This window comes from Catellatospora tritici (assembly GCF_019083965.1).
Taxonomy (GTDB): domain Bacteria; phylum Actinomycetota; class Actinomycetes; order Mycobacteriales; family Micromonosporaceae; genus Catellatospora; species Catellatospora tritici.
Genome location: NZ_JAHRCY010000024.1, coordinates 1 through 57,250 on the forward strand (window position 1 = coordinate 1; position 57,250 = coordinate 57,250).

Sequence of the window (57,250 nt, forward strand, 5' to 3'; positions counted from 1 at the left end):
TAGTGTTACGGCGGCCATGGCGGAGGGGAAACGCCCGGCAACATTCCGAACCCGGAAGCTAAGCCCTCCAGCGCCGATGGTACTGCAACGGGGACGTTGTGGGAGAGTAGGACGCCGCCGGACAAACATCGCTGTTCAAGGCCCACCCCTTTCCGGGGTGGGCCTTGACGCGTTTCCAGGGCACACACCACGACCACGACCTGACCCGCCGGGCGGTCATGGACTTGTGGGCGTGTTCGACGGCGTGTCCCCACCACCGTGATCACCCCCCGGTACCCCGTGTGTCGACAGCGGCCAGAACGATCGGCAGCGGTCACAGCCGCCGTCCCGTCCAGCAGTTCAGGGAAACCGCCGGAATCACACCATGAATTCGTGCAGTTTCCCCGAAACTGCACGAGTCGCGGACCCGAGGATCGCGTCCCCTGCGAATGATGATCGCCGTTTGTGGTCATCGGGCGCCGTTCGACGGCGGGTCGCGTCCGCTAACGGGGATCAAGGCCGTCCAAGGACCTCAGCCTCGACCAGCGCCGTCGTAAGAAACTGGCCCGGCCGATGGGTGTCTGCAGCTGTGAGCGCCTGTCGACACTCCTTGGCCAGCTGGCGATAGCGCGAGCTACGTCCGTCCCATGGCCGATGCGGAAACCGCGGGTCAGGAAGCGGCGAGCAGGACCGGGCGCGGGGAGGCGTAGTAGACGGTGTCGGGGGAGTCGGCGGCAGTGTCGGGGGTGAGGCGTTCCAGGACCAGGTAGTGGCCGGAGGCGTATACGTGGCCGAGGGTGTAGGGGAAAGGGTCCTCGTAGTAGAGGTCCAGCGAGGAGCGTGACAGCTCTTTCCCGGTTTCCGCGTTCACCGCGATCAGCGTGTGCTCCGGGGTGACCAGCAGGATGCGGTCGCGTGCTCCGGTTGGCAGCAGGGTGGGGGCGCGATCGCCGGGCTGCGGCCGCCAGGTCCAGCGAGCCTCTCCGGTGCTCGGATCGCGACTGACCAGTTCGGTCACCGCGGCCGGGTCCGGCGTGGTGACGACGGCCGCAGCGGCCTGGGGCGGCCCGGTGACGATGGCGCCCGGCGCGGCCAGCGGAGCGGATGGGGTCTCCGTGCCTGAGGACGCCGCGGGCGGCAGGAGCCAGGCGTGCGGCCCGTCGCTGGCGGTGGCACGTACCCCGAGGCAGTCGGAGTTGCCCACGGCACACGACACCGGTTCGACGGCAGTTACCCCGGTGCCCAGCGGCGTCTGGGGCGCGCCGGTGTCGACGGAGTACCGCAGGAGCGTGTCGGTGCAGGTGTCGTGGGTCAGGAACTGCGTCGGAGCGGTGAACGAGATGCCGCGACAGTGCTCGTCGGCGGGCAGGTCGTGGCGCCAACGCACCGCGCCGGTCGTCGCGTCGTACGCGGTGATGGTCTTGTCGCCTGTCGTCAGCACCGTCTGGCCGGCGGTGAACAGACCAGGCGGGTCGTAGACCGTGGCGGCGCCGGTGCGGCGGCCCTGGTAGGCCTCGCCGAGCACGTCTGCCCGCACCGACCAGGTCGTCCTGCCGGTGCGCGGGTCCGTGCCGACCAGCATGCCGTCGCCCCACGCGCTGACGACGACCTGGTCACCCGCGGCGACCACGCCAAGCAGGTCGGCCGGCCAGCGGCGCAGCGACCACAGCGCGCTGGTTTCGTACTTGGTGTCGGCGGGACCGTCCGCCCAGACCTGTCGCGGCGCGGCGTGGACCCGGATCTGGTCGCCGACGATCAGCGGCGCCGAGACCAGCGCACCGAGTGCGCCGGGGGCGGGGATGACGGGTGCGGGCATTGGGTGCGTCGCCGTGGTGACGACGTCGGTGGGACGGAACACGCGCCACAGCACGATTCCGCTCCCGACCACCAGTGCCGCGCAGAGCGCAGCGACGATCGCCGCGCGCGTCCTACGCGAAAGAGTCCGCCACGCCATCCCCGTCTGCTCCGATGCTCAGCCGAAGTACTTTTCCGCGGCGCGGAGCAGGGCGTCGTTCTCCTCGGCGGTGCCGATGGTGACGCGTACCCCGTCGCCGGCGAACGGCCGCACGATGACGCCCTCGGCCTCGCACACCTGGGAGAACGCCGCCGCCTGGTCGGCCAGCGGCAGCCAGACGAAGTTGGCCTGGCTGTCCGGGATGCTCGGCAGGTGCTCCTGCAGCGCCTTGGTGACCCGGGCCCGCTCGGCGATGACCAGGTCGCAGCGGCGGCGCATCTCGTCCTCGGCGTCGAGCGCGGCCAGCGCCGCGGCCTGCGCGGGCAGGCTGGTCGAGAACGGGGTGACCACCTTGCGCACCGCGTCGGCGACGTCGGGCTGGGCCACCAGGTAGCCGATGCGCAGCCCGGCCAGGCCCCAGGCCTTGCTCAGGGTGCGCAGCACCGCGACGTTGGGACGGTCGCCGTACACCTCGACGCCGTCGGGGACCTCGGGGTCGGTCACGAACTCCTTGTACGCCTCGTCGAGCACGACCAGGACGTCCTCGGGCACCTTGGCCAGGAACGCGTCGATCTCGGCGCGGCGCACGCTGGTGCCGGTCGGGTTGTTCGGGTTGCACACGAGGATCAGGCGGGTGCGGTCGGTGATCGCCGCCGCCATCGCGTCCAGGTCGTGGCCGTGCACCGCAGTGTTGGGCACCTTGACCGAGGTGGCGCCGGTGGTCGCGGCGATGATCGGGTACGCCTCGAACGAGCGCCACGAGTAGAGCAGCTCGTCGCCGGGCACGCAGGTGGCGCGGACCAGGTGCTCGGCGAGCGCCACCGAGCCGCAGCCGGTGACGACCCGCTCGACGGGCACGCCCAGGCGCTTGGCGAACTTGTCGCGCAGCGCGCCGACGCCCATGTCCGGGTAGCGGTGCACGTTGGCGATGGCCTCGGCGACGGCCTCGGCGACGCCGGGCAGCGGGCCGTACGGGACCTCGTTGCTGGCCAGCTTGATCGCGCCGGGGACAGACCGTCCGGGCACGTAGTTGGGCAGTGCGGCAAGGTCGGGGCGGGTGAGGCTCCGCTTGGTCATCAGGCACCTCTCTTCTGGGAACGGGCTGCGTCGGGCAGCTGGACCACGTATGTGCCGGCCGAGCGGTCGTGCCAGGCCATGCGCTGCCGCCGGTCCATCAGGATCAGGACGACGTCGAGGATCTGCGGGATCACGAAGAAGATCAGGCAGCAGGGGATGAGCAGCAGCGGCAGCGCCATCGGGGTCCAGCGGCGCCAGGCCCGGCCGGTGCGCAGCGGCTCCAGGCTCTCCACCGGCACGACCTTGATCCGCATGAGCCGTTTGCCGAAGGTCTGGCCTGAGTGCGCCGTGGCGGGCACCTCGTAGGCGAACCACAGGCCCAGCGCGATGAAGATGATCACTAGGAACAGGCCGTCGAGCTGCGCCGGTCGTGCCACGTCGGTAACCTGGCCGCCGTCCAGCGCCTTCTGGAACGCGGACTGCATGTACGGCACGAATTCGCGCAGCCACAGGTACACGAACCAGCCGTTGACCACGATGTTGAGGCCGAGCACGGCCAGGAAGTCGACGAACCGGGCGCCGAGGCGTACGCCGGGGGAGGCCAGGGGCATGCCGTGGGGGCGCACCGGAGTCGTGGGGACCGGATGCGGCCAGCCGGGCGGCAGCGGGCGTGCGCCGGGGCCGCCACCGGGCCCCGTGCCGGTTTTGGTGCCGAACTGGGGCGGCGGGAACACCGGCGGGATGACCCCGTCACGCGACGAGCTGACCCTGCCTGGGGACGGTATGGGCGATTCGGCGACCGGCGGGGGCGGCGGCGCTGCCGGTTCGGGCTGCGGCGGACCGTCCGGCGGGGTGGCGTCGGCGGGCAGGGCCGCGCCGACCCAGCCCTCACCGTCCCAGTAGCGCTGCGTACTGGGATCGGCAGGGTCCTTGTACCACCCGGGGCTGATCGTCATGACTGCTATTTAACCGACCTTCACCACGACCGTCTGCGCCGCCTTGTCATGCAGGCACTGCTGCAGCGGTTTGTCCCAGAGCTGCCAGAAGCCGTCGACGTAGTTGAACAGCGGCACCAGCCCCGCGGCCACGAACTGCACCGCCCATCGCTTGGCCAGGTCGGCCCTGGTCAGCACGCGGGTGGGGTCGACCGGAGCGACGACCAGCTTCAGCATCTTCTTACCCAGCGTGCGCCCACCGGTGCGCAGCTGGTACTCCACGTAGTAGAGGTACGTGAACAGCAGGGAGACGGCGAAGATCCCCATCATGAGCGCGAACATCATCCCCATCAGGGCGAAGAACTCACCCGGTGGGACCTCGCCCGGTGGCATCTCGCCATGCGGCTGTTGCTTCGACGCGAGGTCCGCGACCGACGCGAACCAGAAGATCATGACCGGCACCATGAGGATGCCATAGAGCGCCGCGTAGAGCGCCAGGTCGATCAGGTGGGCGCCCAGGCGCCGGCCGAAGCTCGCCAGCGGCGCGCCGTTGGGCGCGAGCGGGACCAGCATCGCGGTCCAGGCGCCGGGCGGCGCGGGCGGTGGGGTCCAGCTGCCGGGCGGCGGTCCCCACGGCGGCGGGGCCTGGTGCGGGATGCCGGGCGGCGGGGTGGGCAGCGGCGGTCGTACGACGCCCGGTTGGTCTGGGGTCGGACCGGGGGGTACGGGGGTGGTCATGCGGGACATCCTTCCACGTCAACACCACCGGGGCGGCCCGGTGGTGCACCGGCCGGCGGACAGAAGAGGAGCCGGCCCCCCAGCTCTGGCAAGGGGCCGGCTCGCCGACATGCCGCAGACCGCGCCCGCGTTGAGAAGGGGCCCTTCTACTACGGAAAGCGATAAGAAGGTGCCCTTCCTTACCGGGGTCAGAGGTTGCCGCGGGTCTCCTGTTCGCGCTCGATCGCCTCGAACAGCGCCTTGAAGTTCCCCTTCCCGAAGCCGAGCGAGCCGTGCCGCTCGATCAGCTCGAAGAAGACGGTCGGCCGGTCCTGCACCGGCTTGGTGAAGATCTGCAGCAGGTACCCGTCCTCATCCCGGTCGACCAGGATGCGGCGCGCCTTGAGCTCCTCGATCGGCACGCGTACGTGGCCGATGCGGGCGCGCAGCTCCGGGTCGTCGTAGTAGGAGTCGGGGGTGGCCAGGAACTCCACGCCCGCGGCGCGCATCGCGTCCACGGTGGCCAGGATGTCGTTGGTGGCCAGCGCGATGTGCTGGGCGCCGGGGCCGCCGTAGAACTCCAGGTACTCGTCGATCTGGGACTTCTTGCGGGCGATGGCCGGCTCGTTGAGCGGGAACTTCACCTTGCGGGTGCCGTTGGCCACGACCTTGCTCATCAGCGCCGAGTAGTCGGTGGCGATGTCGTCGCCGATGAACTCGGCCATGTTCGTGAAGCCCATGACGCGGTGATAGAACTCCACCCACTCGTCCATCTTGCCGAGCTCCACGTTGCCGACGACGTGGTCGACAGCCTGGAAGAAGCGCTTGGGCGAGCCGGCGGCGATCGCGGCGGAGCGGTCGACGATCGGGTGGGCGGCGACGAAGCCGGGCTCGAACGGGCCGTGGTAGGCCGACCGGTCGATCAGGGTGTGCCGGGTGTCGCCGTAGGCGGCGATGGCGGCGACGCGGATGGTGCCGTTCGTGTCGGTGTGGTCGACCGGGGCCTGTAGGCCGGTGGCGCCGTGCTCGACGGCGTACGCGTAGGCGGCGTCGACGTCGGGGACCTCGAGCGCGATGTCGGTGACGCCGTCGCCGTGCCGGGCGTGGTGGTCGGCGCCGGGCGCTGCCGCGTGTACCGCGCCGCGCAGCACGAACCGGGCGCTGCCCGAGGTCAGCACGTACTCGGCGTAGTCGCGGTAGCCCTGCTCGGGGCCGCGGTAGGCGACCAGGGTCATCCCGAACGCGGTCGAGTAGTAGTGGGCCGCCTGCCGGGCGTTGCCGACGAGGAAGGCGAGGTGGTCGACGCCCTTCACCGGGAACGGGTCGTGCGACGGAGCCGCGTGGGTGGCGGCCGGATGAGCGACAGCGGTCATGGCCGAAGAATGGCGCGCGGATGGTGAGCTGGGCAACTGTCAGTACGGGAGCTGATCAGATTGCGCAGATCGACCGGTGGTATCGGTTATTTGCTGGACAGGTTGCTCAGTTATGGATTCGTTATCGAACTGGGTAATGCTTCCTGGGCTCTCGGGAGTACTCCCAGGTGACGAGGGAGACAGGATGGACGACTTCGCGGAGTTCTACCTCAGCGGCAAGGATGCGGTGTTTCGCGCCGTGCTCGCCGCCGGTGGCAACCGCGCGGCGGCCGAGGACGCGGTCGCCGAGGCGTACGCGCGGGCGTGCGCCCGGTGGGCGGTGGTCCGCGAGCACCCCAACCCCACCGGCTGGGTGCTCGTCACGGCGCTGAACGTGCAGCGCTCGGTGTGGCGGCGCCTGCGCCGCGAGGTGCTGGGCGACGTGCCGGAGCGGAGCACGCATCGAGAACCGGACAGCGATCTGCGCAGGCTGCTCGCGACGCTGCCCCGGCGGCAGCGGGAGGTGGTGGCGCTGCGGCTGCTGGCCGACCTGAGCGTCGCAGAGACCGCCGAGCTGCTCGGCATCGCCGAGGGCACCGTGACCGCGCACCTGCACCGCGCCCTGAACTCGCTTCGTCACCAACTCGAGCCCGCCGCCGTCACGGCGCTGCGCTGCACCCCGGAGGTGGCGTGATGACCGTCGACGACCTGCGCACCAGGCTCACCGAGGAGTACGGGGAGGAGCGCTTCACCATGACGGTGATCGAGATCGAACAGCGCGCGGGCACCGGTGCCCGCCGCAGGATGGCGGCCTGGGCGATGGCGGGCGTGGCCGCGCTGGTCGCGGTCGCCTTCCTGGTATGGCCCACCGGCGGCTCCGGCGTCGTGGAGCCGCTGACCTCGCCCAGCGTCGAACCGACCGCGACCGGCACCCCCGCCTGGCACGCCGCGTTTCCGCAGGCGTGCGCGCAGCAGTGGGCGAAGCAGGACCGCGGCGGCTTGGCGCCCGGACTGCGCGACAACCTGCCTCCGCTGCGGTTCGACGTCGCGCAGGGGCGGCTCGGCATGCTCGTCTACGCCACCGCCGACACGAGCCTGATCGTGGAGTGCATACACGATGACGATGGGACGCATCTCGGCTTGACCACGCCCGCGCCGCCGGCCCGGCGATTGCTCACCGACGTCGGCGCCGGGATGCCGCGCTACGGAGTGAGCTCGCTGGCGGACGAGAACGGTGGCCGCCACGCTGCCGACTACTACCTCGGCCTGGCCCCCGCGGGGACCCGCGAAGTGGAGGCGCACACCGCCCGCGGCGAGGTGTTCCCTGGCCTCGTCGACGGTGACCTGTTCCTGGTCTGGGCGCCCGAGGGCGGGCTGCGCGACGCGGTCATGCGGGCGTTCACCGGCGACCGCATGATCATGGTGGGCGGGCTGGGCCATGTCGACGGCACGTACCAGGAGCAGGCGTTGGTCGAGGCGTGCCGCCGCACCGCCGCCCCGTTCGGGGACCTCGGTTTTCCGGACCTGCCGCCGGTGCGGTTCAAGCTCCGCTCTGGCGAGGACGCGGTCCACCTGTACGGCGACGAGCACCTGATGGTGGCCTGCGAGCGCAGCGGCGGCGAGAGCGGCGGCGGCGCCGGAATCGCCGTGACCGAGGTGGCGGCGCTGGAGGATCCGAGCAGCATCTGGCATCCCATGCAGTTCAACCACGCCGACGAGGGTGACCGTGGCTGGCTGCTGGGCCGGGCGCCGGACGGGGCGGTCAGCGGCACCGCCGTGATGAAGAGCGGCAAGACCGTCGCGCTGACCGTCTCCGGCGGCTGGTTCGGGGCCTGGTGGCGCTCGGCGGACGGCACCAGCGAACACCCGGCCTCGATCGAGATCGTCACCAGGACGGAGGTGTGGCAGTGGAAAGGCGGCACGGTCACGCATCGGCCGCGGTGAGGCCAGGGCGCGGTGACATGATGGGCCGGTGACCGGCACTGTGGACGAGCTGGACGTACAGCTGATCGACCTGCTGGCCTCGGAGCCGCGGATCGGCGTGCTGGAGGCCTCGCGCCGCCTGCGGGTGGCGCGGGGCACCGTCCAGGCGCGACTGGACCGGCTGGTGGCCCGCGGCGTCATCACCGGGTTCGGGCCGGAGCTGAACCCGGAGGCGATCGGCTACGGCGTGACCGCGTTCGTGACGCTGGAGATCCGGCAGAGCGGCGGCCACGACCCGGTCGCCGCGCACCTGTCGACGATTCCCGAGGTGCTGGAGGCGTACACCATCACCGGCGGCGGGGATCTACTCTGCCGGATCGTGGCCAGGTCCAATGCCGATCTGCAGCGGGTCATCGACGAGATCGTGGCGTACGACGCGATCCTGCGCGCCTCGACGCTGATCGCGCTGGCCGAGCAGCTGCCGTACCGGACGCTGCCGTTGGTGCGTAAAGCCGCCCGACACGGATAGATCGGACACTCACTCACGTTTGATCGTCGGCTGGCTATCCTGGGCGGATGGCCAAGGGGAGGGCCGGCACCGGTTGGCTCGTCGCGGTGGCCGTGGCGATGACTGTGCTGGTCAGCACCAACGTGTGGAACCCGTTCCCCGACCTGTGGAACTGGATCAGCACCAGCGGCCCCCTCGCCGACCCGCCCGCCCGCTGGCAGGAGCGCCTGGGCGGCAGCCCCCAGCACGTGACCCTGCTGGAGCAGCACGTCGTCGTCGAGCATCGCGACTCCGTCGAGGTGCGCAGCCGCACGACCGGCCGCCGGATCTGGCAGACCCCCGCCGACTGGGCCGCCGTGGCCGGGCCGTCCGGGCGGACGGTCGTGGTCGCGGGCAAGCTGCTGGTCAAGGGCTACCAGGTGATCGACCCGGCGACCGGGGCGGTACTGCGCCGCGACGATCGGGCCGCGGCGGTTTGGACGTTCTCCGACTACCTGCTGGACGTCGCGTGCCGTACCCCCAAGAACTGTGAGCTGACCGCCCGCGAGCCCGCCAGCGGCGACGAACGCTGGCATGTCGGCCTGCCCGGTATGGGGTTCGTACTGTTCGCCGACAACCCGGAGCTGACCGGCAGCGTGCCGCTCGGGGCCGACCGCATCGCCGAGCGGGTCGAGCCGCAGCCGATGCCGCAGCTGCTCGGCTTCCCGATCGACGGCCGGGTGTACGTCGTCGACACCGCGCAGGGCGTGGTGCTGCCCGAGGTCAGCCCGAGCCGCCGGGAGCGGATCATCGTGCTGGGCGGCCGGGTCATCCACAGCGAGGCGGTCCCGCGCGACGGCGGCTGCGGGGTGACCGTGATCGGCCGGGACGCGGTCACCGACGACGAGGTGTGGCGCTGGCGCGACAACCAGCTCGGCACCATCACCGGCGGCGGCTGCGACCAGCGTCACCAGCCCACCGGCTCGGGCGACCTGGTGCTGGCCACCGCCCCGGACGGGCGGCAGGCGCTGCTGGACACCGGCTTCGGGCGCCAGGTGCTGCTGTGCGCGGCCGGGGAGCGCGTGGTCGCGGTCGACGGCAACCGGGCGGTGGTCCGGTCGGCCGACGGCGCGAAGTTCACCGGGTACAGCCTGGACCTGGAGTCGGGCGGCAGGCCGAAGTCGCTGTGGACCCGCAAGGTCAATACTGAGGCGTCGGCGGCGATCCGGGGCAAGATCGTGATCGTGGTCGACCGCGGCCCGGACCGGGTGATCGTGCTCGACGCCACCAGCGGCAAGGTGCGCCGCCAGGTCGACACCGAGGCCGACGTGCTCGCGGCCGACGCGAACGGGCTGCTCCTGGGGCAGCGGCGTGATCTCGGTTACCTGGCGTTCGATTAGGCAGAGCGCGAATTCAGCCCTTGGGCAACCCGTGAGTACGCTTTTGCGCATGACCGACTTCGCCTACTCCTCCCTGCTGCCCCTGGGCGCGGACACCACCGACTACCGGCTCGTCACCGACGAGGGTGTGGACGTCGTCAGCGGGCCGGGTGGGCGCAAGTTCCTGACCGTCGAGCCGGAGATCCTCACCCAGCTCACCGCCGAGGCGATGCACGACATCGCCCACTACCTGCGCCCGGCGCATCTGACGCAGCTGCGCGCGATCCTCGACGACCCGCTGTCGTCGGCCAACGACCGCTTCGTCGCGCTGGACCTGCTGCGCAACGCCAACATCGCCGCGGGCGGCGTGCTGCCCATGTGCCAGGACACCGGCACCGCGATCGTGATGGGCAAGCGCGGCCGGCACGTGCTGACCGACGGCGCCGACGAGGCCGCCATCGCGCGCGGCGTGTACGAGGCGTACACCAAGCTCAACCTGCGCTACTCGCAGCTCGCCCCGCTGACCGTGTGGGACGAGCGCAACACCGGCACCAACCTGCCCGCGCAGATCGAGCTGTACGCCGAGGACCCGGACGGGCACGCCGACGCGTACAAGTTCCTGTTCATGGCCAAGGGCGGCGGCAGCGCCAACAAGTCGTACCTCTACCAGGAGACCAAGGCGCTGCTGAGCCCCGCCTCGTTCATCCGCTTCCTGGACGAGAAGCTGCGGCTCATCGGCACCAGCGCCTGCCCGCCGTACCACCTGGCGATCGTCATCGGCGGCACCTCGGCCGAGCACGCGCTCAAGACCGCGAAGCTGGCCTCGGCGAAGTACCTGGACAACCTGCCCGGTGAGGGCAGCATGCTGGCGCACGGGTTCCGCGACGTGGAGCTGGAGGCCGAGGTGCTGGAGCTGACCCGCAGCTTCGGCATCGGCGCCCAGTTCGGCGGCCGCTACTTCTGCCACGACGTGCGTGTCATCCGTCTGCCGCGCCACGGCGCGTCGTGCCCGGTCGCCATCGCGGTCTCCTGCTCCGCCGACCGCCAGGCCGTCGCCAAGATCACCCCGTCGGGCGTATGGCTGGAGCGCCTCGAAACCGACCCGGCCCGCTTCCTGCCCGACACCACCGCCGAGGAGCTGTCCGCGGCCGCCTCCGCCGACGGCGACGTGGTGAAGGTCGACCTCAACCAGCCCATGTCGGTGATCCGCGAGCAGCTGTCGCAGTACCCGGTGAAGACCCGGCTCTCGCTGACCGGCCCGCTGGTCGTCGCGCGCGACATCGCCCACGCGAAGATCGCCGAGCGGCTGGACGCGGGCGAGCCGATGCCGCAGTACCTGCGCGACCACGCCGTCTACTACGCGGGCCCGGCCAAGACGCCCGAGGGCTTCGCCTCCGGCTCGTTCGGGCCGACCACCGCGGGCCGCATGGACGCGTACGTGGAGAAGTTCCAGGCGGCCGGTGGCTCCTACGTCATGCTCGCCAAGGGCAACCGCAGCGGCCAGGTGACCAAGGCCTGCCAGGCCTACGGCGGCTTCTACCTCGGCTCGATCGGCGGCCCGGCGGCCCGGTTGGCGCAGGACTGCATCAAGCGCGTCGAGGTGCTGGAGTACGCCGAACTCGGCATGGAAGCCGTGTGGAAGATCGAGGTCGAGGACTTCCCAGCCTTCATCGTCGTCGACGACAAGGGCAACGACTTCTTCGCCGAAACCTCCAAGCCCAACCCACTCCTGGCCATCGGCCGCCGCTAACCCCACCCCACCCCACCCCACCCCACCCCGCCCCGGCCGGGCCGGGCCGGGGGCCAAGATCGGGCAAGTTGCCGGGCAATCGTGCGTATCTTGGGAGCTCCTTCGCCCGATTGCCTGGCAACATAGGTGACCTTGAGGGACGGCGGCATAAGCGGCTTCGAGGGACGGTGGCCGGACGGTCACGGGATCATGGGTGTCGGGCGGCCGGGGCCGGGATTCCAGCCCGCCGATCGCAGAGCGGCCGCCACCTCACGGACCACGGCCGCGAAGTCGGCGCGCATGCGGCGGCTCGTCACGTGAAGCACGGTCCAGCCAGCGCTGACCAGCAGATTGAGCCGCCGCCGATCGAGATGGAAGCTGTCAGGGCTGTCGTGCCACTCGCCGTCGTACTCCACCGCGACCCGGTACTGCGGCCAGCACAGGTCGGGGTGCAGCACCCGCCCGCCCACCGGCACCGGATGCTGCAGTTCGGGCCGAGGCAGCCCGGCTCGGATCAGCCCGAGCCGCAGTCGGGTCTCCTGCGGTGACTGCCCGCCCGCGTCGGCCAGCTTGAACGCGCGTGTGGCGCGCGCCGCGCCGTGCCGACCGGCACGGTCCGCCGCGAGCTCCATCAGCTGCGTCGCGGTCACCAGCTTGTCGCGTAGCAGCGCGTCCAACACCGCGACCGCCGGTACGAGATCCATCCATAACGTGACGTCCCAACTGGTACGCAGTGGGCTGGTCACCGGCAGCCCACGCTGGACGCCCACTTCGTCCGACGCCAGCACCATCCGGTGTACGGCCGCCTCCCTGCGCTGGTTCAGCCGGGTGCCCGCCGGGACGATGAGGTGGACGGGGTCGGTGAACGCCGCCGCGTGCTCGACGCCATGGAGATAGGCGGCGCTGGGACCGGCCAGGTGTGCGTGCTCGGGTAGGTCTGCCGCCAGCGCGCGGCACCGCAGCCCGTGGTCACGGTCGAGGCGGGAGTCGGCGTAGACGCCGTAGGCGAGCCGCTGCCAGTTGGCGCCGCGCAGCTGTTCGAGGGTGAGCAGACCTTCCCGGAGCGCATCGGCCCCGCGAAACACCTGCCAGGCAAGTTGCCGTGGTCGATCGGTTCGTCGCACGCGGGACAGCGTGCCCGAGATCCGGGCGCGATGTGGATCTCGCTGTGGATAACTCGCGCCAGGCTGTGGACGACATGTGGGAAACCTGTGGAAATCAAGTTATCCACATTGTGGATACGCAGTTCACGGGGTTATCCACAAGCCCGGTGGACAGACGGATTCGGGACCCGCACTGCCGCCCCGCCCCCGCCAAGACCACCAGGACCGCCAGGGCCGCCAGGGCCGTCAAGGGCCGTCAAGGGCCGTCAAGGTCACTCATGTTGCCGGGCAATTGGGCGAAAGGATGTCCAAGATACGCCCGATTGCCTGGCAACTTGAGCGATCTTGGCGCGCGGCGACATGCGCGAGCTTGGCGCGCGGCAGGTTTGCGCGAGGTTGGTGGGGTGTCAGGCGAGTGCTGTGGTGAGGGTGTGGGCGGCGGCGACCACCAGTGGTCCGACCGTCATGGGATCGAGCGGGGCCAATGCGACCACGCCCACGCTCGCCCGCAGGCCCTCGACGTCGCGTACGGGCGCGGCGATGCCATACGCCCCCTGCTGCAGTTCGCCCGACGACACCGTCCAGCCTTCATGCGCGTCGAGAATCGCCCGTCCGGCCGCGCCCGCCGCGAGCGGGTGCCGCGAACCGGTGCGGTAGGCGACGTGGAACACCGTCGCGCTCGGCTCCACCACCGCGACGGCGACCGCCTCATCGCCGTCGGCGACGGTCAGGTGCGCGGTGGCCTGCACCTGGTCGGCGAGCTTGCGCAGCGCGGGCAGGGCCGCGTCGGCCAGCAGCGGCTGCGCCCGGCGCGCCAGATGCAGCAGGCCCAGGCCCAGGCGCAACCGCCCGGCGGCGTCCCGGCGGATCAGCGCGTGTTCGGTCAGCGTCGTGGCCAGCCGGTAGATCACCGCACGGCCCACGCCAAGTCGGCTCGCCGCCTCCGTGACGGTCAGGCCGCCGGGGGTGTCGGCTACCAGGGTCAGCAGCCGCAGGCCTCGGTCGAGCGTCTGCGCGGTATCCACTCTCCCACCCTATCGAGGTAAGGAAGGGCACCTTCTTATCGCATTGCGTAGTAGCAGGGCCCCTTCCAAACACGCGCGCGGGACGTGGCGCGGTGCGACGGGCGCGTCATCGGGCTGACCAGGTGGTATCGGCTACCGTGTACCGATGATCACGACTGTTGCCTTCGATGCGGACGACACGCTGGTGGACATCGTGACCGGTGTGAACGCCGGGCTCGCGGCCGTGGTCGCGGCCGTCGGTGAGCCGAGCCTGAGCGTGGCCGGGTTCCGGGTCGATGCCGACGACTGCTGGCGGCGCATGGCGGACCAGCCCGCCCGGCTTATCCGGGAGACCGCGCTGCGGATCACCCTCGACCGGATCGGCCGCGCGGACGAGACCGCGCGCTTGCTCGACCTGTTCTTCGAGGTCCGGTTCGCCAACTCGCGGCCGTTCCCCGGCGTGCTCGACACGCTGGCCAAGCTGCGCAGCGAATACCAGCTCGGCTACGGCACCAATGCCAACAGCGAGGCGGCCCGCTGCGGGCTGGGCGGCCTGTTCGCGTTCGAGATCTACGCGCTGCGCGACGGGGTGCCCAAGAAGCCCGCCGCCGGGTTCTTCGAGGCGCTGCTGGCCGCCGCGCAGGCCGGGCCGGACGAGGTGGTGTACGTCGGCGACTCGTACGACCACGACGTCGTCGGCGCGGCGGGCGCCGGTCTGCGTACCGTGTGGCTCAACCGCGCGGACGCCCCCGTGCCCGGACCGGTCCGCCCCGACGCGATCGTCGCGGATCTGGCCCAGCTGCCCGCGGTGATCGCGCAACTTAAGGCCTGACCTGCGCGGACGTCTTCGGCACAGCGCACTGCCGCGGGTTGCGGCCGCATGCCAGGATGCCGGGCATGTCAGGCAGGGCGAGCGGTGCGGACGGCCGCGAATGGTGGGTCGGCCGACGCTGGCTGCCCTGGCAGCCGAAGGCGCGCGATCTCGGCCGGGGCGACAGCGGTTTCATGGAGTTCGGCAGTATCGACCTGGGTGACGAGCCGATCGGCTGTGCGATCGCGATCGTCGTCGGCGCGCTGATCCTGACCTTTCCGTTCCTGCTCGCGCTGGCGATCTTCGTCGCCGAGTGGCTGATCGTGCTCCTGCTGCTGCCGCTGTTCGTGCTCATCCGGACCCTGTTCGGGGTGCCGTGGCGGGTGGTGGGGCGCGGTAAGTCGCTGGACGGCCGGCGCTGGCGCTACTACACCCAGGTCCAGGGCTGGCGCGGCTCCGGCGAGCTGATCGACCGGGCGCTGGAGGAGATCCGGGTGTACGGCGAGCCGCGGTGCCTCGGTGCGTACCAGCTCGACGCCGCACCCACCGGCGGTACGAGCAAGGGTTCGCCGGAACGGCTGCTCGCCCACGTGCAGGCGGGCAACACGCTGCAGCTGGAGGCCTCGGTGTACGGCACCGGCTCCCGCTATGCCCGCGACGGCTGGCTCGACGGCACCGTGCGCGCCGGTGCGGACTCGCTGGAACTGTCCCAGGGCGGTGCGGGGGCGTCCCGCCGGGTCGTCCCGGTGCGGGGCGGCACGTCGGAGAGCGCGCCGACCGGCCCCGGTGACGCGCGGTCCGTGATCGGGTTCACCGCCGCGGACGGGCGGGTGTACCGCATCGCGGCAGATGAGAGATACCTGCCCGCGCTGCGGTGGCTGCAGTCGCAATGGAGTCGCGAAGGATGACTATCCTTATCCGGTGACGTTGAGACTCTTTGACACCGCGACCAGACAGGTGCGCGACTTCGTGCCGCGCGTTCCCGGTCAGGCCTCCGTGTACCTGTGTGGTCTCACCGTCCAGTCCGGGCCGCACATAGGTCACCTGCGCTCGGGCGTCAACTACGACGTGCTGCGCCGCTGGCTGCAGCATTCGGGGCTGTCGGTGACGTTCGTGCGCAACATCACCGACATCGACGACAAGGTGCTGCAGAAGTCGCTCGAACAGGGTCGCCCGTTCTGGTCGATCGCCTACGCCAACGAGGTGATCCTCGCCGCGGCGTACCGCAGCCTGAACGTGCTGGCGCCCACGTACGAGCCGCGGGCCACCGGGCACGTGCCGGAGATGCACGAGCTGATCGAGGAGCTGATCAAGCTCGGCCACGCGTACCCGAGCACCGACGGCAGCGGCGACGTGTACTTCTCCGTCGGCTCCTTCGCCGACTACGGCGCCCTGTCCGGCCAGCGCCCGGACGAGATGCTGGCCGCCCCGGACGGGCCGGAGCGGGCCAAGCGCGACCCGCGCGACTTCGCCCTGTGGAAGGGCGCCAAGCCGGAGGAGCCGGACGACGCCGAGTGGCCCTCGCCGTGGGGTCGCGGCCGCCCCGGCTGGCACATCGAGTGCTCCGCCATGGCCCGGCGCTACCTGGGCGCCGAGTTCGACATCCATGGCGGCGGCCTCGACCTGGTCTTCCCGCACCACGAGAACGAGCAGGCCCAGTCGCGTGCGGCCGGGCTGCCGTTCGCGCGGTTCTGGGTGCACCACGGCCTGCTCAACCTCGGCGAGGCCAAGATGAGCAAGTCGCTGGGCAACGTGATCGACCTGGAGGCGGTCGCCGAGCGCGGACTGCGCCCGGTCGACCTGCGCTACTACCTGCTCGCCCCGCACTACCGGGCGCGCATCGACTTCAGCTGGCACGCGCTGGAGGAGGCCGCGACCGCGTACCGGCGGATCGAGGGCTTCGTGCAGCGGGCCACCGAACTCGTCGGCGTGACCGCGCCGACCGTGCTGTGCGCCGAGTTCGCCGAGGCGATGGACGACGACCTCAACACCTCCGCCGCGTTCGCCGCGCTGCACGAGGTGGTGCGCGAGGGCAACACGGCGCTGGCCAACGGTGACACCAAGGCCGCCGCCGGCGCGCTGGGCAGCGTACGGGCCATGCTCGGCATCCTCGGGCTCGACCCGCAGGACCCCGCCTGGGCCGACACGAAGGCCGGCGACTCGCTGCGCGGCACCGTGGACGCGCTGGTGGCACTCGCGCTGGAGCAGCGGACCGCTGCCCGCGCGCGCAAGGACTGGGCCGCCGCGGATGCCGTGCGCGACCAACTGAAACAGGCCGGAGTGGTGGTCGAGGACACCCCACACGGTCCACGCTGGACGATCGGAAGTGAACTGTAATGCCGGGCAACTCGCAACGCCGCAACGTACGCCAGGTCAGCAAGAAGACCGCGAGCAAGGGAACGGGCGGCAAGGGCAAGGACACCCTGAAGGGCCGGGGCAAGACCCTGCCCGCCGACGAGCGACCCTGGCACAAGGGTTACTCCGGCACCGAGAAGGTGCCGTCGAAGACCGCGTGGAAGCAGGACAAGGAGCGCAAGGCGGCCGCGGCCGAGGGGCGCGCCCCCAAGATCGGCAAGCCGGGCAGCAAGGACACCACCTGGGGCCGGGGCGGGACGGGCAAGGGTGCGCCGACGCGGCGTACCGCGCCCGGACGCGCCACCGCCGCCCGTGCCAGCGGCCCCCGGGTCGCGCCCGGCCGCAAGTCGGCCACGCCCAAGGACGCGCCGGAGCTGCTCGTCGGCCGTAACCCGGTCGTCGAGGCGCTGCGCGCGCACGTGCCGGCGACGGCGCTCTACATCGCGCAGGGCATCGAGATCGACGACCGGATCACCGAGATCGTGCGCACGTGCGGCGACCGGGGCATCCCGATCCTGGAGATCAGCCGGGCCGAGCTCGACCGCCTCACCGGCGGGGTGCTGCACCAGGGCATCGGCGTGCAGGTGCCGCCGTTCGCGTACGAGAGCTTCGAGGACCTGCTCGCCGCCTCCGCCGAGCACCCGGAACCGCTGCTGGTGGCGCTCGACGGGGTGACCGACCCGCGCAACCTGGGTGCGGTCATCCGGTCGGCGGCCGCGTTCGGCGCGCAGGGCATCTTCGTGCCGGAGCGCCGCGCGGCCGGGATCACCGCCACCGCCTGGCGTACCAGCGCCGGGGCGGCGGCGCGGCTGCCGGTCGCGCAGGTGACGAACCTGACCCGGGCGCTCAAGCAGGCGCAGCAGGAGGGGTTCGTGGTCGTCGGGCTCGACGCCGACGGGGAGACGGATCTCTACCAGTTGGAGGCCGCGGTCGGGCCGCTGATCGTGGTGGTCGGGTCGGAGGGGCGCGGGCTCGGGCGACTGGTCGGGCAGACCTGTGACCTGCGGGTGAGCATTCCGATGGTGTCGGAGGTGGAGTCGCTGAACGCGTCGGTCGCCGCCGCTGTGGCACTGGCCGAGGTGGCCCGCCGCCGCGCTGCGTGACCGGTCGACGCCCCACTTTTTAATTGACGCTGGCCTATCCGGAAGACGGAATTCGATTATCCGTCCACTGGATAGGCCAGCGTTGATGTTAGGCGGGGGCGGGGCGCCGCGCGCCGGTTACTCCGGGGCGCGGGTCATGGCGAGGACGTCGAGGGCGGCGTCCAGGTCGGCCTCGGTCAGGCGGCCCGCCTCCAGGTGGCCCCGTTCCACGACCACCTGGCGGATGGTCTTGTGCTCCGCCAGCGCCTGCTTGGCGATCGCGGCCGCCTCCTCGTACCCGATGTGCCGGTTGAGCGGGGTCACGATCGACGGCGAGCCCTCGGCGTACAGGCGGCAGATCTCCTCGTTGGCGGTGAGCCCGAGGACACAGCGCTGCGCGAACACCCGGGACACGTTGGCCAGCAGCGTGATCGACTCGAGCAGGTTACGGGCGATCACGGGCAGCATCGTGTTCAGCTCGAAGTCGCCCTGCGACCCCGCGAACGCGATGGTCGCGTCCGCCCCGATCACCTGGGCGCAGACCTGGCGCACCGACTCGCACAGCACCGGGTTGACCTTGCCCGGCATGATCGACGAGCCGGGCTGCAGGTCGGGCAGGTGCACCTCGCTCAACCCGGCGCGCGGGCCGGACCCCATCCAGCGGATGTCGTTGGCGATCTTGTACAGGCTGACCGCGACCGTACGCAGCTGACCGGACAGCTCCACCAGCGCGTCCCGGGAGCCGTGCGCCTCGAAGTGGTTCTCGGCCTCGCGCACCGGCAGGCCGGTGTTGTGGGCCAGGTGCACGTACACCTCGTGCCGGAACGCGGCGCTGGCGTTGACGCCGGTGCCGACCGCGGTGCCGCCCAGCGGCAGCTCCGCCACGTGCGGCAGCGTCGAGGCCACCCGCTCGGCGCCCCGCTGCACCTGCTGGGCGTAGCCGGAGAACTCCTGGCCCAGGGTCACCGGGGTGGCGTCCATCAGATGCGTACGCCCCGACTTCACCACGTGCGCGAACTGGGCCGCCTTCAACTCCAGCGCCTCGTGCAGCTCCAGCAGGGCCGGGCGCAGGTCGTCGGCGATCAGGCGCAACGCGGCCAGGTGGATCGCCGACGGGAACACGTCGTTGCTCGACTGCGAGGCGTTGACCTGGTCGTTCGGGTGCACCGGTCGGCCCAGGGACTGTCCGGCCAGGCGGGCCAGCACCTCGTTCAGGTTCATGTTGGTGGAGGTGCCCGAACCGGTCTGGAACACGTCCAGCGGGAAGTGCCGGGCCAGGTCGCCGTCGATCACCTGCCGGGCCGCGGCCGCGATGGCCTCGGCGGTCTCGCGGTCCAGCGCGCCGGTGTCCGCGTTCGCCTGCGCGGCGGCTTCCTTGATCTGGGCAAGGGCGATGATCAGGGGGTACGGCAGGGGAGTGCCGGAGATCGGGAAGTTCTCCACCGCTCGCTGGGTCTGGGCGCCCCAGAGTGCGTCGGCGGGGACCCGCACCTCACCCATCGTGTCGTGCTCGACTCGATATTCGGTCATGCCTACATCCTTACCCGCCGCGCCCAGCGGATGAGGAAAGCGCATATGGAAAAAGGGCGGAGCCGACCGGCTCCGCCCTTTTACTGGCTACTGCGTCAGATGCGCACACCGGAGGCGGCGTGGAACGCGTGGTGGCTGCCCACGACCGGCTTCACGTAGACCGTGTCGCCCAGCGACGGCATCGCCTGACGGGTGGTGGAGACCACGAACCGCTCCTCGCCGCCGTTGAGCGCGGCGTGGCCGTACACGTTGGCGTTGGCGCCCAGGTCCTCGACCAGGTCCACGACGATCGGCATGCCGCCCTCGCTCGCGCCGACCAGGTCCGAGTCCTCGGGGCGGAAGCCCACGGTGACCTGGCCGTTGCCACCCTCGGCCTGAGCCGCGGCGACCTGCTCACGGGTGAGCGGGAGCACCATCTGGCCGAACACCGCGCCCGCGTCGGTCAGCTGCACGGTCTTGATGTTCATGGCCGGCGAGCCGATGAAGCCCGCGACGAAGACGTTCGACGGGGCGTCGTACAGCTTGCGCGGGGTGTCGCACTGCTGCAGCACACCGTCGAGCAGCACGGCCACGCGGTGACCCATGGTCATGGCCTCGACCTGGTCGTGCGTGACGTACACCGTGGTGATGCCCAGCTGCGACTGCAGCGTGGCGATCTGCGAGCGGGTCTGCACACGGAGCTTGGCGTCGAGGTTCGACAGCGGCTCGTCCATGAGGAAGACCTGCGGCTCACGCACGATGGCGCGACCCATGGCGACACGCTGGCGCTGACCGCCGGAGAGTGCCTTCGGCTTGCGGCCCAGGTACTCCTCGAGCTGCAGCATCTGGGCGGCCTTCTTGACCCGGGTGTCGATCTCCGACTTCGGGGTCTTGCGCAGCTTGAGCGCGAACGCCATGTTCTCGTACACCGTCATGTGCGGGTAGAGGGCGTAGTTCTGGAAGACCATCGCGATGTCCCGCGACTTCGGCGGGAGGTTCGTGACGTCCTTGTCGTTGATGTAGATCGCGCCCTGGTCGACGTCCTCAAGACCGGCGAGCATCCGCAGGCTGGTGGACTTGCCACAGCCGGAGGGGCCGACCAGGACGAGGAACTCGCCATCCTGGATCTGCAGGTCGAGCTGGTCGACGGCGGGGCGGTCGGTGCCCGGGTAGATCCGGGACGCCTTGGCGTACGTGACGGTAGCCATGGGGGTGCTTCCTTCCACCGGCAGGAACGTGCCGGACGATCCGAGTGAAAGTGAGTACCGTCCGTGTTCACACGGTCGGCGCTCGCCAAAGTAACCCGGTCACGGGCCGTTAACAAGCCCGTGGATCATCAGGTGGAACGCTCTCGCCAGGCAAAACGTACTTTAGCGGTATGCAGGGGACGAAACTTCTGGGAATCCGGTGGCGAGGGGGCGGACTTCGACGCGTACCATCGCTGTGAACCTCCCCACGGGGTTCATGCCGGCCTGGCGCAATTGGTAGCGCACCCGACTTGTAATCGGAAGGTTGCGGGTTCAAGTCCCGCGGTCGGCTCCATCAGCCCAGCTCAAAAGCACTGAACCGGGCTCGCCCAGCACGGCAGCGGCCCGGTACGGCAGCGAAGTACAGCAACGGTCAGCCGATGGTGGTGCTTGCGCCAACCGATCTGGCACGGGCGTCGCGAAGCGCGGCAGCCAGCACATCCACGTGCCGCTGTTCATGCTGTTGAGCCCGCCCCGCGAACAGCGTTGTTTCGTGATCAAGCGCAACCAGGCCGATCCGGCGACCAGAGATCAGGTTGACGGTGATCGGGTAGAACGGATTGTTCGCCGGATAGGTGAAGGAGTCGATCTCTTCCCAGGTCAGCTCATGGCTGCGGAGCGGGTTGCGGACAACAAGCCCACGATCCTGGATGGCGACGGACATGCGAGCCAAGCGCCAGCTGACGACGACCGAGAGCATGAAGAGCAGCAAGCCGACCACGGCCCCGATGGCGCCGCCTGCTGCTGCGGCCAAGACGCAGGCGAACGCGCCGATGAGCGTGAGGAACGGAACTGCCAGGTAGTTGCGCCTGTTCCGCAGGACGAGCCGTCCGGCCATCACACCACCCCCTCTCGGCGATCTTCAAACGGCGTATAGCGAGGTCAGCGGAAGGGTACAGCCGTTCGCCGTGGCCGCCGTTGGTTGACGGCGCTCACTCCAGCGCCTGGCGAGCCTCCGCAGGGCATCACGGGTCGCCTCGTCGGTGACCTCGGTGTAGATCTCCCTCGTGATCGACACCTGCGCGTGCCTCACGATCTGCTGAGCGACCCGCGGGTACACGTTCAGGTCACGAAGCAGGGTCGCGCAGGTGCGGCGAGCGTCGTGCACGGTGATCTGCTTGACCCCGGCCCGCTTGATCTGCCGGTCCCAGCACGGGTTGAAGTTGCGCGGCTCCACCGGCTGGCCGGTACGAGTCGTGAACAGCAGGCCGGTCGGCTCGGCGTCGCACTCGGCCCGGACCAGCTCTCGATGGCGGGTGAGTGCCGTCAGAGCAAGCGGTCGACCTCACCGACACCGCCGACGACACCACCGCGCGGTGGGCCAATCGCCGCCGACCTGGATGCGTTGACGGCTGGTGACTTCGACGACTGGTGGGATCGACGACAGCGGATGGTGGCGGCACCCCGCAGTCACTTGTGCGGCAGCGGCAGGTAGTGACTACCGACATGCTGCGTAGATGAGTCCCGACGTCCTGCTCGCCTCTGTCGCCTCGTTGGTCGGCGTGGCGCTCGGTGCAGTTGTCTCGTACTTCCACTGCCGCGATCAGGTTGCGTCTGTTGCGCAGCACCCGCCGTCGCACCACCGCCACGATCACCCCCGTCCAACCCTGGTCGGCGAGCATATGACCTGGTCACTGGGGGCTGTCGAGGGCTATGGGCGTGCCTGTGACCAGGTCACTTGTCGGCGCGGGCGAGGGAGCGCGTCAGGGCGGGCAGGACGGCGATGGACAGGGCGAAGCCGAACCCCTGCAGCACCATCGCGGCCACGTACGCCCCGTCGGTCAGGTCGGCGGCCTCGACCAGCCCGAAGGGCGACGTCGGCAGGATCGCGTCGATGGCGAGCAGCAGCGCGTTCGTGTCCAGGTTGTCGGTCGGATGCGTCGGACCGACGTCGGTGAACAGCCACGTGCCGCAGGCGATGGCGGTGAGCAGGCAGGCGAAGGCTCGCGCGGGCACGTAGCCGTACCCGGCCAGGCCGTCGATCAGCAGGCCGGGCAGGCGCCGGATCAGTCCTGGCAGCGTGCTGGCCCCGCTGGTGTTGCGCCGCTGGCTGCGCCGTTTGCCGAGCAGGACGATGCGGGCCTCGCGGTCGTGGCCGTTGGCGCGGTAGTACGCGGCGAGCTGCTCGTACATCTGCGGGTGGTAGCCGTCGGTGTCGCGGCGCAGCCAGGTCAGCCGCTGGCGCACCGGCGGATCGGGGTCCGGGTCGAGGTCGGTGTAGGTGAGGCCGCTCAGCCGCATGCTGCTGTGCAGGGCGCCGACGGGGACGCACAGCCGGCCGATGGTGGCCTGCCGCAGGTCGGTGACGCCGGGCATGCTGTCGGGCAGGATCAGGAAGCTCGCGGTGAGCGACTCGCAGTCGAGCGTGAGGTGGGTACGGACCGCGCCGGCCGGCACCGTGAACGTGGCGGCCTCGAACGTGGCCCCGCTGAGGGTGGCGTTGGCCAGGCACACCGTTCCCTCGGCGGTGAAGCCGTGGCCGCACTGCATGATCCGGCCGACGGTGAGGTCGCGTCCGTTGAGCGCCAGCCCGTCGGGGTGTCGCAGCGTCGCTCCGGACAGGGACAGCTGCCCGGCGACGGTGGCGCCGTAGAGGTTGACGCCGCCGTTGGCGGTGAAGCCGCCGTAGCAGACCATGTCCATGTCGACGTGCAGGTTCTCGGCCGACAGCGCCTCACCGCCGGGGTTGTCGAGCTTCGCGCCGACCAACGACAGGACCCCGCCGATCTTGGCGCCGCTCAGGTCGACCATGCCGGTGGCGGTGAAGCCGTCGTAGCAGTACATGGCCTGGCCGATGGTGATGCTCTGCGCGTGCAGGGCCCGGCCGCCCGGGTTGCTCAGAGTCGCCCCGACCAGCGAGAGCTGCCCGTCGATTCGGGCGCCGTACAGGTCGATCGCGCCGGTGGCGGTGAAGCCGCGGTAGGCGAGGATGCTCTCGCTGACGGTGAGGTTCTGCGCGTTGAGCGCCTGGCCGCCGGGGCGGCTGAGGGTGGCGTCGAGCATGGACAGCTGCCCGCCGATCCGGGCGCCGCTGAGGTCGATGGTGCCGCTCGCCGCGAACCCGTCGTTGAAGTAGACGTCCCGCTCAACCACGAGGTTCTGCGCGTTGAAGGCGTACCCGTCGGGGTTGGTGAGCTTGGCGCCGATCAACGACAGCCGTCCGCCGATCTTGGCGCCGCTCAGCTCGATCGCGCCGTCGACGGTGAAGCCGTCGTGGCAGATCACGTCGCGGTCGACGGTCAGGTTCTGCGCGTTGAACGCGTACTGCCCGGGATGGTGCAGCTTCGCGCCGATGAGCAGCAGCATGCCGCCGATGTGCGCGCCCGACAGCGCCATCGAGCCGTCGGTGGTGAACCCGTCGTTGCAGAGCAGGTCCTGGTCGACGACGAGATTCCAGGCGTTGAGGGCGTCGGCGCCGGGGTTGACCAGCCGGGTCCCGGTCATGGACAGCTGCCCGGCGATCCGGGCGCCGTTGAGGTCGAGCTCGCCCTCGACGCGGCTGCCGGACAGGTGGGTGGGGCCGGAGGTCTGCAGGCCGTGCGCGGTCAGGCCGGGCAGGCGGCAGCCGGTCAGTGCGATGCCCTTGGTGTACGCGTCGGCGAGGTCAGGCGCCTGATCGAGCCAGCACCGGTCCAGGTGCAGTTCGTACGACGTGTCGCCGCCGTTGAGGTCCAGGTCGCCGGTGACCAGCGCCCCGGCCAGCCGTACCTTGGCGATGTAGCCGCGGTCGACGTCGCGCACGCCCAGCAGCAGCCGTGCGATCAGCTCGGCGCGTACGGTCCGGTCGGCGCCCCAGGTCTGCGGGTCGAAGCCGTCGGCGGCGGGTTCGCCGGGACCGAGGTCCACCATGGTGCCCGACCCGAACGCGTCCCACAGCGCACGTTCGGCCTCGTTGACCAGCTCGTCCCTGTCCACGTGCGCTCCTCCCCGAAGCAAAAACGGGGAAAGCCTTTCATCCATGGCCGACCGAGCAAAGCCGACGATGGGGCGAGCGATGGGCCGGTTCGGTTGATGGCGGATGCGGTCAGGACTGCTGCGGGCTGTTGGCGCTCGCCGTGCGGCGGTGCGCGTCGATGGTGCCGACCAGGGCTACCAGCTGCTCGAACGTCACCCGGATGGCAGGGGAGAACAGGCTGCGGGTGACGCCGACGTGGGTTCGCAGCACGGTGCCGTCGGCCAGTTCCAGGTGCAGCAGGCGGCGTTCGGGCTTGGCGGGCAGCGGCCGGATGTACGCCTCGCGCAGGTTCGCCAGCGGGACGAGGGTGCGCGACAGCGGGCGGCGCAGCAGCAGCCGATCGCCGACGAGGTAGATGCCCTGCTGATACAGCGCCTGCGAGCCGACCAGCAGCACCAGCAGCGTGATGGTGGGCAGCGGGTCGGTCCGGCGGTCGATCAGGGTGGCGACCAGCAGCAGTGCGGACAGTACGGTGCCCACCAGGTAGAGCAGGCCCAGGGTGGGGCGCGGGGTCAACCGGGTGGTGCGGGTGAACTCGACGGAGGGCATGCGCCGCATTGTGCCGGGTGTACGGGCGCGGCGCTGCCCGGTACGACGCAGCGCGCCCGGTACGACGCAGCGCGCCCGGTACGACGCAGCGCGCCCGGTACGACGCAGCGCGCCCGGTACGACGCAGCGCGCCCGCGCACGGAGTCCGTGCGCGGGCGCGCCGAGGTCGGGCCGGATCAGCCCAGCGGGAGCAGGCCCGCGGCGGTGCCGACGACGGGCAGCCCGCGCAGCACCTCCATCGAGGTGGCCATGTTGCCCAGCAGCGGCAGGTCGTTGACCAGCGGCAGCTGGCTGAGCAGGCCACTGATCGGCAGTGCCGCGCCGGTCGAGCCGGCGCCGCCGGTGAGCGAGCCCAGCAGCGGCAGGCCGCTCAGCGGCAGCTGGCCGACCAGCGGCAGCTCCTCGGCGGTACGCGCCGACTCGGCGTACTCGGCGTCCTCGCCCGCGACGGGCCGCTCGGTGGCGCGGTGGCGGCCTTCGTGCTGGTGCACGGGCGCGGCCGCCAGCGGTGCCGCCTGCTGCACGGGCAGCAGCTGTGGCTGGGTGGCCGGCGCCAGGCCCGGCTGGGGCTGGGCGAGCTGCGGCTGCGGGGCGAGCATGTTCGCGCCACGGCCCGCGCCGAAGCCGTTCAGGCTGCTGGTGACCTTGCCGAGCGCGTCGCCGACGATCGGCAGCGAGCCCACGATCGGCAGCGAGGTGCCCGGCTTGCCGCCCTGGACCACGCCGTTGCGCAGCAGGCCGCCGACGAACGGCACCTGGTTGATGGTGTCCAGGCTGAACTTGCCGTTGACGACGTCGCGGACGACCGGCAGCTGCTTGGCGATGTCGCCCATGACCAGGATGCCGTCGAGCGGGCCGCCGTCGCCGAGCAGGTCACCCACGATCGGGATGCCGCCGACGAACGGGATGCCCTCGGTCGGGCCGCCCGCGAGCAGGTCCGGGTCGACGCCGGGTGCGACCAGGTTCGGTGCCCCGCCCAGCAGGTCGTCGGTGCTCTTGCGCCCCATCGCGTCGGCGATCAGGTCGGGCACGATCTGCGAGGTCGCGTTGGCGACCTGCTGCGACAGCACCGGGTCGAGCGTCAGGCCCTGCTGGTCGCTGGCGTCGAGCATGCCGCCGTCCAGCAGCATGTCGGCCTGGCGGGTCAGCCCGTCGGTGGGCGCCCCGTCGAGCCAGTCGGCGAACCGGTCCTGGCTGATGTCGTTGGCCGCGGGGACGTTGGACGACGGGAACGGCGCGCGGTCGGGCTTGGCGGTGTTCAGACCGCTGGTCAGACCGCCGAGGCCGCCGGTCAGGCCGCCGGTGAGGCCACCGAGCGGGCCGCCGCTGTCGGCGCCGCCGCCGAGCAGACCGCCGGTGAGGCCGTCCAGCGGGCCGCCGCTGTCGGCGCCGCCGCCCAGCAGACCGCCGGTCAGACCGCCCAGCGGACCGTCGGTGAGGCCGCCGATGGGGCTCGCGCCGCCGAGCAGGCCGCCGGTCAGCCCGCCGGCGAGGCCGCTGACCGGACTGGTGCCCCCGCCGCCGAGCAGGCCGCCGAGCGGTCCGAGCGGGAGGCCCTCGGTGCGCGCGGCCGGGGCGCCGGCGAGCAGACCGGTCTGGCCGAGCAGGCCGGTCGCGCTCGAGAGCAGGTTGGAGCTGGGCACCATGTCGGAGAGCCGGGGCAGCTTGCCGGCGAGCGTGATGTCCTGGACACCGGGGGCGTGCGCGGTGATGCCGAGGCTGCCGCTGCCGCGCGTGATCGACACGGGTCCGTCGGGCAGCAGTCCGGCGTCGACCCGGGCCTGGGGTGTGTCCAGGGACAGGCCGAGGTTGTTGAGGCCCCCGGTGGGGGAGAGGAGGTCGGCCACCAACCCGCGCATGGCCTGAAGATCGGCGGTCGGCTTGGCCTCGGTGGCCGTTTCAGCGTGTGCGACGCCACTGCCGAGAAGCATGACGCCGCTGGCCACGCCGACGGCGCCGACGGCCCTGTAGAACCACTTGTTCATGTCCATCCATTCGATTGCTGACCGGTGCACCCGAACTGCGGGGTGCGTAAAGGTGCATTCGTCTGATGAAGCAACGACCAAAAGGGGCATATCGTCGCGGGAAAGACATGTACGGCGATCCCTCGCGGGTGGTCTCCGTGGTGCGTGATCGATACCATCCGGGCGTGCTGAGCCCCTCCTCGGTCATCCCCGAGCCGCGCCGCGGTGGCGGGAACCACTTCGTCGTCAATGGTTCCGACGGCCTGGCCTACCGCCTCGCCGAGCAGCTCACCCAGCGGTACGGCGCCGACGTCGTGCTGCTGATGACACCCGAGCAGCTCAGCGGCGCGCGGGACTTCGGCGAGCTGCCCCGCGTACGGGTGCTACTGGTCGACCGGGTGGACGAACGCGCGCTGCGCGAGGCCGACCTGGAGCACGCACTGGGTCTGGCGCTTACCGTCCAGGACGACGTAGGCAACATCCACATCGCGTTGCGGGCCCGCGACATCGTGCCCGACCTGCGGCTGGTCGTCCGGATGTACAACTCGAACCTCGGCCGGGGCATCGAGGCGCTGCTCGGCAACGCCAAGGTTCTCTCCGACGCCGAGATCGCCGCTCCGGCGCTGGTGGCGATCGCGCTTGACGAGGTGAACGCGGCGCCGGTGCCGGTCGCGGGCCGTACCCTCGTCGTCGCCCGCCGCCACGCCGTGGTACCCGCCGACGTGGTCTGCGGTCTGGTCGACACCACCTCACCCGGCGCCGCCGTCGACCTGCTGCCCGCCGACCCGGCCCGCGCCGACCTGGTCCTGGCCGAGAACCGGGAGACGACCTCGGTCGCCGACACCGTCAACGCGGTCGCCCGGCGGGTGACCCGCCGCGCCCGGCGCTGGCGGCTGCGTGCCGTCGTCGACACGGTCAAGTCGCTGGTCTCGCGGCAGTTCCGGCTCGCCGTCAGCACGACCCTGGTGGTGCTCGCGGTGGCCGGATTCTTCTTCGCCCGCGGCGCGCACGTGCGCAGCGTCTGGGACGGGATCTACCTGACCGCCGTCAACGCGTTCGGCGGCCCGGAACTGAGCCCGGAGCTGCCCGGACGGCAGCAGGTGCTGCAACTGGTCATCGCGCTGGCCGGGCTGGCGCTGGTGCCGCTGGTCACCGCGATGGTGGTCGAGGGCACGGTCAACGCGCGGCTGGCGGTGGCCCAGGGGCGGCTGCGGCTGCCCACCGAGGGGCACATCGTGCTGGTCGGGCTGGGCAACGTCGGCACCCGGGCGATGCGGATGCTGTACGACCGGGGCGTGCCCGTGCTCGCCATCGACGTCAACGAGCAGGCCCGGGGCGTGGCGCTGGCCCGCGAGCTGGGCATCCCGCTGATCATCGGCGACGCCAGCCGGGAGAGCACGCTGCGCTCGGCCAACGTGCAGCAGTGCCGCGCGCTGATGACCCTGGCCAGCAACGACGTGATCAATCTCGAGGCGGCGCTGCACGGCCGGAATCTGCAGCCGCAGCTACGGGTGCTGGTCCGGCTGTTCGACGGCGACCTGGCCGCCCGGGTGCGCAAGACCTTCAGCATCCGCTTCACCCGAAGCGTCTCCTACCTGGCCGCCCCGGCATTCGCCGAGGCGATGATGGAACGCGAGGTCATCGGCACCATCTCGGTCGAGCGCCGGGTGCTGCTGGTCGCCGAGGTCGTCGTCGGTGCCGGATCGCCGCTGGACGGCGCGCGCCTCGGCGACGCGGACACCCCCGGTGCGGTACGCGTCATCGCGCTGGCCGAGTTCGGCGAACCCCGCCCGCTGTGGCAGCCCGCCGACAACCGGGTGCTGCACGCGCGTGACCGACTCACGGTCGTGGCCAGCCGGGACGGGCTCAGCGGTCTGATGACCCAGGTCGTCGCCGCGGGCGCCGCCACAGTCTGAGCCCGCCACCGCCACCGACCGCCGCGAACAGCACGAGCCCCGCGGTGCGGGTCAGCCCGGCCGTGTCGACCGGCGGCCCGGACAGCTGCCGCCACGAGTTGAAGCCGACCCCGGCCGCGAACAGGTCGACCGTGGCCGCGCAGCTGGTCGGGGTGCTGTCGGCGGTGCACTGCACCCGCAGGTCGTGGTCGAGCAGCAGGTCGATGCGGTCGCGGGCGTCGGGGGCGAGCGGGGCACCCTGGCGACGGGCGTACCGCAGCAGGTCATAGCCGAAGTCGTGGGCCATGCACGGCACCGCGAAGTCGAACGGGCGCCCCTCGCCGGGCACCGAGCACGAGCCACGCGGGTTGATCACGCGCGGCTCGCCGTCGGCCAGCCGCGCGGTGACCGGCTGATACCCCATGACCTTGGCGAAGTCGCGCGGCACGGTGCTGAGGTCGCCGCTGGGCAGCGCCTGGACGGTACGGGTGGCGGCGAGGTCGTGGCGCTCACGCGCCTCGCCCGGCGCGGCCAGGGTCAGTGCTGCCGCCACGCCGAAGCCGAGCACGACCAGGGAGCGCAGCACGCCGCGCACACCGGCGCCGGCGCGGCCGGGGGTACGGCGCAGCCGTGATCGCATCGTCGCGACCCTTCGGGTAGGAGCGGCCCGGTGGGGGTTCGCATTGACGGGGGAGTCGCCGCTGTCCGGGTCGGCGGGCCATGCTACCTGCCCAAACGCCCTCCGCCCAGCGCTCGCCCCGGGGCTTTGTCATCGACGTTGGCCTATCCAGAGGACGAATCTTGGAAATCCGTCTTGTAGATAGGCCAGCGTCAATGCAAAACGGGGTGAAGGCGAGGCGGGTCAGTCGACCAGGGACTCGTCCTCGGGGGCCTCGTCCTCGTCGTCGTCGGAGGACATCAGCATGTCGTCGTCGACCTCGTAGCCGAGCACGGCCTGCTCGTCCGGGCGGTGGATCAGCACGTTCGCCAGGAACGACTGGACCGCGGGGGCCAGGCCCAGATCGCGGCCCGCCTGCTCGCTCAGCGCCCAGCGGTGCTCGATGATCTGCACGAACAGCTCCGGCGGCTCCAGCTTGCCGCGCAGGTGCGGCGGCACGGCGCGGATCACCGGCTCGAACACCTCGGTCAGCCAGCGGTGTGCCGCCTGCGCCTCATCGGGCATGTCCGACTCGGCGCGGTACGCGTCGAGGTCGTTGAGCAGCGCGCGCGCCTGGTTCTCCTCGGCGTCCAGACCGGTCAGGCGCAGCAGGCGGCGGGTGTGGTGGCCCGCGTCGACGACCTTCGGCCGCAGCATGACGGTGCGGTGGCCGCCCTCCTCGACGACCGACATCGACACCTCTTCGACGTCGAAGCCGAGCTCGTTGAGGCGGCGGATGCGCTTGTCCATCTGGCGGCGGGTGTCGGCCTCGACGGCCTGCTCGAAGGTGAGCTCGTGCCACAGCGTCTCGTACCGGCGGACGACCTCGTCGGAGACGTGCTCCGGGTCGATGCCCTCGTGCAGCAGGCCCGCGGCCTGCAGGTCCAGCGCCTCGCCGAAGATGTTGGTGCGGGCGATCTCCAGGTCCTCGCCGCGCTGCCCCGGTGACAGCCGCAGGTGCAGCTGGCCGGTCTCGGCGTCGACTAGGTACGCCGCGAACGCGCCCGCGTCCCGCCGGAACAGGGTGTTCGACAGCGAGCAGTCGCCCCAGAAGAAGCCGAGCAGGTGCATCCGCACCAGCAGCGCGGCCAGCGCGTCCAGCAGGCGGTTCATCGTCTCGGGGCGCAGCGTGTGCGAGAACAGCGCCCGGTACGGCAGCGAGAACTGCAGGTGGCGGGTGACCAGCACCGGCTCCAGCACCTCGCCGTCCAGGGCGACCCGGTCGGCGACGATGGCGACCGCCTCGACGGCCGGGGCGCTGATGCGTTCGAGCGCGCGGAGCAGGTCGTACTCCCGCTCGGCGATCTTTTCGCGGGTCTCCTTGACGGCGTAGACCGTGCCCTGGAGCTTCACGAAGCGGACGACGTGACGGGAGATGCCCTGGGGCAGCGCGACCAGGTGGTCGGCCGGCCACTCCTCCAGTGGAGTGGACCAGGGCAGGTCGAGAAGGGCAGGGTCGACGAGGGCAGAGGTTATCCGCACGGGGGTAAGCGTACGGATGTGCGCCGAGCGTCGGCGGGCCCATGTGTCGCATCCCCTTTTCGGCCGAGGGTCCGGCCCGTGGCCTGCGTCGTTGTGCATCCGGAGAGATCGGTTCGGACGCTCGGGAGGCGGGTCGGATGCGGCGTACGGTCGCGATGGTGATGGGAATCTCTGCCGTACTGGCGGTGGCGACGGCCGCGGGGGCGTCGGTGCTGCACGGGCACGGCGAGCCCTCGGTGGCCGCAGGTGCCGAGCATGCGCTGGTCAGCGGCGTGCAGCACCCGGCCGAGCCCGTCGCGGCGGTGGTGCCGCAGCAGTCGGCGCAGCCCAACTCGGCCGCGGCGAAGGTTTACCGCACCGGGCGGGCCGAGGCGGGCAAGGTCGAGAAGGCCGACACCGTGCTCGGGTATCTCGACGGCAAGAAGAGCGCCACGCTGCGCTACCCCGGCGCCGAATTCGTCAAAGTCCACTTCTCGCAGCTGGTGCTGCTGCCCGGCGACTACCTGACCGTCAGCGACCCGGCCCGCACCGAGGTGCACCGCATCGACGGCGACCCGGTCGGCTCGGTGCTGGGCACGGCCGGACGCTGGGCGATGTCGGTCACCGGTGACACCGCCCTGGTCGAGCTGCACACCGGGGCGCTGGACCTGCTCGGGCTGGGCTCGGCCGTGGACCGGCTCGGCGTGGTCGTCGACCGGGTCACCCACGGGTACACCGAGGCCGAGCGGGACGCGGCGTCGGAGTCGTACCGGCTGGCGAAGAAGAAGCAGGCGACCACCGGGCGCGAGGAGACCGTCTGCGGCAACGACGAGAAGGCCGACGCGGTCTGCTACCGCAGCACCGATCCGGTGGTCTACCGGCGCTCCAAGGCGGTGGCCCGGATGCTGATCGACGGTGTGGAGCTGTGCACCGCGTGGCGGGTCGGCCCGACCAACCGGCTGCTCACCAACAACCACTGCGTGGCCGACGAGAAGGAGGCCACCGACGTCGAGGTGTGGTTCAACTACCAGTGCGCCGAGTGCGGTGGCTACGCCGTGTTCCGGCCGACGAAGGTGTGGCTGGACCAGCTCGTCGCCACCGACAAGGTGCTCGACTACAGCCTGTTCTCGGTGACCGACTTCGACCAGGTGCAGAAGTTCGGCTACCTGGACCTGGACCTGCGCCGCCCGGCCGAGGGCGAGGAGCTCTACATCCCGCAGCACCCGGCTGGCGCGCCCGCGATGGTCGCGCTGACCAGCGACCGCGACAAGGCGGGCAACTGCGCGATCCAGGACAACTCCTACGACGGGTACGACGACGACACCGACGTCTCCTACTACTGCGACACCGAGGGCGGCTCCTCCGGCTCCCCGGTGATCTCCCGCCAGACGAACAAGGTGATCGCCCTGCACCACTTCGGCGGCTGCCCCAACTCGGGCGTACGCATCGAACTCATCTACCAGCAGATCTCCTCGAAGCTCTGACATGGCGCCCGCCTCCGCGGGCGCGGCGTGCTCGCCTTTCAGGCGGCGTCTTCCCTCGTCGCTGCCGAGCCTGCGGCTCGGGCACGCTCCTCAGTCCAGACGCCGCCGGCGAGCACGCGGCTTGCGCGTGGTGTGGGCGGGGTGGAGATGTGGTGACGGATTCCGTGACGGCCGCCTGGGTGCTGCATAGTGGGCGGGTGGTGAGGTGGACGCGCAGGCTGGACCGGTTCGCGAGCTGGTGGTGGGATGCCGTATTACTCGCGGTGTTCGTGGTGGTCACCGTGCTGGTGGCACGCGGGAGCACGGCGGGGCTCGACCTGGGCGTACGCGACTGGGTGCGGGCTCATCAGCCGGGCTTCGCGCACCAGGCGGCCTGGGCGTTGAACTATCTCGGCCAGGGCTGGCTGGTGATGTGGATCATCACCGGGGGGTTGACCGTGTTGCTGCTGGTGCGCAGCCGGTCGTGGCGGGCGCTGCTGCCGGGGGCGGCGGGGTTCGTGCTGACGTACGTGACGCTCGGGCCGTTGAAGGTCTGGACGCATCGGGACGCGCCGAGCAGTGACCTGCCCAACGCGGTGGAGATGTTCAACCCGCTGGCGGTGGGCTACTCGGCCTCGTACCCGTCCGGGCACGTGGTCAACGCGATCGTGTGGTGGGGGATCATCGTCATCCTCGCCTCGCGGATGTGGACGCTGCCGCCGACGCTGGTGCGCTGGCTGCGGGTGGCGCCGCCGGTGATCGTGCTGCTGACGACGACGTATCTGTCGTACCACTGGATCACCGACGGCATCGCGGCACTGGCGCTGGGCCTGCTGCTCGACCGCCTGATCCACCGCGTCGACTGGGACGCCGTCCTGCCGGACCTCCGCCGGGCGCGCGTCGCCGCAGCCGCCCGCTGAGCAGCCAAAGGTTAAGAGGGTGCCCTTCCTATACGTATTGCGATAAGAAGGTGCCCTTCCTTCTGTTCACTCGGGGCGGTTAGCCTGCGCGGGTGATCGTTGCGTTGTCGCGTCGGCTCGGGCCGCTGGACGCCGTCGTCATCGGGCTCGGCTCGATGCTCGGGGCGGGCGTGTTCGTGGTGTGGGGACCCGCGGCGGCCGCCGCCGGGACGGCGCCCGCGCTGCTCGGCGCGCTCGCGCTCGCCGCGCTGGTGGCGGCGTGCAACGCGACCGGGTCGGCCCGGCTGGCCGCGCGGTATCCCGAGTCCGGCGGCACGTACGTCTACGGGCGCGAGCAGTTGGGCGCGTACACCGGGTTCCTGGCCGGGTGGGCGTTCGTCGTCGGCAAGACCGCCAGCTGCGCCGCGATGGCGCTGACCATCGGCTTCTACCTGTGGCCCGCGCACGCCCGGCCGGTGGCCGCGGCGGCGGTGGTGCTGCTGACCGCGGTCAACGTGCGCGGCGTCGCCAAGACCGCGCTGGCCACCCGCGTCCTGGTCGCGATCACCCTGGCGGTGCTGGTCGCGGCCGTGGTCGCAGGCCTGACCCACGGGGGTACGGCCGCAGCCGGGTCCACCGGCCCCGCCGACCCGCTGGCCGCCGCGGGCCTGCTGTTCTTCGCCTTCGCCGGGTACGCCCGGATCGCCACGCTGGGCGAGGAGGTGCGCGACCCGGCCCGCACCATCCCGCGCGCGGTGCGGATCGCGCTCGCGGTGGTGCTGGTGATCTACGCGGCCGTGGCGCTGACCTGCCTGACCGTGCTGGGCCTGCCGGACCTGGCCAAGTCGACCGCCCCGCTGGCCGAGGTGGTCGCCCGCTCCGCCCCCGCCCTGGTCCCGGCCGTACGCGCCGGGGCCGCGATCGCCGTGTGCGGCGTGCTGCTGAGCCTGCTCGCCGGGATCGGGCGCACGGTGCTGGCCATGGGCCGCCGCGCGGACCTGCCGCGACGCCTGGCTGCCGTGCACCCGAAGTTCGAGACGCCCTGGCTGGCCGAGCTGACCGTGGCCGCGATCGTGGTGGCCGTGGTGTCGCTGGCCGACGTCCGCGGTGCGATCGGCTTCTCCAGCGTGGCGGTGCTGACCTACTACGCGATCACCAACGCGGCCGCGTGGACGCTGGGCGGGCCGAAGTCACTGCGGGCGGTGGCGGCCCTGGGTCTGATCGGCTGCATCGTGCTCGCCACGACCCTGCCCGAGCCGACCGTCCTGGCGGGCGTCGGCATGCTCGTCATCGGCACCATCGCGTACGCCGCCAGCCGCCGCTGACGCCCCACCCCCCACGTCCGCCGCCCGCCGAAGTTCCAGGGATTGAGGCTGCACTTTCGGGGAAAGTGCTGGAATCTTGGGCCGCTTACCAGCACTTTCCCCGAAACTGCAGCCGATCATGCGGGTGCGGGTGCGGGTGCGGGTGCGGGTGCGGGTGCTGGTGCGGGTGTGGGAGGGGGCGCGGGCAGCGTGTGGGTGGGGGTGCGGTGGGGTTGATCGGCTGGTGGGTCAGGCGGTGGTGACCGCGGCGATCCGGGTACCGGCGGGGATGGTGCCGGAGGCGATGCGGGCGTAGAGGCCCGCGAGCATCTTGCCGGTGTAGATCGGGTCGGGGCGGTAGCCGTGTCGCTGCGTGAAGTCCTCGCAGAAGGCGAGCAGGTCGGGCGGGGTCTTGGCGTAGCCGCCGAAGTGGTGGTCCAGGTCGAGACGCCAGTTCGTGGTCGGGGCGCCCCAGGTGTCGGTCTGTAGGCGGGTCACCTCGTCGGCGAGGAAGGCCGCGCCCTTGAGGACGGCGAAGCCGAGGGCGGTGGCGCCGGGCGGCAGGCCACCGGCGAGTCCGGCCAGGGTGCCGCCGGTGCCGACGGGGCAGCAGAGCAGGTCGTACTCGAAGTCGAGTTCGGCGGGCAGTTCGGCGCAGCCGCGCACCGCCAGCGCGTTGCTGCCGCCCTCGGGCAGTACGTAGCAGTCGCCGAACTGTTCGCGCAGCGCTGTCAGGACCGGTTCGGTGTGCTTGCGGCGGTACGTGTCGCGGTCGAGGTAGGTCAGGCGCATGCCCTGCGCGGTGGCGTAGGCCAGGCTCGGGTTGAGCGGCTGGTACGGCTCGCCGCGGACCACCCCGACAGTGGCGAACCCATGCCGCCGCCCAGCCGCCGCGACCGCGCGCAGGTGGTTGGAGTACGCCCCGCCGAACGTGAGCAGCGTCCGATGCCCGTGCTCCCGGGCCGCCACCAGGTTGTACTTCAGCTTCCGCAGCTTGTTGCCGGGCAGTTCGGGGTCGGTGAGATCGTCCCGGCACAGCCACAGCGCGACGCCGTGGTCGGCCAGCCGCTCGTCCCGCACGACGTCCAACCGCACCGGCCCCTCCTCGCTCCGCGTCCGCACCCCGTTTGGAATGGGCCCTTCCACAACGTAATGCGAGTGGAAGGGCCCCTTCCTAACCGCCGGAGGCGCACCCCGCACCCCGCACCCCGCCCGCCGCCCGCCGCCCGCCGCCCGCCGCGCGGTGCGGGGTGCGCGTGTGCGGCTGCGCGTGGGTGGGTGCGTGTGGGTGGGGCGCGTTACAGGAGGGTGAGGAAGTGGCGGACCGTGGCGGCCATGGCGGTGCGGGCGGGAGCGAGGTACCTGCGGGGGTCGACCAGTTTCGGATCGGCGGACAGGACCTCGCGGATGGCGCCGGTGGCGGCGATGTTGAGCGCCGTACCGATGTTGACCTTCACGAGGCCGCCGGACACGGCGCGGCGCAGCTCGTCGTCGCCGACGCCGGACGAGCCGTGCAGCACCAGCGGCACCGCGACGGCGGCCCGCAGGGCGGCGATCAGATCGTGGTCGAGGGCCGCGTCGCGGCTGGTCATCGCGTGGGAAGAGCCGACCGCGACGGCGAGCGCGTCCACGCCGGTCGCCCCGACGTAGTCGACCGCCTCGGCCGGATCGGTCCGGGCGCCGGGCGCGTGCGCGCCCAGTGGCGACGCCCCGTCCTTGCCGCCGACTGTGCCCAGTTCGCTCTCCAGCCACAGCCCGTGCTCGTGCGCGAACTCGGCGGCCGCGCGCGTGGCGGCCACGTTGTCGGCGTACGGCAGCGTCGAGGCGTCGAACATCACCGACGAGAAGCCGTGCCGGGGCGCCTGGCGCAGCAGCTCGACCGACTCGACGTGGTCGAGGTGCAGCGCCACGTCCACCTCGGCCTCCTCGGCCACAGCGCGGGCGGCCGCGGCGATCGGGCCGAGCCGTCCGCCGTGGAACTTCACCGCGTTCTCGCTGATCTGCAGGATCACCGGGCGTCCGGCGGCGGTGGCTCCGGCGGTGATCGCCTCGGCGTGCTCCAGGGTGATCACGTTGAACGCGGCCACGCCGGTGCCGCGCGCGGCGGCGTCGGCGACCAGCTTTCCGGTGGGTACGAGTGCCATCAGACCCACGCCCCCGCGCGCAGCACCCGGGTGACGGTCAGGTCGCCGTCGAGCAGCACCGCGTCGGCGCGCAGGCCGGGGCGCAGCGCGCCGACCTCGGCGTCGAGGCCGACGGCGCGGGCCGGGGTGGTGGCCGCCATCCGGGCGGCTTCGACCAGCGGCAGCCCGGCGCCGACGGCGCGGCGTACCGCGGCGTCCATGGTCAGGGTGCTGCCCGCGATGCTGCCATCGCGGGCCAGCCGGGCGACGCGGTCGGCGACCACGACGGTCTGGCCGCCGAGGTCGTACTCGCCGTCGGCCATGCCGGTGGCCGACATCGCGTCGGTGATCAGGGCGGCGCGGTCCGCGCCGGTGGTGTGCGCGACCAGGCGCAGTGCCCCGTCGTGCAGGTGTACGCCGTCGGCGATCACCTCGCAGACCACGGTCGGGGAGTCGAGCAGGGCCGCGATCGGGCCGGGTTCGCGGTGGTGCAGTGGCCGCATGCCGTTGAACAGGTGCGTGGCGACCGTCGCGCCCGCCGCGACCGCGGCCATGACCTGCTCGTACGACGCGTCGGTGTGCCCGACCGCCGCGACGACCCCGTGCGCGGTCATCTTCTCGATCGCGTCGAGTGCTCCGTCGCGCTCGGGCGCGATGGTGACCATGCGCAGCACGCCCTGACCCAGCTTGAGCAGCTCGTCCAGCTCCTCGGGCGCCGGGTCGCGCAGGAACTCGGGGTTCTGCGCCCCGCACCGCGCGTGCGACAGCCACGGCCCCTCGAAGTGGACCCCGGCCAGCACGCCCTCGGCCACCAGCGGCGCGTACGCCGCCAGTGCGGCCCGCATCAGTACGACCGGTGAGGACACCAGGCTGGCCAGCAGCGTGGTGGTGCCGTGGCCGAGGTGGAACGCGGCCGCGGCGCGGGCCTGCTCGGCGTCACCGGTGGTGAAGGTGTGCCCGCCGCCGCCGTGGTTGTGGATGTCCACGAAGCCGGGCAGCACCCAGCGGTCCTCGGCCGGTCCCGGCTCGATCGCGGCGATCCGGTCGCCCGCGACGGCCAGGGTGCCTGCGACGACGCCGTCGGGGGTGACGATCCGTCCGGACAGGTTCACGCCTTCTCCTCGATTCGCTCGTCGACGGCGTCGGGATCCACGCTGTGCTTGCCGCTGCCGACCAGGTCCAGGGCCATCAGGGCGGCGCCGAGGCTGCCCGCCTCGTCGCCGAGCTGCGCGCGCACGATCTCGGGCAGCCGGTGGAAGGTGACCTTCGCGGCCAGCGCCGCGCGCAGCGGGGCGAGCAGGGTCTCGCCCGACTCGGCCAGGCCGCCGCCGATGATGACCAGCTCGGGGTCGTACAGGGCCTGGCCGGTGAGCAGGCCGTCGGCGAGGGCGTCGACGGTCTCGGCCCACACCTGGTCGGCGTGCGGGTCGGTGCCCAGGCGCGCGGCGACCTCGGCGGCGGTGGCGGCGGTGCCGGTCAGCTCGGTGTAGCGGTGCTGCACGGCGCGGGCCGAGGCGACGATCTCCAGGCAGCCGCGTAGGCCGCAGCCGCAGACCGGGCCCTGCGGGCGGACCACGATGTGGCCGATCTCCCCGGCGGCGCCGTGCGCGCCGGACAGGACCGCGCCGTCGATGACGTGGGCGGCGGCGATGCCGGTGCCGATGGGCAGCACGAGCACGTGGCGGCGGCCGCGTCCGGCACCGAGCCGGGCTTCGGCCATACCCCCGGCGCGCACGTCGTGGCCCACGGCCGTGGGCAGGCCGGTGTGCTCGACCAGCGCGTCGCGCAGCGGCACGTCGCGAAAGCCCACGTTGGCCGACCAGCGGGCCACGCCCGCCTGCTCGTCGACGATGCCGGGCACGACGACGCCCGCCGCGATCGGGCGCCAGCCCTGCGCGCGGGCGGTGGCCGCGAGCCCGGCGGCGATGTCGAGGATGGTCCGCAGTACGGCCTGCGGGCCGCGCTCGGCGCCGGTGGCGTGCCGTTCGGTGTGGCGCACCCGGTGCTCGGTGTCGACCAGGGCGCACTTGATGCCGGTGCCGCCGACGTCGATCGAGACGACGACGTCGGTGCCGCCGGTGGCGACCTTCTTCCTCGTGCGGCCCGGCGCGGTCACGGCAGGATCACCGAACGGGTCAGGTGCCGGGGCGCGTCGGGGTTCAGGCCCTTGTGCTCGGCCAGAGCGACGGCGAACCGCTGCGCGACGACCAGGTGCGCCATCGGGTCCAGCTCCGGCGCGTGTACGAACGCAGCCCCGGTCGCCGCCACGTCGTCGCGCAGCCCCGCCGGGACCTCGCCGAACGCCCACACGGCACGCCCGGTGGTGCTGATCGAGATGGGACCGTGCCGGAAGTCCATCGCCGGGTACGCCTCGGTCCAGAACGTGGCCGCCTCGCGGCACTTGAGCGCCGCCTCCTGCGCCAGACCGTTGGTCCAGCCCCGGCCGACGAAGGTGACCTGCTCGATCGCGGCCGGGTCCAGCGGCAGCGGCAGCGCCAGGGCGCGTCGCGCGTCGGCGGCGGCCGCGGTCAGGTCCTCGCCGAGCGAGGCGCGCAGCAGCGCGAGCGCGCTGGTGGCGAAGCGGGTCTGCACGACGGAGCGCTCGTCGGCCCACGGCAGCGCGATCACGTCGCGGGCCAGGGTGACGGCCGGGGTGTCCACGTCGCCGACCAGCACGGTGCTGCGGGCACCGGCGGTCTTGAGGATGTCGAGGACCTCGGTGGTGGTGCCGGAGCGGGTGATCGCGATGATGCGGTCGTATGGCCGCCCGATCGGGAACTCGGAACCGGCGAAGGCGTCGGTCTCGCCCTGCCCGGCGGCTTCGCGCAGGTTGGCGTACGCCATGGCCATGAACCAGGACGTGCCGCAGCCCACCACCGCGACGCGCTCGCCGGGTCGGGGCAGGGCCGCCGCCGCGTCGCCTGCCGCGTCTGCCGCGCGGAGCCACAGGTCGGGTTGGCTGACTATCTCCTCGGCGACGTACGACATCGGCACTCCCAACGCGCTCTGCTGCGCAGATCAGTTCGAAAGTCAGGGTTTTCGCGCGCTATTCTGCGCGACGGGTCCCCGGATGGCAACCTGAGCATCACATACGCGCAGCACACCGCGTTGCATGGGCCGGTTTCGCGCACTAGTGTGCACGCATCTGCTCACAAACGCGCATACGGAGGATCGGTGGACCGGTACGCCCGCTGGAACGCGCTGCTGGAACTGCTCACCGACTCCGGACGGATCAGCGTCGAGGACGCCGCTGAGCGGCTCGACGTCTCGCAGGCCACCATCCGCCGTGACTTCGACCAGCTCGCCCAGCAGCAGATGATCACGCGTACCCGGGGCGGCGCGGTGGCCAGCGGCGTCTCGTACGACCTGCCGCTGCGTTACAAGACGGCCAAGCACTCCGCCGAGAAGCAGCGCATCGGCGCGGCCGCGGCGGCGCTGGTCAACCCGGGCATGGTGGTGGGCCTCAACGGCGGCACCACCACCACCGAGGTCGCCCGCGCCCTGGCAGTACGCCCCGAGCTCAACTCGATCTCCGATGGCGCGCAGCTGACCGTGGTCACCAACGCGCTCAACATCGCCAACGAGCTGCTGGTCCGCTCCCGGATGAAGATCGTGGTGACCGGCGGCGTGGTCCGGCCCCAGTCGTTCGAGCTGGTCGGGCCGCTCGGTGGCGGCATTCTGCGCGAGGTGACCCTCGACCTGGTGCTCCTCGGCGTCGACGCGATCGACGTGACGCTGGGTGCGGCCGCCCACCACGAGGGCGAGGCCGCGATGAACTCGCTGATGGTCGCACGGGCCAAGCGCGTGGCGATCATCGCCGACTCGTCCAAGTTGGGCAGTCACGCCTTCGCCCGGATCTGCCCGGTGGAGCGCATCGAGACCCTGATCACGGACTCGAACGCGGACCCGGTCGTGGTGGACACGTTCCGGCAGGCCGGACTCCAGGTCGTCGTCGCGTGAAGATTTGGTGTTGGGGTGCGGCGAGGCGACTGCATACCCCGTAGGGTGCGGTGGTCACTGATGACATCTAGGAGGTCCCCGTGACCGCTGTCTTGGAGATCCAAGGCTTGCGCAAGACGTACCGAGCCCGGGGTGGCCCAAGACGGGCGCTGGACGGCTTCGAGATGTACGTGGAAGCCGGCCAGGTGCACGGCTTCCTCGGCCCGAACGGCTCCGGCAAGACGACCACGCTGCGCACCCTGCTCGGCCTGATCCGGCCCGACAGCGGCGACATGCGCCTGCTCGGCCACCAGGTCCCGCAGGCGCTGCCCCAGGTCATCGGTCAGGTCGGCGCGATCGTGGAGAGCCCCCAGTTCTTCCCGCACTTCAGCGCGAACGACACCCTGTCGCTGCTGGCCGACGCGGGCAACCTGCCGCAGGCCCGGGTCGACTGGGCGCTGGAGCTGGTCGGCCTGCGCGACCGCGCCAAGGAGCGGGTCAAGACCTACTCCCTGGGTATGAAGCAGCGCCTGGCCGTCGCCTCCGCCCTGCTCAAGCAGCCCAAGCTGCTGATCCTCGACGAGCCCGCCAACGGCCTGGACCCGGGCGGCATCCGGGAGATGCGCGACATGATGGCCGCGCTGTCGGCGGGCGGCATGACCGTCATGCTGTCCAGCCACATCCTGGGCGAGATCCAGCTGATCTGCGACAGCGTCACCATCATCTCGCTGGGCCGTCGAGTCGCCTACGGGCCGGTGGCCGAGGTGCTGCAGGCCCACTCGACCAACCAGGTGCGGGTGCGTCTGGAGGCCGTCTCGGATCTGGCCTCCGCCGCGGCGGTGCTGAGCGGCGCGGGTATGAGCGTGCAGACCAACCCCGACCACCTGCTGCTGTCGAACGTGGACAAGCCCGCGTTGGTGTCGCGGCTGCTGGCCGAGCGCCAGCTCTACGTCAGCGAGCTGGCGCCGCTCTCGGCCGACCTCGAGGACGTGTTCCTGGAGCTGACCGGCACCGCCCCGGTGCCCGGCCAGGCCCGGCAGGTCGACAACAGTGTGAAGCCCGAGCAGAACGGGGTCGCGGCATGAGTCTCGTCCGCGCGGAGCGGCGCCGCTTCCTCAAGCGCCGCCTGATCAAATGGCTGCTGGTCATCGCGGTCGCGCTGCTGGCGATCATCGCCACCGCCTTCTTCTTCAGCAACGAGAAGGTGTCGCCAGAGGTCGTCGCCGCCGCCGAGGCGCGCGCCGAGCAGAACTACCAGTCCGCGCTCGCGGAGTGGCAGACCCGGCACCAGCACTGCGACACGGTCACCGCGGGCACGCCCGAGGCGGACATGTGCGCCAACGAGACGGCACCGGAGCGCGGATGGTTCCCGGCCGACCTGCCGGCCACGTTCGTGTTCAAGAAGCAGTTCGAGGAACTGCTCACGGTGTGGGCGGCCATCATCGCGGTGATCGCGTTCGTGATCGGGGCCTCGTACGTCGGGGCGGAGTGGAGCAGCGGCTCGATGATGAGCCTGCTCACCTGGCGACCGCGCCGGATGCAGGTGCTCGGCACCAAGCTGGCCGTGCTCTCGGCCTGGCTGACCGCCATCGGCGTGGTCACCCTGGCGCTGTGGACGGGTGCCTTCTGGCTGATCGCCCAGCTGCGCGGCAGTACCGATGGGATGACCTCGGGCACCTGGCAATCGCTCGGGCTGACCGGCCTGCGCGGCCTCGGCCTGGTGCTGGCGGTCGGCATCTTCGGCTTCCTGCTGGCCTCGATCGGGCGGCACACCGGCGTGGCGCTGGGTGTGGCCCTGGCCGTGATCATCGTGGGCCAGGTGGGTCTCACCATCGTGCTGGGGCTGCTCAACGTGCCGTTCATGCAGATGTACCTGCTGCCGATGCACCTGCTGGCCTGGATGAACAAGGAATTCGTGGTCGAGAACTGGTCGAACGTCTGCAACGGGCCGGGTGCGTGCCTGCCGGAGACCAGGACGTTGACCTGGCAAGGCACCGGCTCGATCGTGCTGGGCCTGACCTTCGTGCTGGCCGTGCTCGCCTTCTGGCAGATCCGGCGGCGCGACGTCGCCTGACCGAGCGATATTGCTCACTTTCTCGGTACGCGTGAAGCCGGGCGGCCCGGGTATCCAGCACCTGTCTGGAGTCCCGGTGCCGCCCGGCGTCTTTGTGTGCGACAACGCCACGAACAGGTCTTTCGCTGATCTAGGCGGGGCACCTAGACTCGTTGGGCGCGGCTCGCGGGAGGGGACAAAATGGAGCAGATCAGGCAGCGCCTGCGTACCGACGGCGCGGCCCTGGAGGAGCTCCCGCTCGTCCCGACCCCCCGCCGCGAACCCGGCCCGCACGACGTCGCGCCCCCGACCGAACTCGACGACGAGGTCGACTCCGACCGGCCGACCGCGGTCGTCGAGGCCGTCGAGGTCGAGACGGGGCTGACCGAGCGGGAACGGCTGATCCTCGACTTCGAGAAGCAGTGGTGGCGCCACGCGGGCGCCAAGGAGCAGGCGATCCGGGACCGGTTCGAACTCTCCGCGACCCGCTACTACCAGGTCCTCAACGCGCTGCTGGACAACCCGGCGGCGCTGGAGCACGACCCGGTGCTGGTCGGCCGCCTGCGCCGCCTGCGCGGCTCCCGCGCCCGCACCCGCTCGCTGCGCTGACCGGCCGCTCGCCGGGGCACGTGTAAGAAACCCGGAAGGTCGCTGAAAGAACTCTCAGCTACCGTCCGGGTTCTCCCCGATGGGTCCGGGGATGCGTGGTCGTACTGTGGCGGTCATGCGCGCGCTCGCGGCCCGGTGGTGGGCTCGGACAGGTGCCGACCGGTGGAGTCGGCGACGATGGATCGGGCTCGGCGTCGCCGTGCTGCTGCTGGCGGCGGCGGTGGTCTGGGCGGTGCTGCCCACCCCGGTGGCGTACCGGACGGTGGACGAGCGGGTCTCGGTCCGGTCCGGGCCGGAGGGCACCGAGTCGGTCACCCTCGACACCCGCCTCTACCTGCCCAAGGACGCCTCGGCCCGGCACAAGGTGCCCGCGCTGCTGCTCGCGCACGGGTTCGGCGCCACCAAGGAGAGCGTCACGGCCGACGCCCAGGACCTGGCCGGGCTCGGCTACGCCGTGCTCACCTGGACCGCGCGCGGCTTCGGCGCCAGCTCCGGGCAGATCCACCTCGACGCCCCCGACTACGAGGTCCGCGACGCCAGCCGACTGCTCGACCACCTGGCCAAGCGCCCCGACATCGTGCTCGACGGCTCCGGCGACCCGCGTGTGGGCGTGCTCGGCGGCTCGTACGGCGGCGCCCTGTCGCTGCTGCTCGCCGCGTACGACCACCGCGTCGACGCGATCGTCCCCATGATCACCTGGAACGACCTGAGCCGGTCGCTGTTCGCCCAGTCGGCCGTCCCGGCCACCGGCGACGCCGCCGTGGACGAGGCGATCCGCTACGACGGCGTGTTCAAGCAGGCCTGGGCGGGCGTCTTCTTCGGCTCGGGCGCCGGTGGCGGCCGCGGCGGGATCAGCCTCGGGGGCGCCCAGGGCACCGACGGAGCGGCCGTTTCGGGCGGCACCGGCGTGACCGGCAACCCGCAGTGCGGCCGCTGGGCCGAGGACGTGTGCCAGACGTACCTGCGCATCGCCACCACCGGGCGACTGGACGCGCCCGCCCGGGAGCTGCTGGCCAGCCGCAGCCCGGCCGGGGTGCTCGACCGGATCAAGGCCCCGACGCTGCTGATCCAGGGCGCGGCCGACTCGCTGTTCCCGCTGGGTGAGGCCGACGCCAACGCGCGCGGCATCGCCGCGAAGGGCACGCCGGTGCGGGTGGCCTGGTTCACCGGCGGCCACGACGGCGGCGAGGGCCCGCAGTCCGACCAGGACCGACTCAAGTACCTGACCGCGCAGTGGTTCGACCACTACCTCAAGGGCAACGGCACGGCCCCCGCCGACACGTTCACCTACTCGCGCATCACCGGCCTGGACGCCGTCGACCGAGGCACCATGGCCACCGGCTACCAGGTCACCGACTACCCGGGCGTGGACGGCGCCGGTTCGGTGCGGGTGCGGCTGTCCGGCCCGCCGCGCGGCATCGCCAACCCGCCCAACGGCACCCCGGCCGCGCTCTCGTCGCTGCCCAGCGCCGGTGCGCTGGCGAGCTTCGTGAGTGGCGCCGTCACCGACCTGCCCGGCCAGCACGCGCGCTGGGAGTCGGCGCCGCTGGACGAGAACACGACCATCGTCGGCTCCCCGACGGTCAGCATCCGGGCCGCGTCGCCGACCGGCGAGGCGGTGCTGTTCGTCAAGCTGTACGACGTCGACCCCGGTGGCTCGGCCACCCTGAGCAACGGCCTGGTCGCCCCGGTCCGCCTCACCGGTCTGCCGACCACGATCGATCAGGCCCAGCCGGTGCGCGTGACGTTGCCCGCGATCGTGCGCGAGATCGAGGCGGGCCACCGGCTGCGCCTCACCGTCGCCACCGCCGACCAGTCGTACCTGGGCCCGGTCGCGCCGACGGTGTACACGGTGGGCATCGGGACGGGCAGCAGCGCCGACCTCACCTTGCCGACCGTGCGGGCGACGCCGATCGCCACCGCCGACGCGCTGTGGCTGTACCTGCTGATCGGGCTGGTGGCGCTGCTCGCGCTGGGGCTGGCCATCGCGATCATGGTGGCTCGTCGCCGCACCCGGCGGCTGGACCGCTCGGTCGTGGCCGAACACGCCGACACCCCACTGCGGGTGCGCGGCCTGCGCAAGACGTACGGCGACTTCGTGGCCGTCGACCACATCGACTTCACGGTCGAACGCGGTCAGGTCGTCGGCCTGCTCGGGCCCAACGGCGCGGGCAAGACCACCAGCCTGCGGGTGCTGATGGGCCTCACCCAGGCCACCAAGGGCGACGTGCTGATCTTCGGGCACCGGCTGGCGCCGGGCGCCCCGGTCCTGTCCCGCATCGGCGCGCTGGTCGAAGGGCCGGGCTTCCTGCCCCACCTCACCGGCGAGCAGAACCTGCACGCGTACTGGCGGGCCACCGGCCGCCCGTGGGAACAGGCCCGCTTCACCGACGCGCTGGAGATCGCCGGGCTCGGCGACGCGATCAACCGCAAGGTCAAGAACTACAGCCACGGTATGAAGCAGCGCCTCGCCGTCGCCCAGGCCATGCTCGGCCTGCCGGAGCTGCTGGTGCTCGACGAACCCACGGACGGGCTCGACCCGCCGCAGATCGCCGAGATGCGCCGGGTGCTGCAGCGCTACGCCCAGGACGGCCGGGCGGTGCTCGTCTCCAGCCACCTGCTGGCCGAGGTCGAGCAGACCTGCACCCACGCCGTCGTGGTGAACAAGGGCAAGGTCGTCGCGTCCGGGCGGGTCGAGGAGATCGTCGGGGACAGCCCGACCACGCTGCTCGACGTCACCGACATCGACCTGGCCAGCCGCACCCTGGACCGCCTCGACGGCGTCGCCGGGTACGCGGTGGACGGGGAGCGGACGCTGGTCGTCGACCTCGGCGACGTGAGCCGCACCGACGCGGTGACGGCGCTGGTCAAGGCCGGAGTCGGCGTCGACCGGGTGACGCCGCGGCGGCGCCTGGAGGACGCGTTCCTGGCGCTGGTGGGCGAGTCGACGGCAGGGAGTGGAGACCGATGAGCACGACCGCTGAGACGACCCGCACCGACGGCGCCGCCGTCGACTACCGGCCGAGCCGGACGCTGACCTACGCCACCGAGTTCCAGCGGCAGTGGCGCCGACGGCGTACGCAGCTCGCGCTCGGGTTCATGGTGCTACTGCCGGTGATCCTGCTGATCGCGTTCGAGCTGGGCAGCGGCGACGACGACGGGCGTAACGGCCGGGGCCAGTTCTCGCAGCTGGTGGACGTGGCCGTGTCGGGCGGGCTCAACTTCGCCCTGTTCACCGTGTTCGTGTCCGCGAGCTTCCTGCTGGTCGTGGTCGTGGCGCTGTTCCACGGCGACACGGTCGCGTCCGAGGCGAGCTGGGGCAGCCTGCGCTATCTGCTCGCCGTGCCGGTGCCGCGCGCCCGCCTGCTCGGCGTGAAGCTGGGCGTCGCGCTCAGCTACTCCGCCCTGGCGATCGCGCTGCTGGTGGGCACCGCCCTCGCGCTCGGCACGCTGCGCTACGGCTGGCACCCGCTGCAGTCGGGTATCGCCGCCGAGGTGCCCGCCGGGGAGGGCGTGCTGCGGCTGCTGTCCATCGCCGGGTACCTGGGGCTGACGCTGCTGGTCGTGGCCGGGCTGGCGTTCCTGCTGTCGGTGCTGACGGACGCGCCGCTGGGAGCGGTCGGCGGTGCGGTGCTGCTCTACATCGTGTCGAGCATCCTCGACCAGATCACCGCGCTGGGCACGCTGCGCAACTTCCTGCCCACCCACTTCTCCCAGGCGTACCTCGGGCTACTGACCACCCCGATGCAGTTCGACGACGTGATCAAGGGCGCGATCTCGGCCATCTCGTACGCGGCGGTCTTCTGGGGGCTGGCCTTCTGGCGCTTCTCCCGCAAGGACGTGGTGAGCTGACCGCTCGGGGCCGCCGGGGCACTCCGCACAACCCGGTTTACATTGACGCTGGCCTATCTGGAGGACGATTCTCCGAAATTCCTCCTCTGGATAGGCCAGCGTCGATGCTAGGTGGGCGCGGGGCGCGGGGCGCGGGGCGCGGGCGCGGTCGCCGAGGCGCCAGGGCGGGGCGGCCCTGACGTGACGCTTACATTGCGGGGGGTCCGGTCCTGACGAGCGGTTGTCAGGGTTCTCCTCATGAAACGTGTGCTCGCAATGACGGCGCTCGCCGTGATGGTCGGCGTGGCGCTGACCGGGTGCCGCGGCGGCGGTGGGCGGGACGGTGCCGGAGCCCCAGCCGACAAGGGCGGCACGACTGTCACCACCCCCGCCCCGGCGAAGAACGCCGCCGATCCCGCGGCGGCCGCCGCACCGACCGACACCGATCTCAGCGAGATCGACAAGATGCTCGCCGAGCTGGACGGGCAACTGACGAAGGCAGAGGAGAGCCCCAGCGATGCGGACTGACAAGCGCACCAGTACCGGCCGCCTGTTCCTGGTGGGCCGTCTCGCGGCCGCCGGACTGGTCGCGGCCACCTTCGGCCTGACCGCGGCCCTGCCCGCGCAGGCGGCGGCACCGACCAGCGTCGTGCGGTCGGACCGGGCGACCACCGTCGACGCGGCCAAGAAGCTGGTCACCGCGCGGATCGACGGCCGCTTGGCAGTACTGCGCGCCAACGGGGTGGCGATCAACAGCGCGGCGCGGCTGTCCGACGGGCACCAGGCCGCACTCAAGGCGATCATCGAGAAGGACATCGCCGGGCTGACCGAGCTGAAGACGAAGGTCGCGGGCGAGACCACGCTCGAGGCGATCAAGGCCGACTCGCGCAGCATGGTCGAGGACTACCGCGTGTACATGCTGGTGCAGAAGCAGGTGCACCTGGCGGTGGCGGCGGACGTGGAGACCGCGGCGGTGGCCCGGCTCCGTACCGCGTACGACAAGTTGGCCAAGGCGATCGAGGCGGCCAAGGCCGGCGGCAAGGACGTCGGCGACGCCGAGGCGAAGCTGGCCGACATGAAGTCGCAGCTCGACAAGGCTGAGGCGGCCGTGAGCGGGGTCGCCGACGCGCTGCTGGCGGTCCAGCCCGGCCCCGACGCCGATGCGATCAAGGCGAAGACGCAGGCGGCCCGGGGCAAGGTGCACGACGCGCGGACCGCGCTCAAGGCGGCGATCGCCGACGCCAAGGCGATCCGGGACGTGGTCAAGGACAAGGCCGCCAAGTCGAAGTGATCTGTACTCCCAGGGGGTGAGGCGTAGGTCTCATCCCCTGGGAACGCTGGCCCGGCCTGATCCGGTTCTGATTAACTACGAATCACAACTGAATACCTCATCCAGAGGAGCTGAGGGACACGGCCCGACGACGCTCCGGCAACCACCATCGATGGCAGGTGCCAACTCCGTCCGGCGCGCCACGGTGGCGACGTCGGGAAGATGAGAGGACATCCTCGTGACGACTTCCGTCATCTCGCCCCTTGGCGTCGACTCTCCCGCTCGCGGTCTCGAGTGTCGTGGTTGCGGTGCCCGCTTCCCCCTCGCCGCCCAGCACGCCTGTTACGAGTGTTTCGGCCCGCTGGAAGTCTGGTACGACGCCGACGCGCTGGCCAAGGTGACCCGGGCCCAGATCCAGGCCGGTCCGCAGAACATCTGGCGCTACGCCGGGCTGCTGCCGGTCGGACAGCACGAGGCCGACCGGGTGACCCTGGACCCGGGCCTGACCCCGCTGGTCCGCGCCGACGCCCTGGCCGCCGAGATCGGCCTGCGCGCGCCGCTGTGGGTGAAGGACGATTCGGCCAACCCGACCCACTCGTTCAAGGACCGCGTGGTGTCGGTGGCCCTGACCGCCGCCAAGGCGCTCGGCTTCACCCGCTACGCCTGCGCCTCCACCGGCAACCTGGCCAACTCCGTCGCCGCGCACGCGGCCCGCGCCGGCGTGCCCTCGATCGTCTTCATCCCATACGACCTGGAGCAGGGCAAGATCATTACCACTGCCGTGTACGGCGGTGACCTGGTCGCCATCGAGGGGTCGTACGACGACGTGAACCGCCTGTGCTCGGAGCTGGTCGAGACCGACGACTTCGAGGACACCGCGTTCGTCAACGTGAACGTGCGTCCGTTCTACGCCGAGGGTTCCAAGACGCTGGGCTACGAGGTGGCCGAGCAGCTCGGCTGGCGCATCCCGGCCCAGGTGGTCATCCCGATGGCCTCCGGCGAGCTGCTGACCAAGGTGGACAAGGCGTTCCAGGAGCTGGTCGAGGCCGGTCTGGCGGTGGCGCCGGAGGGTGGCTGGAAGGTGTTCGGCGCCCAGTCGGCAGGCTGCAACCCGATCGCGACCGCACTGCACGCGAACACCGACGTGATCACTCCCGTGAAGCCGACGGGCATCGCCAAGTCGCTCAACATCGGCGACCCGGCCGCGGGGCTATACGCCCTGGAGGCCGTGCGCCGCACCGGCGGCTGGATGGACTACGCCTCCGACGACGAGATCCGCGACGCGATCCGGCTGCTGGCCCGCACCACCGGCGTGTTCGCCGAGACCGCGGGTGGCGTCACCACCGCCGTCACCGCCAAGCTGGTCGCCTCGGGCAAGCTCGACCCGACGCTGGAGACGGTCGTCTACAACACCGGCGAGGGCCTCAAGACCCTGGACGCGGTCGCCGAGCTGGTCGGCCCGACCTATCGGGTGAAGCCTTCGCTGAAGGCGGCGCGCGAGGCGGGCCTGCTGGGCTGAGCCTCGGCCGGGCCGCCGGTCGAACGGGCGCGTGGCACTGCGAACGCCACGCGCCGGGCCGGGCGGCGGGGAAAACCGGATGCGGCGGCCGGGGCGGCCGGGCACCCTGGCGGGCATGACGCTCACCATCACCAGGCTCACCGCTGACGACTCGACCTCGATCGAGCAATGGTTCCACGTGACCGAACAGGTACGAAAACATGAGGTACCGCATTTCCCACCGATGACGCCCCGTTCGGTGCGACTGATGCTCGCGCACGAGTTCCCCGGCCGGCGCAACCTCTGGCACGTCGCGTTGCGTGACGGCGAGCCCGTCGGCCGGGTGGACATCAACCTGCCGACCGAGGACAACCTGAAGAACCTGTTCTTCAGCCTCGAGGTGGACCCGCGTTTTCGCAGGCAGGGCATCGGGCGGCAGCTGCTGGACTTCGTGCGGTCGGTGGCGGCGGACAACGCCCGTACCGTGCTGATGTCGCACAGCACGCTGTCCCTGCCGGGCCTGCCCGCGCGGGACGAGGCCGGGTCGGCGTTCGGCGCGGCGATGGGGTTCAGCAGCACGCTGCCGGAGGTGCAGCGGCGGTTGGAGCTGGCGTCGGTGGACGAGGCGGTGCTGGCGGACCTGCTGGTGTCGGCTCAGGCGAAGGCCGAGGGCTACCGCCTGGTGCAGTGGCGCGACGACACCCCCGACGACCTGATCGAGGGAATGGCGTATCTGGATTCGCGCCTGGTCACCGACGCGCCCATGGGCGATCTGCAGGTGGAACCGGAGCTGGCCGACACCGCGCGGATGCGCCGGATCGAGCAGGTGGAGCGCGACCGGGGCCGGATGACGTGGCGCACCGGCGCGGTGCACGAGCAGACGGGGCAGCTCGCCGCGTTCACGGCCATCACCGCGTACGACGAGCTCCCGTGGCACGCCTGGCAGCAGATCACCATCGTGGACCCCGACCACCGCGGCCACCGGCTGGGCACCCTGGTCAAGCTGGAGAACCTGCGTCTGTTCCGCGCCGAGGCGCCCCGGGTCGAGGTGATCGACACGTTCAACGCGGCGGAGAACTCGTACATGATCGCGATCAACGAACAGCTGGGCTTCCGCCCCATGTGCGCCGCCCAAAACTGGCAACGCGAACTCTGACCCCCCAAGATCGGGTCAAGTTGCCGGGCACTTGTGCGTATCTTGGGCGCCCTTTCGCCCGATTGCCCGGCAACTTGGCTCGATCTTGAAGAGTGACCGGATGAATGGGGTAAAAGCGGCGAAAGGGATGATGTCCGGGTTGCGGCCATGATCGTTGCGCGGTTATGAGGCCGCGACTGCTCGTATCCCTGTTCACCGTGGTCACCGTGGTGCCGGCGTTGACGATCGCCGCCGTGACCACCGCCGTCGCCCACGCCCGCTCGCCGCAGGCGGGCGGCACCCTTACCGCCCGCGTCTTCGCCACCCGCGAGGGCCTGGTCGGCTGGCAGACCGCCAACGGTCACGCCATCACCAACCGCGACTGGTTCGCGGCGCTGCCCTCATGGCGCGGCCTGTCCGACAAGGGCGAGGGGGACCGCAGCGTCCGGGTCTGCCACGAGGGCAACAACCGCTGCGTGTTCCTGCCCGTGTGGGACGTCGGCCCGTGGAACACCATGGACGACTACTGGGCCGAGGAGCGGCACTCGTGGGACGACCTGCCCCGGGGCAAGCCCGAGGCGCAGGCGGCATACGAGGACGGGTATCACAAGGGCAAGGACGAGTCGGGGCGGAAGGTGAGCAACCCGGCTGGGATCGACATCGCCGACGGGGCGTTCTGGGACGGGCTGGGGCTGGATCGCAACGACTGGGTGGACGTCACCTTCCTGTGGACGGGGGAGGGGGACCGGGGCACGGTGGACACGCCGAAGGGCGAGCCGCTGCGGGTGCGGTCGGGTCCGCGGCTGGGCGCGGCGCTGCGGGGCGGGGCGGCCGAGCACGCGCAGGTGCCGATCCGGTGTCAGGTGCGCGGGGACAAGGTCGACGGGACGGTACGCAGCACCGACCTGTGGGACAGGGTGGGTGAGGGCATCTACGTCTCGCACGCGTACATCGAGGTCGACGACGACTTCAAGGCGCATAAATGCTGACGGGATGGTGGCCTGGCTCACCCCGTCGGGCATGATGGCAGGCATGACTGCTACCGCCACCGACCTCTTCGCCACCCATGAGGAGTTGCTGACCGGCGCGCTACGGGCGATCACCGAGCGCGGCTACTGGTCGGCCTACCCCGAGTCGCCCAGCCCGAAGGTGTACGGCGAGACCGCCGCCGCCGACGGCAAGGCCGCCTTCGAGGCGCTGCTGGGCAAGGACTTCCCGCTGGACCAGCCCGCTGAGGAGTGGATCGCGCCGGAGCAGTCGCCGTTCGGCGTCGCGCTGGACGTGCGCTATCCGCGTACGAGCGTGGACGCCCTGATCGCCGACGCCGCCGCGGCGCTGCCCTCGTGGCGCGACGCGGGCCCGCGCGTGCGCGCCGGTGTCTGCCTGGAGATCCTGGCCCGGCTGCACAAGCGGGTGTTCGAGCTGGCGAACGCGGTGCACGCGACCACCGGCCAGCCGTTCGTGATGGCCTTCCAGGCCGGTGGCCCGCACGCCCTCGACCGGGCGCTGGAGGCGATCGCGTACGGCTACGCCGAGCAGACCCGCCAGGTGTCGTCGGTGGTGTGGACGAAGAAGGCCGACACGCTGGCCAAGACGTATCACGTGGTGCCGCGCGGGATCGGGCTCGTGATCGGGTGCAACACGTTCCCGACCTGGAACTCGTGGCCGGGACTGTTCGCCTCGCTGATCACGGGCAACCCGGTGCTGGTCAAGCCGCATCCGGGCGCGGTGCTGCCGCTGGCGATCACGGTGCAGGTGGCGCGTGAGGTGCTGGCCGAGGCCGGGCTCGACCCGAACACGGTGCAGCTGGCGGTCGACACCCGGGACAATCCGGTCGCCGCAGAGCTGGCGCTGCGGCCGGAGGTCAGGATCATCGACTTCACGGGGTCGACGGGGTTCGGTGACTGGCTGGAGGCCAACGCCAGGCAGGCGCAGGTGTACACGGAGAAGGCGGGCGTGAACACGGTCGTCGTCGACTCGACCGACGACTTCGCGGGCATGTGCCGCAACCTGGCCTTCTCGCTGACGCTGTACAGCGGCCAGATGTGCACCACGCCGCAGAACCTGCTCATCCCGGCAGCCGGGATCGAGACCGAGGCCGGGCACAAGAGCTTCGACGAGGTCGTGGCCGGGGTGGCCGACGCGGTGCGCGCGATCACCGGCGACCCGGCCAAGGCGGTCGAGCTGACCGGCGCGATCGTCAACGACGCGGTGCTGGAGCGGATGGACGGCGCCCGCAAGCTCGGTGACGTGGTGCTCGACTCGGCCGAGCTGGCCCACCCGGCGTATCCGCGGGCGGTGTGCCGTACCCCCATGATCGTGACGGCGACCGACGGTTACGCCGCGGAGTGCTTCGGCCCGGTGACCTTCGCCGTGCCCACCGCCTCCACCGCGGCCAGCATCGACGTCTTCCGGGAGACGGTCGGCGCCAAGGGCGCCATCACCGCCGCCGTGTACAGCACCGACGAGTCGGTGCTCGACGCGGTCGAGCTGGCCGCGCTCGAGGTCGGCGTGCACCTGTCGGCGAACCTGACCGGCGGGATCTTCGTGAACCAGTCGGCCGCGTTCTCCGACTTCCACGCCTCGGGCGCGAACCCGGCCGCGAACGCGGCGCTGACCGACGGTGCCTTCGTCGCCTCGCGTTTCCGTACCGTCCAGTCCCGCCGCCCCGCCTAGCCGCGGGGTGAGGAAGGGCACCTTCGTCGACCCGCGAAGCGGGACGAGCAGCAGCTCGGCTCGCTTCGCGTTGCGGAAGGTGCCCTTCTTGAGGCCCGCCGCCGGTCAGCGGGAGACCAGGGCGGGCATGAGCTGTTCGGCGACGGACTGGCACAGCCGGGTGCCGTGCTCGAAGCCCAACCAGGACGGATATCGCAGCAGCACGCCGATGCTCCAGTCGTCCGTCACGGCCAGGCACGACATATGCCACAGCTTGTCCTCCGTACGCAGCAGCCAGCCGTTCTTGATGGCGATGTGCGCCGCGGTCCCCACCGGGAACGCCGACCGCGGCCCGAAGTCGCCCGTCCCCTGCACCGAGCGCATCACGTCGAGCAGCCACTCGGTCCAGATCGGGCCCGCGGCGCGCCCGTCGGCGACGCAGGCACCCAGCCGCGCCACGTCCCGGGCCGACACGATCGTGTTCGACCACCAGGGCTGCTCGAACGGCGCGGAGTCGGTCAGGCCGCAGACGTCGACCATGCGGGCGATCCCCTCCGGGCCGCCGTTGCGCGCGTAGAAGGCGTCGGCCGCCCGGTTGTCCGAGTCGCGGATCATCACCGTGATGCGATCGAGGCTGGCCTGGTCCGGGGTTTCGTTGCGGCGCAGGAAGTCGGCGGCCAGCCATACCTTGACCAGTGACATCGTGTCGCTGGGCGCGTCCAGGTTGGTCGAACCGGCCATGGCCCCGGTGCGGCGGTTGAGCATGGCCCAGCTGGCGAACCCCTCGGTGGCCAGTTCGACCCGGGGCAACTCGCGCGGCAGTGGCAGCGGCAGGTTCAGGTTCGGGGCGACCCGGTGGACCAGACCGTTGAAGAACTGCATGCCTCGCGCGGCACCGCCGGCGATGAACAGGCCCGCCGCACACATCACGGCGAGGGCCAGAGGCATCAACGTTCCTGGTTTGCCGCCGCGTCGGGCATGGCGACCATGGCGTTTCACAATTCACCCAACCGTAGGATGACTTCCCCGGTCACGCCGGAGAGCGTGCTCTTGGTCAGATTGCCGACTGTCGAACTGTAATGGGAGCGCTACAGGTCCGTTTTGGGGCTGTCCGAGGGTGCGGGTGCTCGTGTAGCGTGCGAGGACGGCTGACAACACCCAGCCGCGGGTCGGCCTGAACGGCGACCCAGCTTTACAGAAGTGAGGAAGTGCACCGTGGCACAGGGCACCGTCAAGTGGTTCAACAGCGAGAAGGGCTACGGCTTCATCGCGGTCGACGGAGGGCAGGACGTGTTCGTCCACTTCTCCGCGATCGAGATGGACGGCTACAAGGCGCTCGACGACGGTCAGCGCGTTGAGTTCGAGATCGCACAGGGCCAGAAGGGCCCCCAGGCGGAGAAGGTTCGGGTCATCGCCTGACCGCTCGGCCAACAAGGCTTGAGAGACGCTGGAAAAGCCCTGATCCCCCCGGATCAGGGCTTTTCGGTTTCCGGAAGAACACCAGGTCAGCGTGCCTCGACGGGATCTGGCACACTGCCAGTTCTCAACCCCTCGATGGAGCAGTGATGACCTACCAGGCCCCGGATCCGTACGACCCCAACCTGCCCGCCGCATACCTGCCGCAGGGCTTCCTGCCTCCGGTTCAGCCGATCACCGGGGCCGACTACGACCCTTACACCGACCCGCTGGTCCCGCCGCCCGGGATGGGCGTCAGCGGCTGGTTCGACCGCGTGGGCGGGGTGATCAAGCGCAGCTGGAAGTCGGTCGGCGGAATCTTCGCCGTGACGCACGTGCTGCCCGGCCTGCTCTTCACCCTCGCGCTCGGTGTGCTGGCGGCCGGCTTCGCGGCGAGCATGCTGTCGAAGCTGTCCACGTACAACACCTCGTCCCAGCGCGGTGAGCTGCCGTTCGACGGCGGCGTGTTCGCCGCGGTGATCCTCGGCGCCTTCGTGGTGGGCCTCCTCTCGTGGTGGATCCAGCTGGCGGGCTACGCCGCCGCCACCTACGCCGCCACTCGCGAGGCCGCGGGGATCCCGGTGCGGTTCGGCGAGGCGCTCGGTTACGGATTCCGGCGCAGTCCGGGCCTGTTCGGCTGGCAGCTGCTCGCCTGGATCCTCATCGGCGTGGCCGCGATGGCGTGCTTGCTGCCCGTGCTCTACGTCCTGCCCGCGCTGGCCCTGGTCGGTCCGATCTTCCTGTTCGAGCGGGCGCGGCCGATCGGGCGCTCGGCCGAGATCTTCAACCGCAACCTCGGCCGGGTGCTCGGCCGTCTCGCGCTGGTGCTGGTCGCGCTGATCGTCGGCTCGATCTTCACCAACATCGTCGAGTCGATCGTGCAGACGGTGTTCGGCGGCGGCGTCGGCGCCCTGACCGGCGACAACTCCGACATGGCCCAGGCGCTCAGCCTCGGTGTCGGCGCGATCATCGCGGCGTTGCTGACCACGATCCTGCAGCTTCCGATCACGATGGTGCAGTTCGCCGGGATCCTGGTGACCTACACCGAGCAGCGTGGGCACGAGGGCGCCAACACGGCCCGACTGGTCTCCGAACTCAACTGATCGGAGCAGGCGACGGGGCGGCGCCGGTCTCGCGTGCGTGCGAGACTGGCGCCGCCCCGAACCCCCTCGCCTGGAGCAGTCACATGGCACAGCCCTCGCTCGGCCCCTACGACCCTTCCGCGTACGCGCCGATCACCGCCGGGTTCCTGCCGCCCGACGACGCGTTCGCGCAGGCGGCGCCGCCGACCGGGCCCGATGACGATCCACTGGTGAACCCGGACGCGCAGGGCATCGCGGGCTGGATGCACCGCCTCGGCGGAGTGCTGCGTCGCGGCTGGCCGCTGCTGCTGGCGATCTTCGCGTTGACCCAGCTGCTGCCGACGCTGCTGTTCAAGCTCATGGTCGTGCTCGGCGTGGCGGGCCTGCAGGCGACCGACGTGACGATGCTGGTACGCGACAGCGCCTCGCTGCTGGCCGCGGCGCTCACGGCACTGCTCGTCTACTCGCTGGTGGTCGTGACGGTGCGCATGTTCGGATACGCCGCCGCCACGTACGTCGCGGTCCGGCAGGCCGACCACCAGACGGTCACCTTCGGGGCGGCGCTGCGGTTCGGCCTGCGCCGGTTCGTCGGGCTCACCGTCTGGCACCTGCTGGCCTATCTGGTGGTCGGCGGTGTCGGCGTGCTGGCCGTCTCTTGTTTCGCGCAGATCGGCAGCTACTTCGGCCTGCTGCCCGCGCTGCTGCTGTCGGCGTACCTGTTCTTCTCGGTGGCGTTGCTTGGCCCGGCGTACCTGTTCGAGCGCAGGCGGCCGATGAGCCGGTCGCGCACGCTGACCCACGAGCGGTTCGGGCGCACCCTCGGCCGGCTCTCGCTGATCGGGCTGCTGCTGCTCGCGGGCGCGGTGATC

Annotated in this window: 50 protein-coding genes, 1 tRNA gene, 1 rRNA gene and 1 riboswitch (1 of these 53 cut by a window edge); of the genes, 30 read left to right on the forward strand and 22 right to left on the reverse strand. The window is 71.3% G+C overall.

Translation table 11 applies throughout. The features are described from left to right. The first annotated feature begins 6 nt into the window (after positions 1-6). Positions 7-123: ribosomal RNA gene (rrf, locus tag KUA19_RS34920) — 5S ribosomal RNA — on the forward strand. Between the two features lie 526 nt (positions 124-649). On the opposite strand, the gene KUA19_RS34925 is transcribed toward rrf, so the two are convergent. The 5 genes from KUA19_RS34925 to hppD form a co-directional block, all read right to left on the reverse strand. Then, entirely contained in the window at positions 650-1,837 is a 1,188-nt protein-coding gene (locus KUA19_RS34925; protein ID WP_217403113.1) for an outer membrane protein assembly factor BamB family protein, read from the reverse strand. A 114-nt stretch (positions 1,838-1,951) separates the two neighbouring features. Further along, on the reverse strand, positions 1,952-3,010 hold the full coding sequence (gene hisC / locus KUA19_RS34930; RefSeq protein WP_217403114.1) for a histidinol-phosphate transaminase: 1,059 nt from the start codon (positions 3,008-3,010) through the stop codon (positions 1,952-1,954). After that, the gene (locus KUA19_RS34935) at positions 3,010-3,906 is read right to left on the reverse strand and encodes an RDD family protein (protein WP_217403115.1); all 897 of its coding nucleotides are present in this window, start codon (positions 3,904-3,906) and stop codon (positions 3,010-3,012) included. Before KUA19_RS34935 ends, hisC begins: the two co-directional genes overlap by 1 nt. 9 nt (positions 3,907-3,915) lie before the next feature. Further along, positions 3,916-4,623: an RDD family protein gene (locus KUA19_RS34940; RefSeq protein ID WP_217403116.1), complete on the reverse strand. Its 708-nt coding sequence runs from the start codon at positions 4,621-4,623 to the stop codon at positions 3,916-3,918. Positions 4,624-4,811: 188 nt separating this feature from the next. Next, on the reverse strand, positions 4,812-5,975 hold the full coding sequence (gene hppD, locus KUA19_RS34945; protein ID WP_217403117.1) for a 4-hydroxyphenylpyruvate dioxygenase: 1,164 nt from the start codon (positions 5,973-5,975) through the stop codon (positions 4,812-4,814). Positions 5,976-6,159: 184 nt separating this feature from the next. Here hppD and KUA19_RS34950 point away from each other — a divergent pair, with 184 nt between their 5' ends. From KUA19_RS34950 to KUA19_RS34970, 5 genes are read left to right on the forward strand one after another with little or no spacing between them, the layout of a single operon-like run. Further along, positions 6,160-6,648: a sigma-70 family RNA polymerase sigma factor gene (locus KUA19_RS34950; RefSeq protein WP_217403119.1), complete on the forward strand. Its 489-nt coding sequence runs from the start codon at positions 6,160-6,162 to the stop codon at positions 6,646-6,648. Further along, on the forward strand, positions 6,648-7,898 hold the full coding sequence (locus KUA19_RS34955) for a hypothetical protein (protein WP_217403121.1): 1,251 nt from the start codon (positions 6,648-6,650) through the stop codon (positions 7,896-7,898). Before KUA19_RS34950 ends, KUA19_RS34955 begins: the two co-directional genes overlap by 1 nt. Positions 7,899-7,926: 28 nt before the next feature. Next, on the forward strand, positions 7,927-8,406 hold the full coding sequence (locus tag KUA19_RS34960) for an Lrp/AsnC family transcriptional regulator (RefSeq protein WP_308167824.1): 480 nt from the start codon (positions 7,927-7,929) through the stop codon (positions 8,404-8,406). A 47-nt stretch (positions 8,407-8,453) separates the two neighbouring features. After that, positions 8,454-9,764 carry an outer membrane protein assembly factor BamB family protein gene (locus KUA19_RS34965; protein WP_217403123.1) on the forward strand — a complete coding sequence of 437 codons (1,311 nt, stop codon included), beginning with the start codon at positions 8,454-8,456 and terminating at the stop codon, positions 9,762-9,764. A gap of 49 nt (positions 9,765-9,813) precedes the next feature. Further along, positions 9,814-11,493, forward strand: a complete 1,680-nt coding sequence (locus tag KUA19_RS34970) for a fumarate hydratase (protein ID WP_217403125.1) — start codon at positions 9,814-9,816, stop codon at positions 11,491-11,493. A gap of 179 nt (positions 11,494-11,672) precedes the next feature. Here the strand turns inward: KUA19_RS34970 and KUA19_RS34975 are convergent, their stop codons facing one another. Continuing rightward, a complete protein-coding gene (locus KUA19_RS34975) occupies positions 11,673-12,596 on the reverse strand; it encodes a type IV toxin-antitoxin system AbiEi family antitoxin (RefSeq protein ID WP_217403128.1) in 924 nt (307 codons plus the stop codon). A gap of 386 nt (positions 12,597-12,982) precedes the next feature. Beyond that, positions 12,983-13,600, reverse strand: a complete 618-nt coding sequence (locus KUA19_RS34980) for an IclR family transcriptional regulator domain-containing protein (protein WP_217403130.1) — start codon at positions 13,598-13,600, stop codon at positions 12,983-12,985. A 145-nt stretch (positions 13,601-13,745) separates the two neighbouring features. Between KUA19_RS34980 and KUA19_RS34985 the strand changes: the two genes are divergently transcribed. From KUA19_RS34985 to rlmB, 4 genes are all read left to right on the forward strand, one after another. Continuing rightward, a complete protein-coding gene (locus KUA19_RS34985; protein WP_217403131.1) occupies positions 13,746-14,411 on the forward strand; it encodes an HAD family hydrolase in 666 nt (221 codons plus the stop codon). Between the two features lie 65 nt (positions 14,412-14,476). Then, complete coding sequence (locus KUA19_RS34990; RefSeq protein WP_217403132.1) at positions 14,477-15,298, forward strand: hypothetical protein; 822 nt, start codon at positions 14,477-14,479, stop codon at positions 15,296-15,298. A gap of 13 nt (positions 15,299-15,311) precedes the next feature. Continuing rightward, a complete protein-coding gene (cysS, locus tag KUA19_RS34995; protein WP_217403133.1) occupies positions 15,312-16,727 on the forward strand; it encodes a cysteine--tRNA ligase in 1,416 nt (471 codons plus the stop codon). Beyond that, positions 16,727-17,848, forward strand: a complete 1,122-nt coding sequence (rlmB, locus tag KUA19_RS35000) for a 23S rRNA (guanosine(2251)-2'-O)-methyltransferase RlmB (protein ID WP_217403134.1) — start codon at positions 16,727-16,729, stop codon at positions 17,846-17,848. The genes cysS and rlmB overlap by 1 nt, the downstream gene beginning before the upstream one ends. Before the next feature lie 117 nt (positions 17,849-17,965). Here rlmB and KUA19_RS35005 read toward each other — a convergent pair whose 3' ends face one another. Then, positions 17,966-19,357 (reverse strand): class II fumarate hydratase, encoded by a 1,392-nt coding sequence (locus KUA19_RS35005; protein WP_217403135.1) that lies wholly within the window; start codon positions 19,355-19,357, stop codon positions 17,966-17,968. A gap of 95 nt (positions 19,358-19,452) precedes the next feature. After that, the gene (locus KUA19_RS35010; protein ID WP_217403136.1) at positions 19,453-20,544 is read right to left on the reverse strand and encodes an ABC transporter ATP-binding protein; all 1,092 of its coding nucleotides are present in this window, start codon (positions 20,542-20,544) and stop codon (positions 19,453-19,455) included. 258 nt (positions 20,545-20,802) lie between these two features. Between KUA19_RS35010 and KUA19_RS35015 the strand changes: the two genes are divergently transcribed. Further along, positions 20,803-20,878: transfer RNA gene (locus tag KUA19_RS35015), tRNA-Thr, on the forward strand. Between the two features lie 78 nt (positions 20,879-20,956). Here the strand turns inward: KUA19_RS35015 and KUA19_RS35020 are convergent. From KUA19_RS35020 to KUA19_RS35040, 5 genes are all read right to left on the reverse strand, one after another. Next, positions 20,957-21,421 (reverse strand): PH domain-containing protein, encoded by a 465-nt coding sequence (locus tag KUA19_RS35020; RefSeq protein ID WP_217403138.1) that lies wholly within the window; start codon positions 21,419-21,421, stop codon positions 20,957-20,959. 24 nt (positions 21,422-21,445) lie between these two features. Next, positions 21,446-21,853: a tyrosine-type recombinase/integrase gene (locus KUA19_RS35025; protein WP_217403243.1), complete on the reverse strand. Its 408-nt coding sequence runs from the start codon at positions 21,851-21,853 to the stop codon at positions 21,446-21,448. Between the two features lie 404 nt (positions 21,854-22,257). Further along, complete coding sequence (locus KUA19_RS35030; RefSeq protein WP_217403139.1) at positions 22,258-24,498, reverse strand: hypothetical protein; 2,241 nt, start codon at positions 24,496-24,498, stop codon at positions 22,258-22,260. 109 nt (positions 24,499-24,607) lie between these two features. Continuing rightward, positions 24,608-25,087: a hypothetical protein gene (locus KUA19_RS35035; protein ID WP_217403140.1), complete on the reverse strand. Its 480-nt coding sequence runs from the start codon at positions 25,085-25,087 to the stop codon at positions 24,608-24,610. 176 nt (positions 25,088-25,263) lie between these two features. Further along, positions 25,264-27,072: a hypothetical protein gene (locus KUA19_RS35040; RefSeq protein WP_217403141.1), complete on the reverse strand. Its 1,809-nt coding sequence runs from the start codon at positions 27,070-27,072 to the stop codon at positions 25,264-25,266. A 164-nt stretch (positions 27,073-27,236) separates the two neighbouring features. Here KUA19_RS35040 and KUA19_RS35045 point away from each other — a divergent pair, with 164 nt between their 5' ends. Further along, positions 27,237-28,967: an NAD-binding protein gene (locus tag KUA19_RS35045; protein WP_217403142.1), complete on the forward strand. Its 1,731-nt coding sequence runs from the start codon at positions 27,237-27,239 to the stop codon at positions 28,965-28,967. Here KUA19_RS35045 and KUA19_RS35050 read toward each other — a convergent pair. Further along, positions 28,918-29,586, reverse strand: coding sequence for a phospholipase A2 (locus KUA19_RS35050; protein WP_217403143.1), 669 nt, complete (start codon positions 29,584-29,586; stop codon positions 28,918-28,920). The genes KUA19_RS35045 and KUA19_RS35050 overlap by 50 nt on opposite strands. Before the next feature lie 222 nt (positions 29,587-29,808). After that, positions 29,809-31,086 carry a DUF4032 domain-containing protein gene (locus KUA19_RS35055; RefSeq protein ID WP_372451961.1) on the reverse strand — a complete coding sequence of 426 codons (1,278 nt, stop codon included), beginning with the start codon at positions 31,084-31,086 and terminating at the stop codon, positions 29,809-29,811. 161 nt (positions 31,087-31,247) lie between these two features. Between KUA19_RS35055 and KUA19_RS35060 the strand changes: the two genes are divergently transcribed. The 3 genes from KUA19_RS35060 (at position 31,248) to KUA19_RS35070 (ending at position 34,752) form a co-directional block, all read left to right on the forward strand. Then, the gene (locus KUA19_RS35060; RefSeq protein ID WP_254550602.1) at positions 31,248-32,549 is read left to right on the forward strand and encodes a trypsin-like serine peptidase; all 1,302 of its coding nucleotides are present in this window, start codon (positions 31,248-31,250) and stop codon (positions 32,547-32,549) included. A gap of 197 nt (positions 32,550-32,746) precedes the next feature. Continuing rightward, the gene (locus tag KUA19_RS35065) at positions 32,747-33,448 is read left to right on the forward strand and encodes a phosphatase PAP2 family protein (RefSeq protein ID WP_308167825.1); all 702 of its coding nucleotides are present in this window, start codon (positions 32,747-32,749) and stop codon (positions 33,446-33,448) included. A 95-nt stretch (positions 33,449-33,543) separates the two neighbouring features. After that, positions 33,544-34,752, forward strand: a complete 1,209-nt coding sequence (locus KUA19_RS35070; protein ID WP_217403246.1) for an APC family permease — start codon at positions 33,544-33,546, stop codon at positions 34,750-34,752. A 228-nt stretch (positions 34,753-34,980) separates the two neighbouring features. Here the strand turns inward: KUA19_RS35070 and KUA19_RS35075 are convergent, their stop codons facing one another. The 5 genes from KUA19_RS35075 to KUA19_RS35095 form a co-directional block, all read right to left on the reverse strand. After that, positions 34,981-35,826, reverse strand: a complete 846-nt coding sequence (locus KUA19_RS35075; RefSeq protein ID WP_217403148.1) for a 1-aminocyclopropane-1-carboxylate deaminase/D-cysteine desulfhydrase — start codon at positions 35,824-35,826, stop codon at positions 34,981-34,983. A 203-nt stretch (positions 35,827-36,029) separates the two neighbouring features. Then, positions 36,030-36,875: a class II fructose-bisphosphate aldolase gene (locus KUA19_RS35080; RefSeq protein WP_217403149.1), complete on the reverse strand. Its 846-nt coding sequence runs from the start codon at positions 36,873-36,875 to the stop codon at positions 36,030-36,032. After that, positions 36,875-37,915 carry an N-acetylglucosamine-6-phosphate deacetylase gene (gene nagA, locus KUA19_RS35085; protein ID WP_372451968.1) on the reverse strand — a complete coding sequence of 347 codons (1,041 nt, stop codon included), beginning with the start codon at positions 37,913-37,915 and terminating at the stop codon, positions 36,875-36,877. Before nagA ends, KUA19_RS35080 begins: the two co-directional genes overlap by 1 nt. A 47-nt stretch (positions 37,916-37,962) precedes the next feature. Beyond that, complete coding sequence (locus KUA19_RS35090) at positions 37,963-38,970, reverse strand: ROK family protein (RefSeq protein WP_217403151.1); 1,008 nt, start codon at positions 38,968-38,970, stop codon at positions 37,963-37,965. Continuing rightward, complete coding sequence (locus tag KUA19_RS35095) at positions 38,967-39,842, reverse strand: SIS domain-containing protein (RefSeq protein WP_217403152.1); 876 nt, start codon at positions 39,840-39,842, stop codon at positions 38,967-38,969. The genes KUA19_RS35090 and KUA19_RS35095 overlap by 4 nt, the downstream gene beginning before the upstream one ends. A 186-nt stretch (positions 39,843-40,028) precedes the next feature. Between KUA19_RS35095 and KUA19_RS35100 the strand changes: the two genes are divergently transcribed. The 12 genes from KUA19_RS35100 (at position 40,029) to paaN (ending at position 53,865) form a co-directional block, all read left to right on the forward strand. After that, a complete protein-coding gene (locus KUA19_RS35100) occupies positions 40,029-40,814 on the forward strand; it encodes a DeoR/GlpR family DNA-binding transcription regulator (RefSeq protein WP_217403153.1) in 786 nt (261 codons plus the stop codon). Positions 40,815-40,894: 80 nt separating this feature from the next. Then, on the forward strand, positions 40,895-41,878 hold the full coding sequence (locus tag KUA19_RS35105) for an ABC transporter ATP-binding protein (RefSeq protein WP_217403155.1): 984 nt from the start codon (positions 40,895-40,897) through the stop codon (positions 41,876-41,878). Continuing rightward, on the forward strand, positions 41,875-42,867 hold the full coding sequence (locus KUA19_RS35110) for an ABC transporter permease subunit (RefSeq protein ID WP_217403156.1): 993 nt from the start codon (positions 41,875-41,877) through the stop codon (positions 42,865-42,867). Before KUA19_RS35105 ends, KUA19_RS35110 begins: the two co-directional genes overlap by 4 nt. Before the next feature lie 180 nt (positions 42,868-43,047). Continuing rightward, on the forward strand, positions 43,048-43,455 hold the full coding sequence (locus KUA19_RS43420) for a DUF3263 domain-containing protein (RefSeq protein WP_254550591.1): 408 nt from the start codon (positions 43,048-43,050) through the stop codon (positions 43,453-43,455). A 115-nt stretch (positions 43,456-43,570) separates the two neighbouring features. Beyond that, positions 43,571-46,426 carry an alpha/beta fold hydrolase gene (locus tag KUA19_RS35120; RefSeq protein ID WP_217403157.1) on the forward strand — a complete coding sequence of 952 codons (2,856 nt, stop codon included), beginning with the start codon at positions 43,571-43,573 and terminating at the stop codon, positions 46,424-46,426. Beyond that, complete coding sequence (locus KUA19_RS35125) at positions 46,423-47,307, forward strand: ABC transporter permease (RefSeq protein WP_217403158.1); 885 nt, start codon at positions 46,423-46,425, stop codon at positions 47,305-47,307. The genes KUA19_RS35120 and KUA19_RS35125 overlap by 4 nt, the downstream gene beginning before the upstream one ends. 237 nt (positions 47,308-47,544) lie before the next feature. After that, entirely contained in the window at positions 47,545-47,814 is a 270-nt protein-coding gene (locus KUA19_RS35130) for a hypothetical protein (RefSeq protein WP_217403159.1), read from the forward strand. Next, the gene (locus KUA19_RS35135; protein WP_217403161.1) at positions 47,804-48,577 is read left to right on the forward strand and encodes a hypothetical protein; all 774 of its coding nucleotides are present in this window, start codon (positions 47,804-47,806) and stop codon (positions 48,575-48,577) included. The genes KUA19_RS35130 and KUA19_RS35135 overlap by 11 nt, the downstream gene beginning before the upstream one ends. Before the next feature lie 94 nt (positions 48,578-48,671). Beyond that, a riboswitch (SAM riboswitch) is annotated at positions 48,672-48,785 on the forward strand. Between the two features lie 9 nt (positions 48,786-48,794). Next, complete coding sequence (thrC, locus tag KUA19_RS35140) at positions 48,795-50,075, forward strand: threonine synthase (protein WP_217403163.1); 1,281 nt, start codon at positions 48,795-48,797, stop codon at positions 50,073-50,075. A gap of 115 nt (positions 50,076-50,190) precedes the next feature. Further along, on the forward strand, positions 50,191-51,210 hold the full coding sequence (locus tag KUA19_RS35145) for a GNAT family N-acetyltransferase (RefSeq protein ID WP_217403165.1): 1,020 nt from the start codon (positions 50,191-50,193) through the stop codon (positions 51,208-51,210). Positions 51,211-51,374: 164 nt separating this feature from the next. Continuing rightward, positions 51,375-52,178, forward strand: a complete 804-nt coding sequence (locus KUA19_RS35150; RefSeq protein WP_217403167.1) for a DUF8814 domain-containing protein — start codon at positions 51,375-51,377, stop codon at positions 52,176-52,178. Between the two features lie 43 nt (positions 52,179-52,221). Continuing rightward, positions 52,222-53,865 (forward strand): phenylacetic acid degradation protein PaaN, encoded by a 1,644-nt coding sequence (paaN, locus tag KUA19_RS35155; RefSeq protein WP_254550592.1) that lies wholly within the window; start codon positions 52,222-52,224, stop codon positions 53,863-53,865. 105 nt (positions 53,866-53,970) lie between these two features. On the opposite strand, the gene KUA19_RS35160 is transcribed toward paaN, so the two are convergent. Next, complete coding sequence (locus KUA19_RS35160) at positions 53,971-54,792, reverse strand: serine hydrolase (protein WP_217403169.1); 822 nt, start codon at positions 54,790-54,792, stop codon at positions 53,971-53,973. Between the two features lie 267 nt (positions 54,793-55,059). On the opposite strand from KUA19_RS35160, the gene KUA19_RS35165 reads away from it, so the two are divergent. The 3 genes from KUA19_RS35165 to KUA19_RS35175 all read left to right on the forward strand — a co-directional run. Further along, entirely contained in the window at positions 55,060-55,263 is a 204-nt protein-coding gene (locus KUA19_RS35165; protein ID WP_033342363.1) for a cold-shock protein, read from the forward strand. Between the two features lie 146 nt (positions 55,264-55,409). Continuing rightward, positions 55,410-56,402, forward strand: coding sequence for a hypothetical protein (locus KUA19_RS35170; protein ID WP_217403171.1), 993 nt, complete (start codon positions 55,410-55,412; stop codon positions 56,400-56,402). 83 nt (positions 56,403-56,485) lie between these two features. Further along, positions 56,486-57,250, forward strand: partial view of a hypothetical protein gene (locus KUA19_RS35175; protein ID WP_217403173.1) — the 5' portion only. 213 nt of this gene lie beyond the right edge of the window; the window shows 765 of its 978 coding nt (coding positions 1-765); its start codon is at positions 56,486-56,488; its stop codon lies beyond the right edge, outside the window.

What these genes read in the sequence shown, in the direction of transcription:
- KUA19_RS35150 (WP_217403167.1), top strand. Translation starts at nt 51,375, where the DNA reads ATGAGGCCGCGACTGCTCGTATCCCTGTTCACCGTGGTCACCGTGGTG.
- KUA19_RS35040 (WP_217403141.1), bottom strand. Translation starts at nt 27,072, where the DNA reads ATGAACAAGTGGTTCTACAGGGCCGTCGGCGCCGTCGGCGTGGCCAGC.
- KUA19_RS35170 (WP_217403171.1), top strand. Translation starts at nt 55,410, where the DNA reads ATGACCTACCAGGCCCCGGATCCGTACGACCCCAACCTGCCCGCCGCA.
- KUA19_RS34940 (WP_217403116.1), bottom strand. Translation starts at nt 4,623, where the DNA reads ATGACCACCCCCGTACCCCCCGGTCCGACCCCAGACCAACCGGGCGTC.
- KUA19_RS35125 (WP_217403158.1), top strand. Translation starts at nt 46,423, where the DNA reads ATGAGCACGACCGCTGAGACGACCCGCACCGACGGCGCCGCCGTCGAC.
- KUA19_RS34950 (WP_217403119.1), top strand. Translation starts at nt 6,160, where the DNA reads ATGGACGACTTCGCGGAGTTCTACCTCAGCGGCAAGGATGCGGTGTTT.
- KUA19_RS43420 (WP_254550591.1), top strand. Translation starts at nt 43,048, where the DNA reads ATGGAGCAGATCAGGCAGCGCCTGCGTACCGACGGCGCGGCCCTGGAG.
- KUA19_RS35120 (WP_217403157.1), top strand. Translation starts at nt 43,571, where the DNA reads ATGCGCGCGCTCGCGGCCCGGTGGTGGGCTCGGACAGGTGCCGACCGG.
- KUA19_RS35020 (WP_217403138.1), bottom strand. Translation starts at nt 21,421, where the DNA reads ATGGCCGGACGGCTCGTCCTGCGGAACAGGCGCAACTACCTGGCAGTT.
- hppD (WP_217403117.1), bottom strand. Translation starts at nt 5,975, where the DNA reads ATGACCGCTGTCGCTCATCCGGCCGCCACCCACGCGGCTCCGTCGCAC.
- KUA19_RS35160 (WP_217403169.1), bottom strand. Translation starts at nt 54,792, where the DNA reads ATGCCTCTGGCCCTCGCCGTGATGTGTGCGGCGGGCCTGTTCATCGCC.
- rlmB (WP_217403134.1), top strand. Translation starts at nt 16,727, where the DNA reads ATGCCGGGCAACTCGCAACGCCGCAACGTACGCCAGGTCAGCAAGAAG.
- KUA19_RS35010 (WP_217403136.1), bottom strand. Translation starts at nt 20,544, where the DNA reads ATGGCTACCGTCACGTACGCCAAGGCGTCCCGGATCTACCCGGGCACC.
- KUA19_RS34990 (WP_217403132.1), top strand. Translation starts at nt 14,477, where the DNA reads ATGTCAGGCAGGGCGAGCGGTGCGGACGGCCGCGAATGGTGGGTCGGC.
- KUA19_RS35080 (WP_217403149.1), bottom strand. Translation starts at nt 36,875, where the DNA reads ATGGCACTCGTACCCACCGGAAAGCTGGTCGCCGACGCCGCCGCGCGC.
- KUA19_RS35060 (WP_254550602.1), top strand. Translation starts at nt 31,248, where the DNA reads ATGGGAATCTCTGCCGTACTGGCGGTGGCGACGGCCGCGGGGGCGTCG.
- KUA19_RS35095 (WP_217403152.1), bottom strand. Translation starts at nt 39,842, where the DNA reads ATGTCGTACGTCGCCGAGGAGATAGTCAGCCAACCCGACCTGTGGCTC.
- hisC (WP_217403114.1), bottom strand. Translation starts at nt 3,010, where the DNA reads ATGACCAAGCGGAGCCTCACCCGCCCCGACCTTGCCGCACTGCCCAAC.
- KUA19_RS35035 (WP_217403140.1), bottom strand. Translation starts at nt 25,087, where the DNA reads ATGCCCTCCGTCGAGTTCACCCGCACCACCCGGTTGACCCCGCGCCCC.
- KUA19_RS35130 (WP_217403159.1), top strand. Translation starts at nt 47,545, where the DNA reads ATGAAACGTGTGCTCGCAATGACGGCGCTCGCCGTGATGGTCGGCGTG.
- KUA19_RS35135 (WP_217403161.1), top strand. Translation starts at nt 47,804, where the DNA reads ATGCGGACTGACAAGCGCACCAGTACCGGCCGCCTGTTCCTGGTGGGC.
- KUA19_RS34965 (WP_217403123.1), top strand. Translation starts at nt 8,454, where the DNA reads ATGGCCAAGGGGAGGGCCGGCACCGGTTGGCTCGTCGCGGTGGCCGTG.
- KUA19_RS35110 (WP_217403156.1), top strand. Translation starts at nt 41,875, where the DNA reads ATGAGTCTCGTCCGCGCGGAGCGGCGCCGCTTCCTCAAGCGCCGCCTG.
- KUA19_RS34985 (WP_217403131.1), top strand. Translation starts at nt 13,746, where the DNA reads ATGATCACGACTGTTGCCTTCGATGCGGACGACACGCTGGTGGACATC.
- KUA19_RS34955 (WP_217403121.1), top strand. Translation starts at nt 6,648, where the DNA reads ATGACCGTCGACGACCTGCGCACCAGGCTCACCGAGGAGTACGGGGAG.
- KUA19_RS35145 (WP_217403165.1), top strand. Translation starts at nt 50,191, where the DNA reads ATGACGCTCACCATCACCAGGCTCACCGCTGACGACTCGACCTCGATC.
- KUA19_RS35050 (WP_217403143.1), bottom strand. Translation starts at nt 29,586, where the DNA reads ATGCGATCACGGCTGCGCCGTACCCCCGGCCGCGCCGGCGCCGGTGTG.
- KUA19_RS34970 (WP_217403125.1), top strand. Translation starts at nt 9,814, where the DNA reads ATGACCGACTTCGCCTACTCCTCCCTGCTGCCCCTGGGCGCGGACACC.
- KUA19_RS35005 (WP_217403135.1), bottom strand. Translation starts at nt 19,357, where the DNA reads ATGACCGAATATCGAGTCGAGCACGACACGATGGGTGAGGTGCGGGTC.
- KUA19_RS34935 (WP_217403115.1), bottom strand. Translation starts at nt 3,906, where the DNA reads ATGACGATCAGCCCCGGGTGGTACAAGGACCCTGCCGATCCCAGTACG.
- paaN (WP_254550592.1), top strand. Translation starts at nt 52,222, where the DNA reads ATGACTGCTACCGCCACCGACCTCTTCGCCACCCATGAGGAGTTGCTG.